Origin of the sequence: Paraburkholderia nemoris, assembly GCF_905221015.1 — a bacterium.
Taxonomy (GTDB): domain Bacteria; phylum Pseudomonadota; class Gammaproteobacteria; order Burkholderiales; family Burkholderiaceae; genus Paraburkholderia; species Paraburkholderia nemoris.
This window is the reverse complement of the sequence record NZ_CAJNBO010000026.1, coordinates 1-57,671: the sequence shown is the minus strand read 5'-3', so window position 1 is coordinate 57,671 and position 57,671 is coordinate 1. Positions and strand designations below refer to the sequence as shown.

Annotated in this window: 44 protein-coding genes; 17 read left to right on the top strand and 27 right to left on the bottom strand. The window is 61.5% G+C overall.

Annotated elements, in window-relative coordinates; translation table 11 throughout:
• Positions 1 to 189: 189 nt before the first annotated feature.
• Positions 190 to 774 (bottom strand): plasmid partitioning protein RepB C-terminal domain-containing protein, encoded by a 585-nt coding sequence (locus KHO33_RS31685; RefSeq protein WP_054039919.1) that lies wholly within the window; start codon positions 772 to 774, stop codon positions 190 to 192.
• 322 nt (positions 775 to 1,096) lie between these two features.
• Entirely contained in the window at positions 1,097 to 2,683 is a 1,587-nt protein-coding gene (locus KHO33_RS31680; RefSeq protein ID WP_267915459.1) for a recombinase family protein, read from the bottom strand.
• Between the two features lie 455 nt (positions 2,684 to 3,138).
• Here KHO33_RS31680 and KHO33_RS31675 point away from each other — a divergent pair, with 455 nt between their 5' ends.
• A complete protein-coding gene (locus tag KHO33_RS31675; RefSeq protein ID WP_200566673.1) occupies positions 3,139 to 3,492 on the top strand; it encodes a hypothetical protein in 354 nt (117 codons plus the stop codon).
• 199 nt (positions 3,493 to 3,691) lie between these two features.
• Here the strand turns inward: KHO33_RS31675 and KHO33_RS31670 are convergent, their stop codons facing one another.
• Entirely contained in the window at positions 3,692 to 4,741 is a 1,050-nt protein-coding gene (locus tag KHO33_RS31670) for a winged helix-turn-helix domain-containing protein (RefSeq protein ID WP_200566674.1), read from the bottom strand.
• Between the two features lie 991 nt (positions 4,742 to 5,732).
• Between KHO33_RS31670 and KHO33_RS31665 the strand changes: the two genes are divergently transcribed.
• Together KHO33_RS31665 and KHO33_RS31660 are read left to right on the top strand one after the other, a co-directional pair.
• Positions 5,733 to 6,014: a hypothetical protein gene (locus KHO33_RS31665; RefSeq protein WP_200566675.1), complete on the top strand. Its 282-nt coding sequence runs from the start codon at positions 5,733 to 5,735 to the stop codon at positions 6,012 to 6,014.
• On the top strand, positions 6,014 to 6,457 hold the full coding sequence (locus KHO33_RS31660; RefSeq protein ID WP_234480711.1) for a DUF2471 domain-containing protein: 444 nt from the start codon (positions 6,014 to 6,016) through the stop codon (positions 6,455 to 6,457). Before KHO33_RS31665 ends, KHO33_RS31660 begins: the two co-directional genes overlap by 1 nt.
• Positions 6,458 to 6,542: 85 nt before the next feature.
• Here the strand turns inward: KHO33_RS31660 and KHO33_RS31655 are convergent, their stop codons facing one another.
• From KHO33_RS31655 to KHO33_RS31625, 7 genes are all read right to left on the bottom strand, one after another.
• The gene (locus KHO33_RS31655) at positions 6,543 to 7,673 is read right to left on the bottom strand and encodes a porin (RefSeq protein WP_200566676.1); all 1,131 of its coding nucleotides are present in this window, start codon (positions 7,671 to 7,673) and stop codon (positions 6,543 to 6,545) included.
• Positions 7,674 to 8,013: 340 nt separating this feature from the next.
• A complete protein-coding gene (locus tag KHO33_RS31650) occupies positions 8,014 to 8,775 on the bottom strand; it encodes an IclR family transcriptional regulator (protein WP_054035462.1) in 762 nt (253 codons plus the stop codon).
• A 122-nt stretch (positions 8,776 to 8,897) separates the two neighbouring features.
• Positions 8,898 to 9,650: an amino acid ABC transporter ATP-binding protein gene (locus KHO33_RS31645; RefSeq protein WP_093636471.1), complete on the bottom strand. Its 753-nt coding sequence runs from the start codon at positions 9,648 to 9,650 to the stop codon at positions 8,898 to 8,900.
• A complete protein-coding gene (locus KHO33_RS31640; RefSeq protein WP_200566677.1) occupies positions 9,647 to 10,297 on the bottom strand; it encodes an amino acid ABC transporter permease in 651 nt (216 codons plus the stop codon). The genes KHO33_RS31645 and KHO33_RS31640 overlap by 4 nt, the downstream gene beginning before the upstream one ends.
• 21 nt (positions 10,298 to 10,318) lie before the next feature.
• Positions 10,319 to 11,035, bottom strand: coding sequence for an amino acid ABC transporter permease (locus KHO33_RS31635; RefSeq protein ID WP_200566678.1), 717 nt, complete (start codon positions 11,033 to 11,035; stop codon positions 10,319 to 10,321).
• A 40-nt stretch (positions 11,036 to 11,075) separates the two neighbouring features.
• On the bottom strand, positions 11,076 to 11,909 hold the full coding sequence (locus KHO33_RS31630; RefSeq protein ID WP_054035460.1) for an ABC transporter substrate-binding protein: 834 nt from the start codon (positions 11,907 to 11,909) through the stop codon (positions 11,076 to 11,078).
• A gap of 313 nt (positions 11,910 to 12,222) precedes the next feature.
• On the bottom strand, positions 12,223 to 13,128 hold the full coding sequence (locus tag KHO33_RS31625) for a LysR family transcriptional regulator (protein WP_154559499.1): 906 nt from the start codon (positions 13,126 to 13,128) through the stop codon (positions 12,223 to 12,225).
• 98 nt (positions 13,129 to 13,226) lie between these two features.
• Between KHO33_RS31625 and KHO33_RS31620 the strand changes: the two genes are divergently transcribed.
• From KHO33_RS31620 to KHO33_RS31610, 3 genes are all read left to right on the top strand, one after another.
• Entirely contained in the window at positions 13,227 to 16,814 is a 3,588-nt protein-coding gene (locus KHO33_RS31620; protein ID WP_200566679.1) for an indolepyruvate ferredoxin oxidoreductase family protein, read from the top strand.
• 287 nt (positions 16,815 to 17,101) lie between these two features.
• Complete coding sequence (locus KHO33_RS31615; protein WP_200566680.1) at positions 17,102 to 17,698, top strand: hypothetical protein; 597 nt, start codon at positions 17,102 to 17,104, stop codon at positions 17,696 to 17,698.
• Positions 17,699 to 17,778: 80 nt separating this feature from the next.
• Positions 17,779 to 18,783, top strand: coding sequence for a hypothetical protein (locus KHO33_RS31610; RefSeq protein ID WP_200566681.1), 1,005 nt, complete (start codon positions 17,779 to 17,781; stop codon positions 18,781 to 18,783).
• A 46-nt stretch (positions 18,784 to 18,829) separates the two neighbouring features.
• Here the strand turns inward: KHO33_RS31610 and KHO33_RS31605 are convergent, their stop codons facing one another.
• Positions 18,830 to 19,909, bottom strand: coding sequence for a glycosyltransferase (locus KHO33_RS31605; protein WP_200566705.1), 1,080 nt, complete (start codon positions 19,907 to 19,909; stop codon positions 18,830 to 18,832).
• Positions 19,909 to 21,162, bottom strand: coding sequence for an oligosaccharide flippase family protein (locus tag KHO33_RS31600; RefSeq protein ID WP_054035456.1), 1,254 nt, complete (start codon positions 21,160 to 21,162; stop codon positions 19,909 to 19,911). The genes KHO33_RS31605 and KHO33_RS31600 overlap by 1 nt, the downstream gene beginning before the upstream one ends.
• Before the next feature lie 358 nt (positions 21,163 to 21,520).
• On the opposite strand from KHO33_RS31600, the gene KHO33_RS31595 reads away from it, so the two are divergent.
• Positions 21,521 to 22,711: a glycosyltransferase gene (locus KHO33_RS31595; RefSeq protein ID WP_200566682.1), complete on the top strand. Its 1,191-nt coding sequence runs from the start codon at positions 21,521 to 21,523 to the stop codon at positions 22,709 to 22,711.
• A 101-nt stretch (positions 22,712 to 22,812) separates the two neighbouring features.
• Here KHO33_RS31595 and KHO33_RS31590 read toward each other — a convergent pair whose 3' ends face one another.
• Entirely contained in the window at positions 22,813 to 23,961 is a 1,149-nt protein-coding gene (locus tag KHO33_RS31590; protein ID WP_200566683.1) for an acyltransferase family protein, read from the bottom strand.
• Between the two features lie 282 nt (positions 23,962 to 24,243).
• Between KHO33_RS31590 and KHO33_RS31585 the strand changes: the two genes are divergently transcribed.
• Positions 24,244 to 25,737: an O-antigen ligase family protein gene (locus KHO33_RS31585; protein ID WP_200566684.1), complete on the top strand. Its 1,494-nt coding sequence runs from the start codon at positions 24,244 to 24,246 to the stop codon at positions 25,735 to 25,737.
• On the top strand, positions 25,734 to 26,954 hold the full coding sequence (locus KHO33_RS31580) for a glycosyltransferase (RefSeq protein WP_200566685.1): 1,221 nt from the start codon (positions 25,734 to 25,736) through the stop codon (positions 26,952 to 26,954). The genes KHO33_RS31585 and KHO33_RS31580 overlap by 4 nt, the downstream gene beginning before the upstream one ends.
• A 51-nt stretch (positions 26,955 to 27,005) precedes the next feature.
• Here the strand turns inward: KHO33_RS31580 and KHO33_RS31575 are convergent, their stop codons facing one another.
• Positions 27,006 to 28,748, bottom strand: a complete 1,743-nt coding sequence (locus KHO33_RS31575; protein WP_200566686.1) for an FAD-dependent oxidoreductase — start codon at positions 28,746 to 28,748, stop codon at positions 27,006 to 27,008.
• Positions 28,749 to 28,976: 228 nt separating this feature from the next.
• Positions 28,977 to 29,597: an LbetaH domain-containing protein gene (locus KHO33_RS31570; protein ID WP_054035454.1), complete on the bottom strand. Its 621-nt coding sequence runs from the start codon at positions 29,595 to 29,597 to the stop codon at positions 28,977 to 28,979.
• Between the two features lie 176 nt (positions 29,598 to 29,773).
• Between KHO33_RS31570 and KHO33_RS31565 the strand changes: the two genes are divergently transcribed.
• Positions 29,774 to 30,271 carry a hypothetical protein gene (locus tag KHO33_RS31565; protein ID WP_200566687.1) on the top strand — a complete coding sequence of 166 codons (498 nt, stop codon included), beginning with the start codon at positions 29,774 to 29,776 and terminating at the stop codon, positions 30,269 to 30,271.
• A 31-nt stretch (positions 30,272 to 30,302) separates the two neighbouring features.
• On the opposite strand, the gene KHO33_RS31560 is transcribed toward KHO33_RS31565, so the two are convergent.
• The 9 genes from KHO33_RS31560 to KHO33_RS31520 all read right to left on the bottom strand — a co-directional run bounded on the left by KHO33_RS31560 (position 30,303) and on the right by KHO33_RS31520 (position 42,757).
• The gene (locus KHO33_RS31560) at positions 30,303 to 31,637 is read right to left on the bottom strand and encodes a glycosyltransferase WbuB (RefSeq protein WP_200566688.1); all 1,335 of its coding nucleotides are present in this window, start codon (positions 31,635 to 31,637) and stop codon (positions 30,303 to 30,305) included.
• A gap of 55 nt (positions 31,638 to 31,692) precedes the next feature.
• Entirely contained in the window at positions 31,693 to 32,835 is a 1,143-nt protein-coding gene (locus KHO33_RS31555) for a glycosyltransferase family 4 protein (protein WP_200566689.1), read from the bottom strand.
• A gap of 113 nt (positions 32,836 to 32,948) precedes the next feature.
• Positions 32,949 to 33,908: a GDP-L-fucose synthase family protein gene (locus KHO33_RS31550; protein WP_200566690.1), complete on the bottom strand. Its 960-nt coding sequence runs from the start codon at positions 33,906 to 33,908 to the stop codon at positions 32,949 to 32,951.
• Between the two features lie 5 nt (positions 33,909 to 33,913).
• Complete coding sequence (gmd, locus tag KHO33_RS31545; RefSeq protein WP_054035451.1) at positions 33,914 to 35,032, bottom strand: GDP-mannose 4,6-dehydratase; 1,119 nt, start codon at positions 35,030 to 35,032, stop codon at positions 33,914 to 33,916.
• Between the two features lie 79 nt (positions 35,033 to 35,111).
• The gene (locus KHO33_RS31540; protein WP_200566691.1) at positions 35,112 to 37,346 is read right to left on the bottom strand and encodes a polysaccharide biosynthesis tyrosine autokinase; all 2,235 of its coding nucleotides are present in this window, start codon (positions 37,344 to 37,346) and stop codon (positions 35,112 to 35,114) included.
• Between the two features lie 49 nt (positions 37,347 to 37,395).
• Entirely contained in the window at positions 37,396 to 38,535 is a 1,140-nt protein-coding gene (locus KHO33_RS31535) for a polysaccharide biosynthesis/export family protein (protein ID WP_200566692.1), read from the bottom strand.
• Between the two features lie 73 nt (positions 38,536 to 38,608).
• Positions 38,609 to 39,994, bottom strand: a complete 1,386-nt coding sequence (locus KHO33_RS31530) for an undecaprenyl-phosphate glucose phosphotransferase (RefSeq protein ID WP_200566693.1) — start codon at positions 39,992 to 39,994, stop codon at positions 38,609 to 38,611.
• A gap of 57 nt (positions 39,995 to 40,051) precedes the next feature.
• Entirely contained in the window at positions 40,052 to 41,668 is a 1,617-nt protein-coding gene (locus tag KHO33_RS31525) for a sugar phosphate nucleotidyltransferase (protein ID WP_200566694.1), read from the bottom strand.
• Between the two features lie 102 nt (positions 41,669 to 41,770).
• The gene (locus KHO33_RS31520; protein ID WP_054035450.1) at positions 41,771 to 42,757 is read right to left on the bottom strand and encodes a helix-turn-helix domain-containing protein; all 987 of its coding nucleotides are present in this window, start codon (positions 42,755 to 42,757) and stop codon (positions 41,771 to 41,773) included.
• Positions 42,758 to 43,567: 810 nt separating this feature from the next.
• On the opposite strand from KHO33_RS31520, the gene KHO33_RS31515 reads away from it, so the two are divergent.
• The 4 genes from KHO33_RS31515 to KHO33_RS31500 all read left to right on the top strand — a co-directional run bounded on the left by KHO33_RS31515 (position 43,568) and on the right by KHO33_RS31500 (position 49,260).
• Positions 43,568 to 45,874, top strand: a complete 2,307-nt coding sequence (locus KHO33_RS31515) for a hypothetical protein (protein WP_200566695.1) — start codon at positions 43,568 to 43,570, stop codon at positions 45,872 to 45,874.
• Positions 45,875 to 46,053: 179 nt separating this feature from the next.
• A complete protein-coding gene (locus tag KHO33_RS31510) occupies positions 46,054 to 46,203 on the top strand; it encodes a hypothetical protein (RefSeq protein WP_172737661.1) in 150 nt (49 codons plus the stop codon).
• A 64-nt stretch (positions 46,204 to 46,267) separates the two neighbouring features.
• Positions 46,268 to 46,720 carry a GDP-mannose mannosyl hydrolase gene (locus KHO33_RS31505; protein ID WP_054035448.1) on the top strand — a complete coding sequence of 151 codons (453 nt, stop codon included), beginning with the start codon at positions 46,268 to 46,270 and terminating at the stop codon, positions 46,718 to 46,720.
• 158 nt (positions 46,721 to 46,878) lie between these two features.
• Positions 46,879 to 49,260, top strand: coding sequence for an RICIN domain-containing protein (locus tag KHO33_RS31500; RefSeq protein ID WP_200566696.1), 2,382 nt, complete (start codon positions 46,879 to 46,881; stop codon positions 49,258 to 49,260).
• A gap of 25 nt (positions 49,261 to 49,285) precedes the next feature.
• On the opposite strand, the gene KHO33_RS31495 is transcribed toward KHO33_RS31500, so the two are convergent.
• Positions 49,286 to 50,371 carry a glycosyltransferase family 4 protein gene (locus KHO33_RS31495; protein ID WP_054035447.1) on the bottom strand — a complete coding sequence of 362 codons (1,086 nt, stop codon included), beginning with the start codon at positions 50,369 to 50,371 and terminating at the stop codon, positions 49,286 to 49,288.
• On the opposite strand from KHO33_RS31495, the gene KHO33_RS31490 reads away from it, so the two are divergent.
• On the top strand, positions 50,348 to 50,662 hold the full coding sequence (locus KHO33_RS31490; protein WP_128576301.1) for a hypothetical protein: 315 nt from the start codon (positions 50,348 to 50,350) through the stop codon (positions 50,660 to 50,662). The two genes, KHO33_RS31495 and KHO33_RS31490, sit on opposite strands and share 24 nt — an antisense overlap.
• 559 nt (positions 50,663 to 51,221) lie before the next feature.
• Positions 51,222 to 53,168, top strand: coding sequence for a hypothetical protein (locus tag KHO33_RS31485; protein ID WP_200566697.1), 1,947 nt, complete (start codon positions 51,222 to 51,224; stop codon positions 53,166 to 53,168).
• A 114-nt stretch (positions 53,169 to 53,282) separates the two neighbouring features.
• On the opposite strand, the gene KHO33_RS31480 is transcribed toward KHO33_RS31485, so the two are convergent.
• Together KHO33_RS31480 and KHO33_RS31475 are read right to left on the bottom strand one after the other, a co-directional pair.
• On the bottom strand, positions 53,283 to 54,821 hold the full coding sequence (locus tag KHO33_RS31480) for an amino acid permease (RefSeq protein ID WP_054035445.1): 1,539 nt from the start codon (positions 54,819 to 54,821) through the stop codon (positions 53,283 to 53,285).
• A gap of 68 nt (positions 54,822 to 54,889) precedes the next feature.
• Complete coding sequence (locus KHO33_RS31475; protein ID WP_200566698.1) at positions 54,890 to 55,666, bottom strand: SDR family NAD(P)-dependent oxidoreductase; 777 nt, start codon at positions 55,664 to 55,666, stop codon at positions 54,890 to 54,892.
• Between the two features lie 268 nt (positions 55,667 to 55,934).
• Between KHO33_RS31475 and KHO33_RS31470 the strand changes: the two genes are divergently transcribed.
• Positions 55,935 to 56,918: a helix-turn-helix domain-containing protein gene (locus KHO33_RS31470; protein ID WP_200566699.1), complete on the top strand. Its 984-nt coding sequence runs from the start codon at positions 55,935 to 55,937 to the stop codon at positions 56,916 to 56,918.
• Positions 56,919 to 57,671 lie beyond the last annotated feature (753 nt).

The window sequence follows — 57,671 nt, the reverse complement described above, 5'->3', positions numbered from 1 at the left end:
CGACGGTCGCTTGATGGCCGACTGCGGTGGTTCGAAAATCTTCGCCCGATTAACTTGAGCTGTCCCTTTCAGCTGAAGTGGAAACGAACCGCCTTCAGATATGTGAAGCCCCCCACTTTGCAAGGACCTCTGTCGGGTAGTTCACACCGCAGCGAACAATTTGTCCAAAGCCTGGACGTCGAATTCCGTTCAGCGCCGCTTGCGATACGCTGCCTGAGTGGCTGGTGCATACGGCAACTTCATCCTCCGCTTCGGTGCGGTCGCCGTCTCCGAAGCTGATACAAGGCGACTAAGTGTCGCGGCGGCGCCGGGAGCGCATGACTGAAGCCACGCTGTGACGACGCCATCACGCATCCAGCCCCTGACGAAGCTCGCGCTCAAGGCGAGACAATAAAGGTCATCGTGATAGCCCGGCGTCATGGACCGCACCGTCTCCTGCATGCGCGTAAGACCCTTCTCCATCCCGCAAAGCAGCCTTGCGCGATGGCGGTCAGACTGCCGGCCACGCGGATCGTCGGCGCGCTGTGATGCAGGAGTGGCTGCGAGTAGCGCGCGTGCAAGATCGCCCGAACAGTTGTTCGCCCCAACCATCACCAACGCTGCGGCCAGTTGACGCACTGTGACCATGCGCCTTAGCGCAGCCACAGTGCGGTCCGGCAGTCGGTATCCAGCAAGCAGCGCGAGTGCCTCCGGACAGATGCCGGCCGGATCCGCCAGCCCTGCGGAGGTTTCCACGGCCCGGGCGACGAATCTGGCAGGACGGGCGGTGGTCATGAATTCCTTCCGTTCAGGCGATCTCGAAGCAGTCGTGGCATCGTAACGAACCCCTGACGTCTTAGCAGCGCCACAAACGCGGGATCAGACAATAGCTCCTGCAGTACGCTTTCCAGAACGGCCATTTCCGCCCGGACGGAGTCCATCCGTCTAAGAAGAGTCTGCTGTCGCGCGCGTTCGAGCATGAAGACCTTTCGCGCCCTGGCTTCGGGCGTTGATTTTCGGTTCGCAGGGCACCGGTCGTCGCGCAACGAGGCCGGACCCTCGTCGTCCGCCGGGACAGCCAGATTCTGACCGACTGGAATCGCGCGTGCCATGGCATCTACCTCGCGACCGAACTGGGGACCGCCGGCAGCACGTCGAGCGAAACAGTGTCCGCTAGCGCAAGCAGTGCTTTCAGATCGAGACGTCGGTACGGTTCAAAATGGGACTCGCCATGACGGAACACCACGGTGTATTCGCCTGCACGGAAACTGCCGCGCGGCAGGATATGGAAATCAAGCAGTTCTATGCCCGTGCGTTCGATACGACCATAAATCAGAAAGTCGATCGCGAAGCAGTCCGGCCAACGTGCGGTCCAGTACGGCAGACGCCCCTGGATCATCCACGGACGGCGCACGACGAGTTGAATCCGTAGCGCGCCATCTACACACAGCGTGGTGGTGTGCTTTTCATACCGGACGTCGTGTCCGAGTTCGCGCAGCATTGCAGTAATACTGTCCGCGACGTGTCGTTCCATACGGCGTTCGACACATCGGTTTTCGGAGCGCTCGGGATCGAGGTTCGGCGCATAGCCGATGGCTTTATACGCTTCGTTGAGACTGCCAAACTCGCGCGCCACCTGCTCCGCCGAGGGCGCGCTGCGGTAGTGTCTCAGTAACTTCTGATTGATTTTGCCCGTGCGGCTTATGACCTTGCGCATGCCATCAATGATTTCTTCGCGCGTCGGTCCGCGCCGGCTATGTGCGAGCCTTGCCTGAACCGCTACAAAGAGCCGCCTGTCAACCACAGCGGCGAACGCCCACGGTACCCTTATCCACTCGTCATAGGGGACCTGTCGCCAGGGACTAGCGAGTTTGGATGTCGTGCGACTGTACACGTTGGTACCGATGTATTTCTCATTGCGCAGGATCTGCATGACGTGCTGCCCCTGCCAGGGGCGCCCGCCCCCGTTGACGATCCCAAAGTCGTTCAGGCGTCGCGCTATGCCAGTCGCCGTGACCCGTTGCGTCGCATACCACTCGAACATCTTACGAACGATAGCCGCCTCGCCCGAGGTATCCGGAACAACGATGACACGGTCGGTCTGCACGTTCTTGTATTCGTGGCACCCAAGTGGTTGCCGGATCTCCCTGCGGGCGTTGACGAGCACGCGGCGCAGACCGTAACCCACAGGCCCCGCAGTGTGAAATCCGCGCTGAGCGTTCAGGCAGTGGCCCAGAAATATCTTGCGCGACATTTCCCGACTGAATTCACCGGCCATCGCCCGCTTCATCGCTTTCAACACCGACGAGAGTGGACTGCCGTCGTTCTCAAAGGGCTCAGCGACATAAATAATGTTCACGCCAGCGCGGCGGCATGTGTACTCGTAGAAGGCGCTCTCATCGACATCCTGGAAACGTCCCCAGCGGCTGACGTCGTACACCAGAACGCTGGAAAACCGGCGGGCGGGATTTTCCACATCGAGCAACAGCTGGATCAGCGCTGGCCGGTCACGCAATGTGAGACCGCTGATCCCCGCGTCTTCGTAGTCCCGCACGATCCGTATGTTGTGTGTAGCTGCATACCGGGCAATCGCCTCGCGCTGAAAGAGCGGAGAGTATTCCTGGTGATCGGTGGACATGCGAATGTACTGCGCGGCCCGTGGCGGCGCAGCTGGGTGAGTAGAAGGCTTCCGGGCGGGGGACATGGAGGCTCGACTGGCGGTAAGCTTCAGTGCTAGTGTTTTTCGCCACGAAGTCAAGATCGATAATGACGCCTGCCGCGAGAGGCGATCGACGTTATTGCCCTGCGCCCGCTCCAGTCCGGCATCGGAAACATTCGCGGCAACGCTATGCGTGGAATTACCTGGGGCCGGCAATTCGCAGGGCTACGAACGCTTAAAGCCCGGTCGCAGCTCCAATCCTGCACGGAGGTTTCATTGAACGAAGCCAAGGCAAACAAATGCACCGGGGTTCGCCTTCATGCGGCGACTGTTATCGAGGACGAGCGTCGACGTACGATCATCGTCTGTGCCAACATGCTGGACGTCGCCCAGACAAACGGCGCTTACGGGCGACTATGTGAGGTCCGTGCCCCTTCGCCAGGTCTTCACGCTGCAGCTAAAGCAGCACGACACAATGCTGGCAGGATGCGGAACAACTGATGATCGAATCTACCGGATTGGACGAAGAGGCACGCGCCGAACTGCTCTGTTATCTTGCAATGGCGCAGCTTGTGGCCAGGGCGCGCAGCGGTGATTGGCTACGCACAGATCACCTCGTCGAGTCGACCCGCATCTGGCTTGCCGGAAACGGCGCGACGGCCAACTGGTCAGAGCGGGTGCAACTTGGCACTCTCTCAGAAAAGATCGCGATCGACCTGACAGGTCTGCCGGGTTTCGGCGACACGGAATGCCTGGCAAGACTGTTCACCGATGGCTGGAGGCTGGACTATCGATCGCCTTTTGTGCGTGGAATCTACTCAGCTTGCGTGGCCGAGCTGAGCGGGGATATATGACCTCGCAGTCACACTGTCTTCGGCCATGTAGTTATCGATGTTGACGGGGTGTCGCGCTCGTCGAATGAGAATTGCGGACGTTGCATCGGGCCGAAATCGACTCACTACTGCTGCCCCTCGTAGATCGACGAGCCGGAGTTCCCGCTCAAGCAGACGGCTAGCACGATGGGCGATTGTGGTCAGTGTCCGGATGAATTGATCAGCTGCGGCGCCGTGTAAGCAGGTCCGCCACGCCGGCGCGGGCGGCAATCTCCCAGATATATCCGCGAGAATAATCGACGCCTACCCGCTGATGAAGCACGGTACGCAAACGTGCGTTGGTCCAGTAATCAGACTCTACGCCGTGCGCTCGAGGCGACTGTCTGAGCGTCGCAGCAACCCATGCCAGCGTTTCGTCATTCATCGCGGAAGGCTTCTTGTCCGTGCGCTGTTTCGGCGATCGCATCCGGTGATCCATTCCAAGCTTTTCGACGACGGTTCTTACGTGTCCAGCGGAGTGGTAAACGCCGAACTTTTCCTTGATCAGCTTCTGAACATCCCCGTTTCGCCAGAGTTCGGTTTCGTAGCCGTGAGCCATGGGGCTACCCTCCAATGTCACCCGTAACCACTCAAGAGCTTCGGGGCCAAGCGTAGCCTTGCGCCCGGATGACTTGAGCTGTTCAACGGCCTCAACGCCATCAGCGACTACCATTGATCTGTATTTTGTAACGGTGCGCACGCTGATGTTGAGTGCTTTCGAGACGTGCTCGACGCCGTCCCCGTCCAGCAACATTTTCGCGGCAATCTTTCGGCGGGCGGCATAGGCGTCGCTCTGCGATTTCTCAGCAGTAGCCGGTGACGCTTTTTCTGACGTTGAATAGGTGAGGCGGTATGCAAGGCCATAGCCCCGAACAAGGTAGCCAACGTGCGAAGCTGAAAACCGGATGCCGAAACGCCGAAAGATCAATTCGCGCAGTTGGCTTATCGTCCAGGTCGGTCCTGGATAGCCGTGAAGTTCAGGTGAGTGCTTGATCGCGCTAACGAGCCAGCTTTGCGAAGCATCATCCAGTCGGGAGGGACCACCGTGGATGCGAAGGCGAACAAGGGCGTCGGCTCCGCCCCGTTCAACCAGATCCTTGTACTTGCTCACGGTCGGAAGACTTAGTCGAGCCTTCCTGGACACTTCGCTAATACCGTCGCCGTTCAACAGAAGCTTGGCGGCAAGAGCCCTACGTTCTGCGAGAGGAATATCGTCTATCGGTTCACCCATCGTCCTGCGCGCAAATGAATTGGTTGTTGTGTCGTATTGTGGTCTCCGTATTTATACACGATCCAATACAAGTTTCGCGACGGGCGACTTGAAATCCCGACAGCCAGATATACAGTCGAAAGCATTATGAAATATTATGGAAAGCACGGCGTCGGGCCAACTGCGCCGCAAACTCACCTTATCGCTGGATTTTCTGAATGGCTGTTTGTGGAATGCTTTTCGGTCGTTCGACATCTTTAGGCGGGTGTCTGTTCGTGGCCGACTGCTGCCCCATGCTGCCGCCCTGCTCGCCCCGCTCTAGACGCTTGAAGTAAGTGCCAGCAAATCGGCGATATTCAACGTACTGCAGCCATGAAACCTCGCGTCGGCTAGAAGGTCGCAGATTAAACGCAACGTGATGCTGCGTTGATGATTCTAGGCGTGCGGATATCATGCTGGCTCCGGAACTTCGAGAACCAACCGCCCAATCGGGGGTTGGATGGGATCGCCGGCGGATCGTCAAGAAAGCTCAAAGTTAAATGAACCAAACTTCGGATAGTTCAAACTTAAGTGACCCGAGGGTTCAAAGTTACCTGAGCAGCAAGCTCGGGGAGCCTTATCGTAGCGGCATGCCCAGCTCAAAGTTAAATGAATCTCGACAGTCGCTTTGACAGTTGTCGATGTCGGGATCCGCTCAAGCCTGAACCTTGCACCGCAGCGATAGCCGGACAACCCGGAAGGATCACCTTTAAATACAGCAGGTTATCCGTGCACGTTCAGCACCATCAAGTTGCGCATTGCGCGCTCGCGGGCGGCCATTGCACGGCCAGGTACGCGGAAATATATGTGTAATCCCTGGACCAGGGAAATCCCTTGCTCCGCCGGAAATCGAAAATATTTCGCTTCCGCACGAACGCGTCTTTCCGCCAAACCCAACATCCTGCGAATTGACTTGCATCCAGATCAAATACTGTATAAATTCACAGTACTGTTTTTATATACAGGATCGGTCATGAACCAGCTCATCCGCATCTTGAACGACGGTGATCGCGAAACGCTTGCCTGGTTGCGCAAGCATGTCGGAGACGTGCGCGTGGCTGCCGCCGCGCGACACCTGGGAGGCAACGGCAAACCCTACCTGTCCGCGGTGTGCCGCTATCTCGGCGTACGTCCGCCAACGCCTCATCAACCTAACCGGCCTGTTGAAGACTGCACGGTCGGCGACAACTATCTTGCTCAGATCCGCCAATTGTTGGCACAGCGAAACCAGGCGTTGTTGAAGCATCAACCTTGATGCTGCAAGTTGCCGCGAGTCCTCAGGAAAACAACAGTATGAATAACGACTCTGCTCTTGATATGGATGTCCACGACATCAATCCTGTCGCCCTCGAACGCGCACTCCGCAGCGCGTCGCTCGACCTCCAGCAGATCATTGCCACGGTCGCAAGTCGTCACCTCGACAGTGGCCGTCGCCGTTACTCAAGCAGCGCACAATTGCCGACCTGGCGCACGCTGCTGACAATCGACGAACAGGTCTTTGAGAATCGGGGCTTCCTGGCGAGGCACAACGAGGCAGTACGCTCGACGTTTGTCCGGTTTGAAGACAGTCGTTTGTCCGGAATGGATCTCGACGAACCCGTCGACTGGCGGCGTGACGACGACAATCTGCCAGCCGTGTACCTGCTCGTGCGCGCACTGGTGCAGGCCGACGCGACCAATGCGGCCACTCAGGACTAATGCGCCGATTCAACTTTGTCGAGAGCTCTGTCGAGTAAACAAAAAAAGCCCGCATCACGCGGGCTTTCTTTAGTGCATCTATCGATTAGAACTTGTGGCGAATGCCAACAGTTACAGTAGCCTGCTTGTTGGAACCCGAGTCGCCGGTTGCCGAACCGATAACAGCAACAGCGGCCGTGCCCGACGAGTCTTGCGTTCCCGATGCGGTCGTGTAGCCAGCAAATGCGTAGACATCCGTACGCTTGCTAAGCGAGTAGTCCGCGGCAACAGCGAACTGGTTGTACTTTGCCGACGAATTGCCGCTCGACTTCATGTACACGTAGCCAATCTCGGTCTGCAGCGGCGCCGATACCTGCCACACTGCGTACACCGAACCCGTGTTGTACTTTTCCGTCTGCGTGAATGTCGAGCTGGCGTCTGCAGTGTATTCGGCATGGCTGAAGTAGCCGCCCAGGGTCACCGAGCCGAACACGTAGTTGCCGCCGATACGGGCATTGTTGATCGACGCCGCAGTGGAGTACGCCGCGTTGACCGATGTGTTGAACAGCGAATCCCACGTCGTCGTACCGCGGTTCGTGCCGTTGCCGTTGCTCAGGTGATAGTAACCTGCGGCCAGGTTGACCGGACCGTTGCTGTATGCGGCTGCGGCGGCGTAGCTCTGACCCGAGCCCGTTGCACCAGCCACCCCACCCAGCGAGTACATGGTTTCGAACTGGAAGCCGGACCAGGTCGGCGACGTGTACTTGAGCGAGTTATTGACCCGCGCGCTGTTGTCGGCGTTGTCGATGTCGCCCGGCGAGATGAATACGCCACCGAGGAAGCCATCGCCCTGCACCGGCTGAACCAGGTCAACCAGCGGATCGTATTGACGCCCGGCCGTGAGCGTACCCCACTTGTCACTGCTCAGACCAACGAACGCTTGACGACCGAACAGGCGGCTACCCTGGCCAAGCTTGCCGTTCGTCGAATTAAAACCGTTCTCCACCTGGAAGATTGTTTTCAGGCCACCACCGAGGTCTTCTGAGCCTTTCAGGCCCCAGCGGCTACCCGACTCGTTGCCCGACGACATGCTGATCGACTTGCTGCCGCCGTCGTTCGAAACGTAGGTCAGGCCGGTATCAATGATGCCGTACAGCGTGACGCTGTTTTGTGCGTGAGCTACGCCGGTTGCGCCAAGCATTGCCAGCGAAAGAGTTGCCAGTGTGGTCTTCTTCATCTGCGTCCTTAAGTTTGTGTTGATGAACCTGCGGAGCGCAGAATAACTGGCGGTAAAACGTGATTAAAAATAGTGTTGGGTAAACACGACCAAAAATTAGGAATGGGAACTTTCTGCATCTTTCCCTTTCCGCATTTTTCTCGCAGGCAAAAAAAAGCTATGCAACTTCGCATAGCTAAGGTCTGGACCTGCGTGGATTACAACAAAAGAAAAGTCATCCAGACGGCCGCAAATTTAATGTTCGAGTTCCAGGAAGTAAATAGCCGAAACGGGTAACTTCATTTCCAAAACTTCCCGCCCGTCCCTCGCCCCTTCCGACCGCGAGCAAACCACTCGGCATTTACAAGCGGGTATAAGGTTGCGACAACGCCTTCGCGGATCTGATGAGGTCTTCCAGCATCATCGCCCGCTTCTCCGGATCCGTATCGCGGCTTGTCATGAAGCAGAGCGCTGCAACAGGGAGACCGGTGCGATCGCGTATGGGCGCCGCCATGCAGAGTCGAAAAGTATGGGACAGCCCCTCGGTGCAACAGTAGCCCAGGTCAGCGGCACGTTGAACATCGCAAAGAAAGTCCTGAAATTCAACGCGTCGGCCGTTGTCGAGGATAAAGTCTTCGTCTGGGATCAAGCTGCGAATTTCCTCCGCCCGCATATGGGCGAGCAGCAGGCGGCCCGATGCGGTCCACGGAATCGGCACCTTCACGCCGATGTCGGAACTGATATTGAATGGTCGCGAGCTGTTCTCCGACAGAACCACGGTGTACTTGTTGCCTTCGAGCATGCACAACTGCGCGGTTTCGTCGTGCGTTCGGACGAGCGCGAGGATCGCCTGGTGGGCGCGACTGATCAGGTCGTTATGGACGGCATAGTCAGAGCCGTAGTAGTGCATCTCGCGGCCGAAAAACACGCTCCCGTCGACACTCGTCTCGAGCCATCCGGCTTCAGTCAGCATCGTGACTAATTCGTAGATACTCGAGCGCGGCGCGCCGGTCGCTTCGATCAATTCGCGCATCGTCATCGGCCGCCGCGCGATATGCAACTGCTTGAGAATGCCGATGACGCGGTCCACCCCCCTGGCCCTCGATGATTCCGATACAGACATTCCTTCAACTCCGTCGGCGATAGTGATCGCAGTTTATCTTTTGTGTGACGCGAGTTTAGCGCTTAAAGGGCGACGCCTTGCCATCAAGCGGCACAAAGACGCCTGACGCCCTTCACGGGTGCTCAATGGTCGAGCACACGATGCAGGAACTGTCGCGTACGTTCGTTCTGCGGGTTCACGAAAATCTGCTCCGGGGCGCCCTGTTCCGCGATGACACCTTTGTCCATGAACACAACGCGGTCGGCGGTCTTGCGCGCGAAGCCCATCTCGTGTGTGACAACGACCATCGTCATCCCGTCGCGCGCCAGTCCGCGCATGACCTCGGTCACTTCGCCGACGAGTTCCGGATCGAGAGCGGACGTGGCTTCGTCGAAGAACATGATGCCCGGCTCGACGGCCAACGCTCTGGCGATCGCGACACGCTGCTGTTGGCCACCGGAGAGCTGACTCGGGTAGTGCTCGGCTCGATCGGCAAGTCCCACGCGGTCGAGCGCATCCATGGCACGTTTGCGTGCGTCTGCGGCGCTCATCTTGCGTGCCTTGATCAGGGCAAGCGTCACATTACCCAGCGCACTCTTATGCGGAAACAGATTGAATTGCTGGAACACCATGCCGACATGCCCCCGGATTTCCTTCGCCCGGCGCGCATCGTGCAGCGGCACTTCGTTGACCCAGACTTCGCCCGCATCGGCCGTCTCCAGACCGCTCATGATGCGTAGCACCGTGCTCTTTCCGGAACCCGACGCCCCGATCAGCACGAGCACTTCGCCCGGCCGCACATCAAGGTTGATCTCCTTCAGGACCTGCGTAGCGCCGAACGACTTGCTGACGCCAGTGAGATTGATGATGGGCTTCGACGTAGTGACGCTGGTCATGACAGCAGGCTCCTTCTTCGGTCATGGTGCCGCACCCACTGCGACAGTGGAAAGCACACGATGAAATAAAGCACGGCAACGAGTCCATAGATTTCCACCGGTTTGCCCACCCGGTCGACGATAGCCTGACCACCATGCATCAACTCCGACATACCGATCATGCTGACGATCGACGTGTCCTTGATAAGCGACAAATACTGGCCGACGAGCGGCGGAATCACGATCTTTCCGGTCTGCGGCAAGATCACGGAAAAGAACGCCTGGATCCTGCCAAGCCCGAGGATTTGCGACACCTCCCACTGGCCTTTAGGTACTGCTTCAATGCCTGAGCGGAACACCTCGGAGATATAGGCGCCCTGATAGATGCTCAAGCCCACGACACCCGCTGCGAACACATCGATCGCGTAGCCGAAGTACGACACGCCGAAGTAAATGAACATCAGCGTGATCAGCACCGGCGTACCGCGAAACAGCTCGGTATAGAGCCTGGCGATGCGCGGTGTGCCCCATGGCCCGAATGAGCGCAATACCGCCGCTAGCAGTCCGATCAGCGTTCCACCAACAATCGACGCCGCGGACAGAAGCAGTGTTGCCAGCAGTCCTTGAAACAGGATCGCCAGGCTGGTCATTAACAATTCTTGCGACATGGCGGGTCTCCGGTTGAAGGTTCAGGTGCGATCGGCCTGTCGTGCGACAAGGAACCACCGGCGCGTGCGTTTCTTCATGACAAGCGGCGGATGAAAGACACGCACGCCGATCTGGCTCGCCACCCATGACAGCAGGTTGCTCAGGAACAGGTACGCAATCAGGGTGATCGAGAAAGTCTGGATATAGAGCAGCGTGCGTGCGTTGATCACCGTCGCCGTTCCGCTCAACTCGGGTAGCGCGATCGCCGAAAGAAGCGACGTGCCGAGCAGCAACTGAATCAGGTTGTTGACGATCGCCGGATAGACGGCGCGCGCCGCCTGCGGCAGAACCACCTCGACGAAAATCTGCGAACGTTCCAGACCGAGAATCGATGCCGCTTCAAGCTGACCGCGCGGCACCGACTGGATACCCGCACGAAACACTTCCGCCAGATATGCGCCGACATTCACCCCTAAGGCGATGACGCCCGCCGTATACGCATTGAGGGTGACGCCAAGCGATGGCAATCCGAAGAACACGATGAAGATCTGCAGCAGGACCGGCGTATTGCGGATCGCTTCGATATACACCCGCGCGATCGCCCGTAGCAGCCCGACGCGCGATGCGCTCGCGAGAGCGGTGAGCAGGCCGAGCAGCATCGCGAGGACGAAGGCCAGCAGCGTGATCTGGAGCGTCAGCCAGGATGCGCGAACGAAATCGCTCCAATAACCCGCAAGGGTCACCCATTCATAGCTCATGGTTCCTCCGTCGGTCGAGCAGTGCGGCGCTAGCGCGGTTTCAGTACTGCGGATTCAGCGGAAAGCGCGGCTCGGCGCCAAACCACTTCTTGTATAGCTGCGCGTTCTGCTTCGATGCGTTGATGTTGAACAGGAACAGGTTCAGGTAGTTGAGCCAGACCTGATCTCCGGACTTCACACCGAACGCGTTGTATTCGAGCGGAACCAGTGCTTCATTGGTGACAGTCAGCTCCGGATCGAGGGATGCCTGGTAAGCGAGAAAGTTGTTGTCCTCGATCATCGCGTCGGCCTGACCCTGCTTGACGGCGAGGATTGCAGCCTGCGAGCTGTCGAACTCCTGGATCTTGACCTGCATGTTCAGCGAGCGCACTTCGTCGCCATTCGTCGAGCCCTTGACGGTTGCAATCGTGCGGTTCGACATGTCATTGATGGATTTGATGCCGCTGCTCTTCTTGACCAGCAGCGCCTCACTCGCGACCACGTAGGGATTCGTGAATGCGATTTCCTTCGCTCGCTCGAGGTTGCGGGTGAAATTGCAGAACACCACGTCAACCTTGCTGGTTTGCAGATTCGGAATGCGGTTCGCGCTCGTCGTGTTCACGACTTCGAGCTTGACGCCCATCTGCTTCGCCAGTTCTTTCGCCAGATCGACGTCGTAACCATCGGGTTGGCCGTCCTTGTTGTAGAAGCCGAACGGCGCAAAGGTCAGGCAGTCGCCTACCCGCAGTGTGCCGCGTTGCAGTACCTGCTTCAGCGTCGAATCAACCGTGGCACCCTGTTCCGGCGGGGCGACTTTCGTGCAGCCGGCGAGCACCAACAGACCGGCTAAGGCGAACAAACAAGTGAACTTTGCGCTTTCCCTGACAAATTTCATTTTTCAGTCCCGATCTGTTGTGAGAAGTCCGTGCGTGGACGGAGGTGGCGATTAGCGAGCGCTTCGCGGCATGCACGCCAATGTTCGATCGTCCGATATATCGGACTCGTGTCCGACACAGCAGATGAAACGCAGTGTTTCACGGGAAAAAAATAGTTGCAATGGGGTTTGCCCGGCCACGACCGGGGTCCGGATCAGGAATGCAAAAGTGCTTATCTGGCCGTTTCCCACGCCGTCTTGCGGTTGCAAGCGTGTCTACGCGAGCGGCATCGGAAAAACTGAAGTGGTATGCAAAAAACGGATAAGCGCCGGCTTAGCTGCCGCACGCATGAATCAGGAACTGCTGGAACGCCAACGCCGGCGCATCGAGCGTTGCACCCTTGCGCCACAACATCCCCGCATCCATCTGGGGGATCGCATTGAGAATCGGCCGGGCATCGATCCGCTTGCCTTCCAGCGACCAGGGCCGAAACACCATGTCCGACAGAATCGTCACGCCGAAGCCATGCGCCACCAGTCCGCGCAACGCCTCCATTGAGCTCGTGCGAAATGCGATGTTCGGTTCGACGCCGTTTTCTTTCCAGTAACGCAGCGTCGCTCGTTCGCTTTCGTCGACGGTGATGAGGATGTACGGATACGCCGCAATGTCCGCGAGCGACGGCGAGTTCACCTGTGCCAGCGGATGCGTCGGCGCGGTCCACAACTGACGCCGCGAACGGATCAGCACGTGATGCTGAAACCGTTTGAGATGGTCCACATTCGATAGCAACGCCACACCCAGATCGATGTCGCCATCGAGTACGGCCTGTTCGATCTCAGGACGATCGGCGTCACGCAGATCCAGCTCGACGTGTGGGTAAGTCGCGCGAAACCGCCCCAACAGTTCCGGCAGGAAATAGCCGAGCAAGGTGTACGAGGCAGCAATACGCACCGTGCCCTTAAGGTCGTGCGAGCGAAACGGCGCCTTGTAGATCGCGTCGCGCACCGAATCGAGGATGTGCCGCGCGTGATTGAGAAAGTCCTGCCCATCCGGCGTCAGCGCAACACCCTGTGGAAGGCGTTCGAAAAGCCGGGTTCCCAGCGTCTCCTCCAGCGCAAGTACCGCATTGGTAATCGCGGATTGCGACACGTGTTCGGTCGCTGCCGCCATCGAAAACTGCCCGTTTTGCGCGGCCGCAACGAAGTAACGCATCTGCCGCAACGTGACGTCTTTTGACATGTGTTTTTCGCATAGCAGGGTTCGGTATTTGTGATTTTACGATGGGAATTCGGCTTCCTATACTCGCCAGGACAATAAAGCTTCCGGAGACGCCGCCCATGAACGCCCCCCTATCGCCCCCGCTGCACGACGCGCTTGCCACCGTTTCACTCGACGACAAATACGCGCTTGAGAAAGGCCGCGTCTACATGAGCGGCACCCAGGCGCTGGTCCGCTTGCCGATGCTGCAGAAAGAACGGGATCGCCGCGCGGGGCTGAACACGGCGGGTTACGTATCGGGCTATCGCGGCTCTCCGCTCGGCGCATTCGACCAGGCACTGTGGAAAGCGAAGAAGCATCTGAAGGAACACGACGTCGTATTCCAGCCAGGGGTTAACGAGGATCTCGCCGCCACCGCCGTGTGGGGCACGCAGCAACTCAACCTGTGGCCCGACGCGAAAGTCGATGGCGTATTCGGCATGTGGTACGGCAAGGGGCCGGGTGTCGATCGCACCGGCGACGTCTTCAAGCATGCCAACTCGGCAGGCACCGATCCGCATGGCGGCGTGCTGGTGCTGGCGGGCGACGATCACGCGGCGAAGTCGTCGACCGTTGCCCACCAGTCCGAACACATGTTCGTCGCGAGCGGCATTCCGGTGCTCTATCCGGCGAGCGTGCAGGAATATCTCGACTACGGCTTGCACGGCTGGGCCATGAGCCGCTATTCCGGTCTGTGGGTCGCAATGAAATGCGTGACGGATGTCGTCGAGGCCAGCGCGTCGATCGACATCGATCCGGACCGTTTGCAGATCGTGTTGCCGGATGACTTCGACATGCCCGAAGGCGGCTTGAACATCCGCTGGCCCGATCCGCCGCTCGCACAGGAAGCGCGTCTGCTCAACCACAAGTGGTATGCGGCGCTCGCCTATGTGCGCGCGAACAAACTGAACCGCGTGGTGATCGACAGCCCGACGCCGCGTCTGGGCATCATGACCGCGGGCAAAGCCTATCTCGACGTGCGTCAGGCGCTGGCGGACCTGTCGCTCGACGACGAAACCTGCGCACGGATCGGCATTCGCGTGCTCAAGGTCGGTTGCGTGTGGCCGCTCGATGCGCAGAACGCGCGCGATTTTGCTACGGGGCTCGACGAGATTCTGGTGGTCGAGGAGAAACGCCAGATCCTCGAATACGCGCTGAAGGAAGAGCTTTACAACTGGCGCGACGACGTGCGCCCGAAAGTATTCGGCAAGTTCGATCAACGCGATGACGCAGGCGGCGAGTGGTCGGTCCCGCGCGGTCAGGCGCTGTTGCCGATGCAATATGAACTGTCGCCGGCGCTGATCGCGAAGGCGATCGCGCGGCGTCTCGCGAAAGCCGATTTGCCGGCGGACGTACGCGCCCGGATCGAAGCCCGCATCGCGATCATCGAAGCAAAGGAACGCGACGCAGCCACGCCGCGCACCGTCACCGAACGGCAACCGTGGTTCTGCTCGGGGTGCCCGCACAATACGTCGACGCGCGTCCCCGAAGGCTCACGCGCGCTGGCCGGCATCGGCTGCCACTACATGACCATCTGGATGGACCGCAACACGGAAACCTTCAGCCAGATGGGCGGCGAAGGGGTGGCGTGGACCGGCCAGATGCACTTCACCAACGAACGTCACGTGTTCGCGAACCTGGGCGACGGTACTTACTTTCACTCGGGTTTGCTGGCGATCCGCGCCTCGATCGCGGCCGGTGCGAATATCACGTACAAGATTCTCTATAACGATGCGGTCGCGATGACCGGCGGCCAACCGATCGACGGCGTGCTGACGGTGCCGCAGATCGCGTTCCAGGTGACGACCGAAGGCGCGAAGCAGGTGCTCGTCGTCACAGACCAACCCGAAAAGTACGCTTCGGGCGTACGCCTGCCGGAAGGCGTGAAGGTGTATCACCGCGACGAGCTCGATCGTCTGCAACGCGAGTTGCGCGAGGTCGCGGGCACCACGATCCTGATCTACGACCAGACCTGTGCGACTGAAAAGCGTCGGCGCCGCAAGCGCGGCACCTATCCGGATCCGGCCAAGCGCGCGTTCATTAACGACGCCGTCTGCGAAGGCTGTGGCGACTGCTCGGTGAAATCGAACTGCCTGTCTGTCGAACCGCTGCAAACGCCGCAAGGCACCAAGCGCAAGATCAATCAGTCGTCCTGCAACAAAGACTTCTCGTGCGTGAACGGCTTTTGCCCGAGCTTCGTCACCGCTGAAGGCGCGCAGTTGAAGAAACCGGCGAAGGCGGCCAGTGGCTCCGCGCTTCCGGACTTCGCCGCGCTGCCGCGCCCGGAGATCGCAGGTCTTGCCAAACCCTATGGCGTGCTCGTCACGGGTGTCGGCGGTACCGGTGTCGTGACGATCGGCGGCCTGCTCGGCATGGCCGCGCATCTCGAGAACAAAGGCGTCAGCGTGCTCGACATGGCGGGCCTCGCGCAAAAGGGCGGCGCCGTACTGAGCCACGTGCAGATCGCAGCCACGCCGCACGAGTTGCACGCAACCCGTATCGCGACCGGCGAAGCGCGTCTGATTCTGGGCTGCGACGCGATCGTATCGGCGTCCGCCGAAGTCCTGGCACGCACGCAACGCGGTGTCACCAAGGCCGCGATCAACAGCGGCGCAACGCCGACCGCGCAATTCGTGCGCGATCCGCAGTGGGCCTTTCCCGGCGATCAGATCCAGGGCGACTTGCGCGACAGCATCGGCGAAGACTGCGACTTCATCGACGCCAATCGCCTCGCGCTCGCATTGCTTGGCGACACGCTGTACGCGAATCCGCTGCTGCTGGGTTTCGCATGGCAACGCGGCTGGCTGCCGGTCAGCTACGAAAGCCTCGACCGCGCCATCGAACTGAACGGCGTGGCGGTCGACAAGAATCGCCTCGCGTTCGAATGGGGCCGCTTTGTCGCGCAGCATGGCGAAGCAGCGGCCGATGCATTCGCGCCGCGCGCCAATCAGCAACAGGCAATCGTCGTGCAGATGCCGGAGTCGCTTGAACGGCTGATCGAGCGTAACGTCGAATTGCTGGGCCTCTATCAGAATGAGCAGTACGCCGCGCGCTATCGAGCGGTAATCGAACAGATGCGAGCCAAGGAAACCTCGCTCGCCGCGGGCTCGAAGCTACGCCTCACACCGGTGGTCGCGCGTAATCTGGCCAAGCTGATGACCTACAAGGACGAATACGAGGTTGCGCGTCTCTATGCCGACCCGGCGTACTTCGACAAACTGCGGGCACAGTTCGAAGGCGAACCTGGCCGCGACTACAAGCTCGGCTTTTACCTCGCACCGCCGCTGCTGGCGAAACGCGACGAACACGGTCACCTGAAAAAGCAACGCTTCGGGCAATGGACACTGCCGATGTTCCGCGTGCTCGCAAAGCTCAAGTTCCTGCGCGGCGGTGCGTTCGACGTGTTCGGCAAGACCGCCGAGCGGCGCGGTGAACGCGCCCTGATCGACCAGTACATCGCGTTGATCGACGAGTTCTGCCGCACGCTGGACAACAACCGTCTGGACGTCGCGATGCGGCTTGCCAATCTCCCCGACGAGATTCGTGGTTTCGGTCACGTCAAGGAGCGCAACGTCCTGGCCGCTGCGACGAAACGCGACACATGGCTGGCGGAATATCGCAACGCCGCTGACCAGTCGGACTTCCAACCGGTGAGAAAGGCAGTCTGACAATCTGGTCTTTCAGTCAGCGGGGCGGCACGCGGCGTCCAGGGAATTCCCCTGGCTTTTCGCCGCGTTTGCCGCCCTTTTACGTTGGAGTGTCTTGATTCGACTGCAGGATGGCGTTTTCGCGCGCTATACGGCGCCTTGCGCCGACTCTCCCCGGTGCTACCCTCAAGAAAGCAGCCTTCGCGGGCAGTGAGCCGCCGTTCAGCGGCAAAATCAGCAGCCACGAGAACATACCGCGAAGCGCGATTGCCGGCGAACGGCGAAACATCGCTGCGGGAGCGACTGCGATGAGAATCAGAACATATACGGCATTGACGCTATGGGTGTTTAGCAGTGCTGCTTTCGCATGGCAGCCGCTCATCTATCCCATCAGAAGTCAAAGCGCCTATCAGCGCAGCATCGACACCGCGATGTGCTACGCCGCCGCCAACAAGCAGACCAAGATCAACATCGCGCACCAATCGCAGCTTCCGCCGCGCAAACCTGCGGCAACCAAAACATCGTCGACGGGTGCGCCGTCGCGGCCGCCCTTGCCCCAGAGCAGTTTTTCAGCGACCCCGCCTGGCGCAAGCATGCCCGCAGCCGCAACCGCGCCTGCCGCAAGCGGGGCCGGCGTGAGCACGGCAACGACCGCTGCGGCGACCAAGACAGCAAGCTCGACCACGGCAACTGCAACGACCGCGACGACCGCGGCCGCCACGCCGGCATCGGCAACCAGCGCGGATAACGGCGCCTCGGAGACGGCAGCAGCCGGCGCGGCGCAGACGGCCGCGGCATCTGGCGTGAAGCTGCCGCCGCTGCCGGCGCCTGAACCGCCAATGACACAGTATTGGGCCGCGTATGGCGCGTGCATGCAAGCGCGGGGTTACGTCGTCGCACAGTAATCCCGATTGCAAGCCTCGCTGCCGTGCCTGGTTCTTTTTGATTGTGGCGCCGGCATTCGACGCCCCTTTGCGAAACGGCAATGCTTAGCGACGTTACTTCCGATCAGCATGATTACCCCCAATGCGAGCACTGCGGTGCGTCGCTAGCCGGTCGCTTTACGCCGTGCACCGAGTGCGGCGCGCGTCCGGTCGATTCGCTCGGCGTGCGCCGCACGCCGCCTCCCCCCTTGAAAATGCCGCTGGGCGACCCCCAGCCGATGCTGGCGACCCGGCTGATGACGCCGCGAATCTGGCGCCCGTCTTCGCGCGAGCTAACCGATCCGTATTCCGTCACCAGCGAGGCACCGGTCGCCGCCCCCGTCGTGCACAGACTGCGTCAGTCCGTCGTGCTCGGCGTCTCGATGCTGGTTGTGGCGTCCGCCGTGTACCTGGGCTTCATTCACACCAACGACTCGGACGACGGCACCCCTATCGCGGTGTCCGGCAAAGTGAAAACCCAGCACGTCAAACCACCGGTTGCCCTCGCTCAGCGATCCGCGCCGGTCTTCGTTGCTCAACGGCCTGTGAAACCCGCGCCGGTGCGATCGCTGGCTGTCGCGCCAACCGCTGTGCCGCCGCCGGCTCCGCGGCGCGTGATGACGGCATCGGCCGAGGCGAAGCACAACCCGGGCGGCCAGACCAACAACCCGCCCGTCAAACCTGGCGTGGATGCTTCAAAGCAGATCAGGTCCGCCCGCGCCAATCTGCAGCAGAACAATCTGTCGGCGACGAAAGCGCGCCTGGCGGCAGCCATGGCGGCCCAGCCGGACAACCCGGACGCACTGCGCATGCGCGAAACCGTAACCGCGCGTGAACAGCAGCGGGATGCGCTTTTGAGCGTGGCGCGAGGTTGCGGTTATGTCGCACGATGGGCGTGCGTCTGGCACAAGGCCGGCGATGCGCTGCAGGTCGATTCGAGCAGCAAGGAAGCCCAGCGCCTCTTGACCCTCGCGATGCGCGAGTCCGAACTGGCGAGCGCGTGGCCGTCGACGCCCGCGCCCGAGACGACATCCGACGACCGCAGCTCCGCCATCAGCCACCATTGAACGTCGGGGCCCCGGCGCAAGCCATAGGCAAAGTCCAGCCGAAGAACTAGCGGGCCGGCACGGCGAGACGACTACTGACCTGCTGCGCGATTGCCCGATAGCGGGCCGCCGTATCCCTGAGCGTCAGACCGGCAAGCGAGCGTTGCGCCCGCGCCTGCCCCAGCGCCGCGACCACGGCATCCGCATAGCACGGCACATCGTCCGTATCGACCAACTGCACACCGGGAAAGCCGTTTGCGAAGGCAAACGATGGAATCCTGCTCGCGACGATCGGAATACCGGAAGCCAACGCTTCAAGAAACGCCACGCTGTGCGCCTCGGAGCGCGAGGGCATGACAAACACGTTCGACTCCGACAGCACGCTCGCCACATCGGTACGCGGACCCGCCACCACGACACGGTGCGCGATCCCCAGCTCGTGCACGAGACCGATGACCGTGCGCTGATAATCCGGATCTTCGACCACGCCGTACAGCACGAGGCGCGCGTCCGCCACCTGCTCGAGCACCTGGCCGAAGGCACGCACGGTCAGAAGCTGATTCTTCACCGACGCATAGCGCCCGATCTGCACGACTTGCGGCGCCCGGCCGCTATGCGCGGCGCCGTCGGTGAACGCGAAGCGGCCGAGGTCGACCCCGTTGGGCACCACGGTCATCGCAGGATGCGGCCCGATTGCCTGCACGTAATCGGTCATGCCTTGCTGCGATACGCTGATCACGACCCGGGCGCGTCCGGACAGAATGTGCTCGACGCGCCGGAACAGCGGCCGCTCGAAATCGTTGGTCGCCGAATGCATCACATAGACGACCGGCACCCGCAGCGGCAACGCGCGCGCATAAAACGAAGGAATCGTGGCGTGCGCGAAAATCACGTCCGGTTGAAATCGCCGCACCGTGAAGAACAGATTCCACAGTTTGCCCGCGAGGCGCCTGCGCCGCGAAGGAAACCAGCACTGCACGCCGTGCCGCTGCAGTTCGTCCTGCAAGGGCAGGAATTCGGCGTGCACAGGCAACAGTGAGGCCACACACACGGCCATGCCTTCGGCGCTTTGATCGATAGCGAGATCCTTGGCGAGGACTTCGGCGCCCGACAAACGCGGCGCCAGAACCAGATGTAAGACGCGCATCATGAAGTCCTTGCAGTCAGCGTTCTGAACAGCATCCACGCCGCGGCGCAGCCAAGGCCAAGGGTCATGGACCAGGCAATACCCGTCACGCCCCACCAATGAACTGCCGCAGGCACGCTCGCCAGCAGCACGACAACCTGAATCAGCGACGCATGCACCGTCGCCTTCGCGTCACCCACCGCGCGCAGATAAGCGACCAGCACGGCAATCAACGCGCCGATCGCCATATTGATCACGAGAATTCTGAACAACGGCACCGCAGGCAACCAGGCCGCGCCGAGAATCAGCGAGAAGAGCGGCTCGGCAATCAGCCTCAGCACCGCGACGAACGCCGTCAACCCGATCGCGATCACGAGCAGATAAATCTTGATCAGCCGCGAGGCGGCCTGCGGACTCCGCCGATGACGCGCCGCGAAGGTGGGAAAGAGGTATTGCGACATCGCGATGGCAGCGTCGGCGAGCAGCATCTGCGCGAGCCGCGACGACATCTGATAGCCACCCAGTTGCGCCGGGCCGAGCAGTTTGCCGACCACGACCTTGTCGAACTGGTTGAGCAGCAGGTTGATCACGCTGCTCGCCCAGATCCAGCGGCTGAAGCCGACGTAGTGACCAATGCCCGACCACACGGCGCGCATCGGCGGGCGCGGTTTCATCGTCGCCCAGGTCAGGATGCTTTTCAGGCTCTCGCCGGCCACGAGGCCGAGCAGCACCGAGGCCGCACCGGCGCCGAAATACGCGAGCCCCAAGCCGACCGAACAATCGACAAAGGCCGCCCCGACCTCGACGCCGGCAATATGCTGGAAGCGCCGCTCGCGCTGCACGAGGTAGTAAGTGGGCGATGCAAGACCGCGTAACAGCGGCAGCAGCGCGGCAAGCTGAATCAGCACCAGTGAGCCGTTCAGATGAAACTGACTGCTCAGCAATGGTGCAAGCGCGACCAGCAGCAGTGAGATGAGCACGCCGCGCGCGGTCAACGTGGTCCACACCGCGCCGAGTTGTGAACGCGACGGTGGATGTTCGCCTTGAATGACCGCTTGCGCGAGACCCGTGTCCGACAACGCCTCGGCAATCGCCACCGCGAGCAAAGCCACGCTCACGCTACCGATCGCCGCCGGCCCGAGCATCCGGCCAATCGCAAGAAATTTGATTGCTACGAGTCCACGCACAGCGAACTGCTGCAATAGCACCCACGTCGCCGCGCTCGCGCCGAAGCTGGCCGCTATCGAGAGCGCCGGAAGCCTGATCGCCCGCAAGCTGTTTCTCCGTCGAATCGGAACGCCGTTGAGTCGGTCATCGGCAGCGATTCAATGCATCGCTGCGAAACGCCGCCGGCGCAAAATTGTTAGATTGCACCAGCAAGCTGGCGAGTTTTTTCATCGAATCCCATATACGACCTTACAGCGAGACAATCGGCAACAACCGCCATCAGCTAGGCCAGTTCAGCCGAAGCCATTGCGCGCTAGTACGTTTACCCACAGAACGGGTCAAATAGACGGATTCACTGACGCCGCCGATGCTAACGTTGTTCAGCTAGCGCCTCAGATAGCCGGCGCGAGGGTGCTTTTCCACAATGCATTCGACCACTGAAGACCACTGAAGACCACTGAATCAATGGAACAAGACTACGTCCTGATTGTGGAGCCCAACCTCACCGGCCACCGGTGGCGCTATGTCGAATGGACCATGCAGGCCTGCACGGAGGCCGGCTATCCCTGCATTCTCGCGACCGAATCCGCCAACGAAGACCATCGGCTCGCCAGACAGATCGTCGCCGCGAACCGCGCGGATCTGCAGATCGCCTTCGTCGATCCCGAGGAGCGGCCGCGCGGACTGTTGCCCCAGCCGAACCAGTATTCGCGCTTTCATCGCTATTTCAAGCGCGTGCACCGCATTGTCAGCCATGCGCAGCCGATCAGGCTGGTGGTTGTGCCGTACGTGGATTACTTCTTCTATGCGTTGCCGTTTCTCGGTTCGCCTTTTCGCAAGACACCGTGGATCGGCATCACGATGCGCTCGACCTTCCATCATCACAAGGTCGGCATCAAGTCGCCCGATCGGCCGATTGTGAATGCCGTCAAAGCGCTGCTTTTCAAGCGTGCCGTCCGCTCCGTCGGGCTGCGCACATTGCTGACGATCGACCCGACTCTGCCGGAATGGGCCGCGCACAATACGTCTAAAAGCAGCGCCGCGGTCGCCTATGTCGCGGACCCGTTTCCGGACGAGCGTGCGGAAAATCCTGTGCTGGCCCGCGAGCGGCTCGGGCTGGATCCCACGCAGCGTTATCTGCTGGTGTACGGCTCGATCACCGAACGCAAGGGCATCTACGAACTGGTCCACGCGTTGACGCGTCTGGAGCACGCACCCACGCTGATCGTTGCCGGTGAGCAGGATACCGGCACGCGCCATTTCATGCGCAATCATGTGCGCAGCCTCACGCCCGCGCCGCTGGTGCTCGACTCCTTCATTGCGAACGACGTCGAGCGCGATCTGTTCTCCGCCTGCGACGCAGTCTGGCTAGGCTACAAGGGACACTACGGCATGAGCGGCGTGCTCGTGCAGGCGTACCGCTTCGGCAAGCCGGTGATTGCAACGGAAGATGGACTGATCGGCTGGTTCAGCCGGCGCTGCGAACTGGGGCCGATTCTGAAGGACCTGAGCTCCGCCTCGATCGGCAAGGCGATCACCGAGACCATGACCTCGTGGCCGCATGAGCCCGAGGCCGTTCCGGCGGCACGCGAAGACCTGCTGTCACGCCATACGCTCGGGCAATTCAAGCAGACCTTGCTGCAGCAGATGGCCTGATCCGGCATCACGCCTGCTTCGACACACCCTCCCTCACTTCCGCAGAAACTCGGAGCGCCTGGCGCGATGCCAGGTCGCCCACGGTTGAACTTGAAACGTCCTCAGGACAACTGGCCGCCGGCAACCGGCACTTCTTCGCGCACCGAGCTGTTGCGCTTTGCCGGGAACAGCGCGTTGCGCATCAGCAGGAATGGATACTCGATCGCGCGTGTGGTCACGTAGCCGATCGCAATCGCAAAAGCGAACTGCGCGGTAAGCGCCACGATCCAGATGACGCTCGGCGCAAGCCCAATGGCGGTCATTTTGCGAATCAGCATGTCGCCCGGGGCGAGCGCAAGCGAGTGCCACAGGTAAATGCCGTACGAATAGAGGCCGATCCAGGCAATTCCGCGATACACCCACGACGTCTTGAACGACCCCGAATACTCCAGCACGAACACGATCAGCGCGGCAAAACCGAGCGCCTGAATCGTGTAACCAATGCTTTCGTCGAGCGCGATGTGTTTCGTCGCAAGAGCAAGCCACGCACACAGCACCACGATGCTGGCGATCAGCAGCCATTTGCGCTTCGCGATCTGATGATAGACGCCCGGTTTCATCCAGTAGATCGCCGACAGAATCACGCCGACCAGCAAACTGTCGATGCGATATTGCGTGTACGCGAATGCCCCTTCCAGGTTGCCGCTCGCCACCGCGAAGCAGCGCGCGGTGAACACCACCGCGCAGATTCCGGTGAGCACGCCGACAATCGTCCATGCACTGAGGCGCCAGCGCGCGAACAGCAACAGCAGCGCCGGCAGGACCAGATAAAAGTGTTCTTCGACCGCGAGGCTCCAGGTCTGGGTAATCGAGGTGCCCAGATAGTTCTGCAGGTGGGTCAGGTTCTGGATCAGAAAGGTATTCCACGGATGGCGCCCGGCCAGCACGTGAAACGCGATCAACACGTAATACGCGGGCCAGATACGGAAAATCCGCCGGACGATAAAGCGCTTGGCGTCGACGTTACCTGTTTCGGCGTACTGTCGAAGCAACAGGCCGCCAACCAGAAAACCGCTCAGCGTAAAGAACAGATTGACGCCTTCCCGCCCGAAATTCTTCAGGGGGTACTCGATGATTTCAATCAGGAAGTTGCCGGTCTGAACGGCATGAAAGTGAAACCCCATCACCATGATAATGGCGATGCCCCGCACGAAATCCAGCTCGATGGCCCGCCCGGCTGTTACGGATTTCGCCCCGCCGAATAATTTCATGTTGTTCTCCCCTGTCACCATTCCTGGGCGCGTGTCCCTTTTTGCATCTTCGGTGGCGGCACGCGTGCGCGCGCGCCAACATCAAGGCATTGGCCGACAACATCAGCAAGTGTGCGCGCGTCTTGCAGGGAGCGCCCTTGCCACGGTCGCCAGAACCCAGGCAAACAGCGACGAAACTGGCCAGGCGGAGCGGCCACGTGGGGATATTCCCGCACAATGACCCGATGCGAGACCGTCCGCTTTAGACCGACGGCGGATCGACAGCACGGGGAGGAATCAGCAATGCGCCATCAGTATGCGACGCTCTGGATATGGTTATTTCTGTTACCGCTTGCGCTGGACTATAAAGCGCCCGACGCCAACGTAGGCCACTTCGTCCAGTTCATATTCGTCGTTCCCGTGATCGCCGCGGGGCTCGCTCTCGCCCTGATCGCGCCACGTTTTCACAACAGCTCGCGGCTGCGCTCGGTGGTCACCTTCAGCGTGTTGCTCTGTGTGCTCGGCAGCATCGTCGCCCAGTTTGTTCAGGACAACGACACCGGCAACTATCTGCGCGTTCTCCTGCCGTTCCTGCTGTTTTTGCTGGGCTACGTGGTGGCCTGCCATCCGTGGAGCGAATACAGAATCTCGCAGTTCGAGAAAGCCCTGTTCGTTGCCAACGTGATCTGCCTCCTGTTTACTTTCGTCTATGGTTTAGCCACGAGTGGCGACCTTGAGGACGCGCGCTTTCGTATCATCTCCGTGACGTTGCTGGGGCTGCAAGCCGTGCTGCTGCACGAATTCGTCGTTGCCAGACGCTTTTCGTTTTTCACCGTCGCGGTGTTCGCACTCAGCGTGATCATCGAGTTGCTGAGCGTGACGCGCAGTCTGCTGGTTGGCACGATCCTGCTGTTCCTGATCGCGATGGCGCTGAGCGCACCATCGATCCAGCTTATCTGGCGGACGGCCGCCCGCGGCGTGATGACCGGCGCGGTGCTGGCCGGCGTAGTCGGCATCGTGGCGGTGAGTTTCCCGACCGTCACCGAACACTGGACGCAGCGCATTTTCGCGTCCGAGGAAACCGTCACCGGCAAGGATCCAACCACGATCACCCGTCTCGCCGAGATGCGCGATCAGTACGACCAGGTGACATCGTCGCCGGAAACGCTGCTATTCGGCGAAGGCTACGGGCACTACTACCGCTATTCCCCCGTCTACCTGCCGGACCTTGCCGGCCAGATCAGCGAGAAAGATTTTTACGCGATCAACGAATGGCCGGCGGGTCACAATTTCTGGGTCTATCAATTCTTCGCGGGCGGACTGCTGTTCGGCATCGCCATGCCTTTGGCGACCCTGGCCGCGCTGGTAATCTGCTTTTTCTCGTACCGCTACTGGCGCGTGGTGGTTCCCGACGCGCCCATGCTTCCGGTGCTAGGCCGCGCCATCATGTTGTTCGCCGCGTTGCCGGCTACTTCGATCGGCGGCAATCCGCTCGGACCGCGTTTCTCCGGGCTGATATTCGGCATCGCCCTCGGCCTGATGATCGCCACGCACTCGCGCTTGCAGCGCGCACTGCCGGCGCGGGTGAAACGCGCGCCTACACCGCCGCATTTGCACCCCGCCGCCATGCCTGAATTGCCGGGCAGAATCCAGCCCGGCATGGGTCGCGCGGATCTCGCGACGACCCTCGGCATGTCGCACGCGGCAAGCACCGCGCCCGGCTCCAGCCAGTTCGGCGCCCTCGTGTCGCACACCACGTCAGCGCAAAACGCCGATCGACGGAATATCGTCCGATGAAAATTCTCCATTTGCTTGCAAGCGTCGACCCCCGCGCGGGTGGCCCGGTTGAAGGCGTTCGCCGCAGCGGCGCGGCGATGCAGGACGCCGGGCACGAGATCGAAGTGGCCACCTGCGATGCGCCCGGCGACACCTATCTCGCGTCCTTTCCGTTTCCGGTCCACGCGTTTGGCCCCGTCAACAGCCGCTACAGCTATAGCGCGCAACTCGCACCGTGGATCGCGGCCAACGCGAAGCGTTTCGATGCGGTCATCGTGCACGGCCTGTGGCAGTACCACGGCTTCGCGGCATGGAAAGCGCTGCGTCAAAGCGACGTGCCCTATTATGTGTACGTGCACGGCATGCTCGACCCCTGGTTCAAACAGGCTTACCCGCTCAAGCATCTGAAGAAGTGGCTGTACTGGCCGTGGGCCGAATACCGGGTACTGCGCGATGCCCGCGCCGTCATCTTTACGACGGAAGAAGAGCGTGTGCGCGCCCGTCAATCGTTCTGGCTGTACCGCGCGCAGGAGCGGATCGTGCCGTACGGCACGACCGTGCCGCCGCTCGACGCAGCGTCTCTGCGCGAAGCGTTCCTGCAAGCCGTGCCCGGCTTGCGCGGCAAACGCATCGTGTTGTTTCTCGGCCGCGTGCACGCAAAGAAGGGCTGCGATCTGCTGATCGACGCGTTCGCGCGTGTCGCCGGCCGCGACCCGTCCCTGCATCTCATGATCGCCGGTCCCGACGAGACCGGCTGGGTGGCCAGCTTGCGCGCCCAGGCTCAGGCGGCCGGCATCGCGCACCGCCTCAGCCTGCCGGGCATGCTGCAGGGCGATCTCAAGTGGGGCGCGTTCCATGCAAGCGACGTATTCGTTCTGCCCTCGCATCAGGAGAACTTCGGCGTAGCGGTTGCCGAGGCGCTCGGCTGCGGACTGCCGGCGCTGATCTCCGACAAGGTCAACGTGTGGCGCGAGATCGAAGCTGACGGTGCGGGGATGGTGGCCGCCGACACGGTAGACGGTACGGAAAAGAATCTCGTGCGCTGGCTCGAACTCGACGACACCGCACGCGCCGCCATGCGCGCTCAGGCAACTCGCACGTTCGAAGCACGTTTCCGGGTCGAGACCATGGTCAGCGCGTTGACCGCGCTGCTGGAAACGAAAGGCAGCAACATCGGTGAAGCGCGCGAAAACACGCTCAGCACGCTGCGCGAAGCCACGACTCAACCAAGCCAGTGACGCCGGGATAAGGGCGCGCGCCGCGAGGCGCGCGCCGTCACCGGCTGCTCTTCACTGCTCCTTCATCAACGGCGTCAAGGTCGAAGCTGCGATCGGCAGCGTTTCGACCTGAGGCTGCTGCGTCTGAATCGACATCAGGGAACTGTTGGCGGCATCACCCCGCGTATTGCCGACGATATCCGGGACATCGAGTTGCCGCACCAGATGACCCGCGAGGCGTAGCGCAAGCGCGGCGATCGTGATGGTCGGAAAGTTGGCGCCGACGGTCGGAAACACCGAGCTGCCCGCCACATAAAAATTACTCATCCCGTGCACTTTGCAATCGCGATCGACCACGCCTTCACGTGGCGAATCGTGCATGCGCGTAGTGCCCATGTGATGCCACGTGCCCTCCAGCTTTGCCGGCCAGCGGCGGCCTTCGAGCGGCGCATCGAGTTCGACATCAGCAATACCCGCCATCTGCAATTCCTGCGCGAGCAACGCAAACGTTTTGTCGAAGGTCCGTTGCACCTGTTCGCCCAGACGCCACTCCACCTTCACGCGCGGCATGCCGAGGCGGTCGCGTTTATCGGGCGACAACGTGACCCGGCTATCAGGATCAGGCACCGCTTCAACAATCGCCTGCAAGGTCACGTCGGTAATCAGCGCCGGCCACTGCAGAAGCCGCGTCAATCCGTAGCCCACGGTATGCAGCGGATGCGCGATCATCGTCGCGACATCGGTTTTCAGGCTGCGGCCCGGCTGGTCCTTCTGCAACAGCGCTTCCTTGCAGTGGATCAGCGCCTCGGACCCGGCCGTTCCTTCACCGTACCAGCGCGAATAGAGCCACACGCGCGAATTCAGCAGCTTCTCGCGTTCCATCAACTCCTGCTTCGGCGCGAACTGTGAGGAGATCTTCGTGCCGTGCGCGGACACCGCGGCGTTCTGATAGTGATACTTGATGTCATACAGCTTGTTGCGCGCGTTGCCCGGACGAAAACGCACCTTGCCGGACATCATCCGCGGATGGTCCATGAAATAGCGGCCCACGAGATCGTTGGCATTGCCGAGGCCCGCCGCCTGCACGTTGTTCGAAGCGAGTAGAAGCCGCGCATTCTCGATGCCGCCCGTGGCGAGCACGAAAATCCTCGCGGTCACCGTCATCTTGCGTCCACTGATGGTCGCCACCTGAAGCCGCGAAACGGACGTTCCGTCAGCGTCGGCATCGATATTCCGCACATTCGCATGCAGAAACACGCGCACCCGCGCCGAACGCGAGAGCTCGTCACGATAGGTCTTGCCGAAACGCACAGGAGGGCTGAATTGCGCGACGGTATCGCGCATATCGCCGGTCGCAAGCGGTATGCGGCGCACGTCATGGCGTCCGATCTCGCGCTCCCAGTAGGCAGGGTCGAAATTCTGCGGGCCGAGTTTCAGCAGTTCATGCGTACGCGCGTAATACGGCGCCAGTTCGTCGAGACCGAACGGCCAGCCGCTGTGCGGGATCCAGTCGCGCTTGTCGAAGTCCCACGGATCGAGCGGGCGGCACCAGCCGCCCCAGCAGTTGCTGCTGCCGCCGAAGTAGCGGCTGCGCGAGCCGTCCGCGAACGAATAGGGAAGCCCGGCGTTTTCGCCGCGACAGAGGTCGCGCGTTTCGTCATCAGGCCCGAAGCCCCCGCTTTCGAGCATGCAGGTGTCGACCCCGGCCCTCGACATCTCCAACGCAAGCGTAATGCCGGCCACACCTCCGCCGATGATGCAGACCGTCGTTTCAATGACCGTGTTTTGTTCAACAGTGCGAGTATCGATGAACATCCCTACTCCCATCTTCTTCATGCATTTCTGAGTGCGTCAAACCGGCTACTCATCCAACCGGGGCTGGCAAGCAAACCACGCACACGTCGTTGCCGAACGCATCACCGGCATCGCCGCAGGTGTCGATCAAAAGCATCGATCGACAATCCGATTGCGGCCGCCGACATTCCGGCTTGTCAACGACCTGGCCTCCTCAGCGTATAAACGCTTCGGTTCTCTTTCTGTGCTTCAGGTCACGGAATCGAAACGGTTCCTGATAAAACGACATGGATTGCCGCCATACACGCCCTCTGGTTCGAGCGAACGATGCACGACGGACAAGGGCGTCACCACGGCCGACCGGCCGATCGTCACACCCATCTGCACAACGCATTTCGACGTGATCCAGACACCGTCCTCGATGACGATCGGCGCGACGCGCAGATCCATCGTGGTGCTCATATCGTGAGAGCCGGCACTGAGGAACGTCCCCTGGGAAATGCAGACATTCGAGCCGATACGGATCAGCGCCTGGTTGTAGATCCAGACGTCGACGCCGAACCAGCAGTTATTCCCCACCTCCAGGTTCCACGGCGACTTCACGCGCAATGGATGCACGAAGCGGCAGCCGGTGCCGATCTTCGCGCCGAACAGGCGTAACAGCGCCACGCGCACCGACGAGAGCGGCAGCAGCTTGTTGTTGATGACGCAGGCTTCCACGACAAACCAGATGAGTTCGATCAGGGCGCCGCGCTTCGCGCGATAGTTTCCCTTGCCGGCCAGACTGAGATCGATGACGCGACCATCCTCGCGAACGCCTTCGACTTCCGGCATACGCCCGATCTGCGGATCGTCGGCAGCGTTACCCATCAGATTTCTCCAGACCACGAACGGGAATCCACATACCCCTGCGTCACGCTTACATTATGTTTCGACTCCTTACTGAATCCGGCTTCATGGCCGTGCGAGCAAGCGTTTTGGCGGCTGCACGCGTACTGCTTGGCGCACGATAGCTCTATTGCGACCGCATCTTCCTGGGGCATCCGATGACCATTCCGTTCCGGCACATAGCACCCTCGCTGCTTCTCGCCATCGCGACCTATGCCGTACCGGCGCTCGCGCAGAACGCAGCGGCGCCCGCGCCCGCTGCGCCGGCCCTTGCCGCCACCGCTGCGACCAGCTACGGCACCCCCGCCCCGGCAGCGCGCGCCAAGCCGGGGGTGGCGAATCGCAACAGTGAAACGCAGTTGCTCGGCGTCCCACGCGACTACGGCTCGCCAGACGCGCAGCAAGGCAACACCGCCGACGCCCAGCAGGCGGCCCTGCTCGACGAACAACGCATGACGGTGCTGGGTGGAGCGCAGCCTGCCGTGCGCAAACAGCCCAACAAGGCGCAGGCCGCCGGCAACGGCAAGGCGCGCGTAGCCGGCCAGCAGGGCGGTCCGAATGCAGCCAACCGCCTGATGCCCGATGGCGCAGCGAAAACCACTTACGCCGATCCGTTCGATGCGGGCAAGCACGCCGTCTACAAATCCCCGTGGTGATATCGCATTCATGAGATGGCCGCGTGCCGGATCAATCCGGCGCGGCTTCCTCCGTTGTAGCCGGCTTGCGCCGCCGGGCCGCGGCGCCTGAAGGCCGCGGGCCACCGAAATACGGCGTCTCCACGTTCGGATGCTTGTCACGTGTGCCATGAACCAGCGCCGCGAGCCGAGCTTCGAAGGTGCCGATCGTCGACTCCGGCGATAGCGCGCGCTCCGCATAATTGCGTGCCGCCTTGCCGAGCGCCGCACGGCGTTCGGGATCGCTTGCCAGCACCGTGATTGCTGCCACCAAAGCCTTGACGTTATCCGGCGGCACGACCACGCCGCGCGGCGACACCGCGTCGTAGAGACCGGTGCCGCGCCGCGCCATGGCCACCACCGCGCGCCCGCTTGCGAACATGCCGGTGAGCTTCGACGGCATCACCAGATCCGCGGCATCGCCCCGTTGCGGCAGTACATGAATGTCGGCGAGATTGAGCAGCTCGTTCAGACGCTCCAGGGGTTGCAGGGGAATGAACACGCAGTTCGTCAATCCCGCGCAGCGCTCGAGCAAACTCTCTTTCGCCGCGCCGCTGCCGCAGAAGACGAAGGTGAGGTCGGTACGTGCGGCGAGCGAGGCCGCCGCATCGGCGAGTGTTTCGATACCCTGTTTCGCGCCCATGTTCCCCGAGTACAGCACGACCTTCTGGCCCGCCGGAATACCCAGCAGGCGCCGGTAGTCGCTCGCTTGCGTCAGCGGAAAGATGGTCGACCCATCGACCCAATTGGGCAGGCACACAACCCGCGAAGGCTTGACGCCCTTGACCACCGCGCGCGCACCCATCTGCGGCGTAATCGACGACACGGTATCGAAGCGGCGCAGCAACGTGCTTTCGATCCAGCGTGCCACGCGTGCCGCGCGCGAGCTTTTCAGAAGACCCAGATCGAAAGCCGCATCGACCTCGAAGTCCTGAATATGCAGCCATGCACTCGCGCCCGCGAGACGCGCGAACGCCAGTGCGGCGGGCGCGCACATCAGGGTCGGCGCGATCAGCATCGCGGCATCGGGGCGCCAGAGCATCTGCCGGGCGAGCAGCGGCAACGAACTCACCGCGAAACTCGCCAGATGCAGCATCCGCTTCAGGCCGCTCGGACGCGCCGGCACCCACAGCGGCGCGCGCCAGATCGTCACGCCGTCGCGCGTCTCGCGCTGATACCGCCATGACACATAGTCCACCGCCACGCGCCACTCGGGGTAATAAGGCGGCGCGCACACCACGCGAACCTCGTGGCCGCGTCTGGCCAGAAGCACAGCCATCTCTGCGGTGTACTTGCCGACCCCCGTCAGTTCAGGCGCGTAATTGATGCCGTAGATCAGAATCTTCATTGGGACTGCCAGGACGGGTTAGAGCTTCGCATGGGCGGCGGGGCCGTGAGGCGCCTCAGTCGCTCAGCATCAGCGCGCAGCCACGCGCGATATTGGCGGCAGCAGAAGGCGGATCGAAACGGCGAATCACATCCATGCAGCGGCGCGCCGTGCCGCCGGCGTCGGCGAATGCCTCCATCGCCTTGAGCATCGTGCGCTGCAGTCCGGCGACATCGCCCGCCGTGAATGCATAGCCGCTCACGCCATCGATCACCAGTTCCGGCACACAACCGCAACTCTCGCTGACCACCGCGGGGCAGCCATGCGCGAGCGCCTCGTTGACGACGAGCCCCCACGGCTCGCTATAGCTCGGCAGCACCATGCAGGTCGCGCCGTAGTATTCGCGGGTGAGCGGTTCGTCCTGCAAACTGCCGGCGAAAGTGACCGCGTCGCCCAGTTCGAGATCAGCCGCCTTCGCGTGCAGCGCGTCCGCCATCGGCCCGGTGCCGACAATGCGCAACTTAGCTGCCGGAATGCGGCGCCGCAAGCCGGCGAACGCCTCGATCAGCGTGCCGATGCCCTTCTCTTCCGAGAGCCGGCCGACGTACAGAAACACCGGCGGATTGCCGACGCGCGCCGCGACCCGCTCGACCAGCGCGCGCTCCGGCGAAAACGATCCGGGCATTGCCGCGGCCTGGCACGGTACGAAAATCTTGTCGCGTTTCGCACCGAGTGACTCGAGATACTCGCGGCTGCGTTCGCCGAAACCGAAATAGCCATCGCAGAGCGAAAAGAACACACGCTTCGGAATCGACGTCAGCAGTTTTTTGGGCCGGTCGCGCGCGGTCGAATCGCAGAACACCGCGCGCCGCTTGCCGGTCAGGATGCAGGCCGCCAGCATCGCCCAGTATTCCGGACGGTGGTAGCCCGGCAGGACGATCAGATCCGATTTGGTCCGCAACACTTCCCAGGTGAGCCGCGCGATCATCTTCATCGTCGGCACATCTTCGTAGCAACCGTCGAACAGCTTCTGCATCGGATAGCGATGGTACGAATAGTCGACGTCCGAAAAACCAACGCGGTCGTGCTCCGTATCCGCAATCTGCACCATCGAATAGCGAATCGCGCCGGATGCCGAGATGTTATGCAAGGCGGAGAACACGACACCCTTGTGACGCGACCATACGACGTTGTGGAAGATCGTGACTGACGCAGTCATTTTTATGCCACTCCTCGAAAATCGTCCCTGTGTGCGTTGCACGCTCTTCGTGCGAAACGCTCCACGCGCTCTCTCATTGCCGGAATCGCGCCCAGCAGCCCTTCAGTGCACGCCTAAACGTGCATGACGGCGGCGGCGGTCGAGCCGGCGTGCAATTCAACGAATTCCCGATACGTGGACGTGATGCCCTCTTCGAGGCCAATGGTCGCGTGCCAACCCATCTGCGCGAGCCGCGAGACGTCCAGCAGCTTGCGCGGCGTGCCGTCGGGTTTGGACGCGTCGAACACGAGCTCACCCTCGAAGCCGGTCACCTTGCAGATGCATTCGGCCAGTTCGCGAATCGACAGGTCTTCACCCACGCCGACATTGAACAGGCCTTCTGTCACGTTGTGCTCGAGCACGAAGAGCGTGGCCGCGGCGAGATCGTCGACATGCAGAAACTCGCGGCGCGGTGTGCCCGAACCCCACACCGTCAAGGTCGCGGAGCCGTCCACCTTCGCTTCGTGCGCCTTCCTCAGTAGCGCCGGCAAAACATGGCTGCTGTTCAGGTCGTAGTTGTCGTTGGGGCCGTACAGATTGGTCGGCATCAACGAGACGTACTGTGTGTTGTATTCGCGGTTGTACGCCTCGCACAGCTTGAGGCCGGCGATCTTCGCGATCGCGTAGGCGTCGTTGGTCGGCTCGAGCGGCGAGGTCAACAGATACTCCTCGCGGATCGGCTGCGGACATTGCTTCGGATAGATGCACGACGAACCGAAGAACACCAGCCTCTCCACCTGGGCGCGAAACGCGGCGTGAATCACGTTGGTTTCGATCACCAGGTTTTCATAGATGAACTCGCCCGGCTGCGACGCATTGGCGAGAATGCCGCCCACGCGCGCGGCCGCGAGCAACACCACGTCGATCTTTTCCCGCTCGAAAAAGCCGTTCACGGCAGCCTGATCCTTGAGATCGAGCTCCGCCCTCGAACGTGTGACGACGTTGTGATACCCCTCGGCATTAAGCCGCCGGACCAGCGCGGAGCCGACCATGCCACGGTGGCCCGCCACGAAGATGCGTGCTTGTTTGTTCATCGCCGTTACTCGTGATGTTCCAGTGCCGTGAATCCGGCCAGCGTGACAAGCGCGTCACGTCTCGCAATCTGATAGTCCGCCCGCACCATTTCCTTGACGAGCGCGCTGAACGGTGTGGTCGGCTTCCAGCCGAGCTGCGCATGGGCTTTCGACGGATCGCCCAGCAGCGTCTCGACTTCGGCGGGCCGGAAGTAGCGCGGATCGACACGCACGATCACATCGCCGGGCGACATCTTGATTTCGCGCCCTTCCACCTTTTCGACAATGCCGACTTCATCCACGCCAGTGCCTTCGAAACGCACCGTGACGCCCAATTCAGCGGCGGCGTGCTGAACGAACTCACGCACGCTGTACTGCACGCCGGTGGCGATGACGTAGTCCTCCGGCCGTTCCTGTTGCAGCATGCGCCATTGCATCTCGACGTAGTCGCGCGCATGGCCCCAGTCGCGCAACGCCGACAGATTGCCGAGATACAGGGTCTTCTGCATGCCCACTGCGATGCGCGCCACGGCGCGCGTGATCTTGCGCGTCACGAAGGTCTCGCCACGCACCGGCGATTCGTGATTGAACAGAATCCCGTTGCAGGCATAGAGCCCGTACGCCTCGCGGTAATTGACCGTGGTCCAGTACGCAAACAGCTTGGCGACCGCATACGGGCTGCGCGGATAGAACGGCGTGGTCTCGGACTGCGGCACCTGTTGCACGAGGCCGTACAGCTCCGAGGTCGAGGCCTGATAGAAACGCGTCTTGTGCTGAAGCCCCAGAATGCGGATCGCTTCCAGAATCCGCAACGCGCCGAGGCCATCCGCGTTAGCGGTGTATTCCGGTTCCTCGAACGAAACCGCCACGTGGCTCTGCGCCGCGAGGTTGTAGATCTCATCGGGCTCGACACGCTGAATCACGCGCAGAATGCTGGTCGAGTCGGTCAGGTCGGCGTGATGCAGGAAGAGTCGCTGGTCCGGGTCGTGCGGGTCGCGATAGAGATGATCGATCCGGTCCGTATTGAACAGCGATGACCTGCGTTTGATGCCGTGTACGTCGTAATCCTTGGCGAGCAGCAGCTCGGCGAGATACGACCCGTCCTGTCCAGTAATGCCGGTGATCAGCGCGACCTTGCGTTTCATGAACCCCTCCCCTCGTTGAACTTTGCGATGCAATGCAACATCGCGATCGAATGGCCGGCCCCGTCATGGGGCCGCCACCTCAACCCGCGATGCTGTCGTATCCGTAATAACCGCCTTGATAGCCGGAACCGAGGAATGCCCCTTCCTGAGGCACATCGGTCAACAGCACGCCCTTGAGCGATACGCCGCCGTTGAGCAGCCGCTTGGCCGTCTCGGCAATCTCGTTCAGCGGATGGCGGCCATGGCGCACCACCAGCAGCGTCGTGCCGGCGTACTTGCCGATCACCGTCGAGTCGGTCACGGCAAGCACCGGCGGTGTGTCGACGATCACGATGTCGTAGTGCGACTTCAACTCGTCGAGCATCGTCTGGAAACGCTTGCTCATCAGCAATTCAGACGGATGCGAGGGCAGCGTGCCCTTGGCGAGCACGTCGAGTCCGGGCAGCACGTCGCGCTGGACCATCGACGCGAGATCGCCACCGCTCAGCACGTCCGAGAGCCCCGGCTGATGCGCGATGCCGAAATGCGAATGGACGTCGCCGCGCCGCATATCGCCGTCGATAATCAGCACCCGCTTGTTCGCCGACGCCACCAGCGCCGCCAGATTCACCGACAGGAACGACTTGCCGGTGTCGGGCCGCGAACCGGTGATCATCACGACGTTGTTCTCGGCGTGATCGAGCGACAACTGCAACGAGGTCCGCAGATTGCGCACGCCTTCCACGGCGATGTCTTCCGGCGCCTGCTGTGCGAGCACATGCAGCCCGCGACGGCGCAGCATGACGTTTTCCTGCAAACGCAGTTGCGTCTGGCTGCGCGGCACGATCGCGAACACCGGCACGCCGAGCACCGCTTCGAGCTCGTCCGGACGTTCCACGCCGCCGTACATCGCGCGCTTGAAGAAGGTCAGCATGATGCCGATCAGCAAGCCGCCGCCGAGCGAGATCAGGATCGCCAGCACGCGCTTCGGGCGCACCGGCTCGTCAGGCGTTTCGGCGAAGTCCACCACCCGCACGTTGCCCACCTGGCCGGCTTTCGCCACCCGGAGTTGCTGCGCGCTATTCAACAGATTGGTATAGAGCTCCGTATCGACGTGCACGTCGCGCAGCAGGCGCAAGGCGGTCTGCTCGGTGTCCGGCATCACGGCCACGCTGCGGTTCATGGTGGCCGCCGCGCCCTGCAACGCCGCGATCTGTGCATCGAGCGCGGCTACTGCCGGGTGATTCGCCGTGAAGCGCTGCGACATCTCCGCGCGTTGCTGCTGCAGATCGAGCAGCTTCGTCTTGTTGTCGACGACCTGTTGAAGCAACAGGCGGCTTTCTTCACCCAGATCGACCGTGCCGTGCGCGTTACGGAATTTGTTGTAGCGTTGCTCCGCGTCATCGAGTTCCTTGCGCAAGCCGGGCAGTTGCTGGTCGAGGAAGGCCAGCATGTGCTCCGCTTCGGTCGAACGGCTTTCCACATCCTGACGCACGAATTCGCGCGCCATGCTGTTGACGATCGCCGCGGTCAGCGCGGGGTCGCCGCCTTCGAGGCTGGTGCGGATCACGCCGGACTGCAGCGTGGTTTCGGCCACCACAAGCGCCTTTTGCAAGCGGTCCACGGTGCCCAGCGTCGAGGCGCGCTGCAGTTCGAAACGCGCGCCAGGCTCGCCGACCAGCTTGTCGACATGCAACGCGATCGGGCCGTCGGCGGTATCGGTTTCCACGGTCTCGCCAACGTGACCGGAGAGAATCGCGATACCGTTCTTGTCGCGCAGCACATACGAACCCGCATCGCCCGCAATCAGCGTGAAGGTCGTGTCGTAAAAGTCCTTCGACGTATCGAAACGCGACACGGCGATGCTCTCGTTACCCCACGCGAAGCCCGACAGGTTGATGAAAGAAGGCAACTTGAAGCCCCACTGCCCGTTCACCAAACCCGCGATCATCCCGCCGATGAACGGCATATAACGCGGTGAAGCCGAGATGTCGAGGTGCAGGTTCTTCACCGTTTCCTCGGTGACGAGACGCGACTTCAGCAACTCGATCTCCGCCGCCGTCGAGGGCTTGGTGTCGAACATGCCGGTGAGCGGCGGCAAGGAATCCTTGCCGTTCGCGTTGGCATTGGCCGTCTTGTCCTCGACGTGGAACAACACATCCGCGCGATAGGTCGGCGGCGCAAGGAACGCATACGCGCACCCCAGCGCGAGTGCGATCAGCGTCACCGTCACGATCGTGCGCCAACCTCTCACGATCGTGCGCAGATAGTCCGACAGGTGCAACTCGTCCGGTCCGGACACGTCCGTATAGCGGTTTTCGAAGTTAATTGCCATTTTGTTCACCCAACAAAGCCCGGCGGTTCATGGTCACGTTGCACGCTTGTTATTTCGCAAGAACGGCACCCGTCACAGCAGCATTGATCGCCGGCAGCAGCAGGTTCAGCACACGGTTGAAGCGAACCAGGCCGCCTTGACCGACATACACGACGTCCTTTGGCTGAAGCTCGAACTGATTGGCGAGGATCATGGACACCGGCGAGGTCGCATCGAGGTGATAGACCTGCGGTGATTCGCTGGTCGAATTGCGGATCACGAACAACTGCCTCGCCGCCGCCGTGTTCGAGTCGAAGCTGCCGCTATCGGAAATGGCCTGCGAAAGCGTCAGCGAGCCGTTACGCATCGGCAGGATGGTCGCCGGCTTGTTGACCTCGCCCATCACATACACGCCACTGTCTTCCCGCGAAGCCACCCGCACGATGTCGCCGGCCTGGAGGTAAATGTCCGACGGATTGCGGCCGCGCTTGATCAGGTCGTCCACGTTGAGCGGATACGTCACGCCGTTGCGGATCAGCTCAACGCGGCTGCGATCCGCATTCGGGCTGAAGCCGCCGCCCTGGTTGATCACGCTCGTCAACGACAGCGGAATGTCGGTGACCGACTGCGCGCCAGGAGTGCGTACTTCACCGTCGACATAAACCTGCGCGTTCCGGAACGAGGCCACCCGCACCGTCACCTCAGGCTTCTGATACACGTTGCTCAGACGCTTGTGCAATTCCCTCTGGATCGTCCCGACGTCTTTGCCGGCCACGTGCACCGTGCCTGCATACGGAAACTGCACGTCGCCGTTTTCGTCGATCAGAAAGCCGGGCGCGGCATCCGACGTCTTCGCGTTCTGCGCGGGCTGGCCCAGCGCGGCGGCGAGTTCCGGGTGATCCCACACGACGATCTGCAGCACGTCGCCCGGGCCGACCTTGTAAGCTGTCGGTTTGCCGAACAGCGCGGTCGTCTCCGGCGGCAGCGTCGCGGCTGTATGCGTCGCGTTCATCTTGCGCAGCAGCGCGAGGTTGATGTCGGTAATCGGAATCTGCTGTTGCTGCGACGCTTCCGTGCTGTAGTCCCCACCCGTGTCCTGAACCGCGGCTGGGGTAATCATCTGTTGACCCGGTACGATTCCGCATCCGGAAAGCACTGTTGCAACTGTGAAAATCACGAGACTTCCCGTGCGTATACCAAGCGAGCTCATGGTGTTTCCTCCTTGCGCCAGGGACAGTCCTCGGGGGAGGTAGCGCCCAGCGTGCTTGTTAACTACTTAGAACTTAGTAAGCGTTTCGATGCGCCAGTCCGGCCACGATCGTCGCGCCGATAATCCGCATATCGAGTGCGAACGACCAATGCCCCAGGTAGTACAGGTCATGTTCGACGCGACGCTCCATCTTCTCGATGCGGTCGGTTTCGCCACGAAAGCCGTTGATCTGCGCCCAGCCTGTAATGCCCGGCTTGATCCGATAGCGATTGATGTAGCCGGCGACCACTTTCTGATAGAGGTCGTCGTGCTCGAGTGCATGGGGACGCGGTCCGACGACCGACATATCGCCACGCAACACGTTGAAGAATTGCGGCAGTTCGTCGAGGCTCGTGCGGCGTAGAAATGCGCCGACGCGCGTGACGCGCGGATCATCGCGCGTCGCCTGTTTGAGCGTGCCCTTCGGCTCGTGATGCAGTCGCATCGAGCGGAATTTGTAGATCGTGAAGACGCGGCCGTCCGCGCCTTTACGCTTCTGCTTGAAGAAAACCGGGCCGCGCGACGAGAGCTTCACTGCGATCGCAATGGCGAGCAGGATTGGCATGAGGCCGATCAATGCCGTCGCGGCGAACAGGCGGTCGAAGATTTCCTTTTTCAGCATCGAGTTGGCCGACAGCGGCGAGGCGACCAGGTTGATCGCCGGCATGCCGAGCAGATCGATCACGCCGCTGCCATCGAACAATGCAATGCTGCGCACGTCGGGCATGAAGCGGATATTCACCAGATCGTCGCGGAACTCGTTGATCAGTTTGCAGATCAGCGGCTCTTCGGTGAGCGACAACATGAGCCAAAGTTCGTGCACATCGTTGGTGCGAATGTAATCGGCAAGCGCGTCGACCGTCTCGCAGACAGGTACCCGCGTGCTGGTCACAGCAGACACGTCAGGGCGCGTGTTGTAGACGGCCGTCGCGCGAAAGCCTGTGCCGGGCGCCGAATCAATCCTGCGGATGATCGCGTCACACTGCGAGCCGCTACCGACGATCGCAACCTGATGCAGATTCAGACCGGCACTGCGCGCACGCGCCAGCACCGCATGCATGATTAGCCGGTCAGCGATCAGCAGGCCGCCCGTCACCGCGGTCCAGTACGAGAACCACAGCCGCGAGACGAAGTCGATGCGGTGCAGCGAATACATCAGCACCAGCGCACTGACCTGCACCATCAACCACGCGAGCGACACCTGCCCGGCCAGCGAGAGCTTGGAGCGGCCGCGCCATGATTCATACACGCCGAACGCTGGAAAGATGGCCAGCGCAAAAGCGGCGGAAAACATCACGAGCGCCCAATAGAACCCCGATTGAGCGAGGTAATCAAAGCGGATCTGCGACGCCACCGCCGCCCCCACCAGTACCAACGCGACATCGAAAACTCGCGCGAGCAAATCCTGAAACTTGCGCATTTTGCTTACCTCTTTCTTGCCGTTCGTTCTTTTCCGCACATGATTCCGGGTGCGCTGCTAGGAGCAGCGGCCGTAGTTGTCGTTGAACCTCACAATGTCGTCTTCACCGAGATAGGTGCCTGACTGGATTTCAATGATTTCGAGCGGTACCTTCCCCGGGTTTTCGAGCCGGTGACGTGTGCCGAGCGGAATGTAGGTCGATTCGTTTTCGCTCAGCAGAAACTGCTCTTCGCCGCGCGTGACGAGCGCCGTGCCGCGCACGACGACCCAGTGCTCGGCACGGTGGTGATGCAGTTGCAGCGAAAGCTTTGCGCCCGGCGTGACGACGATGCGCTTCACCTGGAAGCGTTCGCCGTGGTCGATGGAATCGTAGAAACCCCAGGGGCGCCGCACCTTGCGATGCGCATCGGCCTCGGGGGCGTGTTGCGCCTTGATGCGCGACACCAGGCCCTTGACGTCCTGCACATGCGAGCGGTCGACCACCAGCACGGCGTCGGCCGTTTCGACAACCACCACATTGGTCGTGCCCACACAGGCGACGAGCCGGCCTTCGGAATGCGCATAGCTCGACACCGCGCCTTCAAACGTCACGCGGCCGCGCCCGGCGTTGCCGTTGGCGTCCTTATCCATCGCAGCCCAGACGGCGTCCCAGGAACCGAGGTCCGACCAGCCCGCATCGAGCCGCACGACGACGCCGGACGGATTCGCGCCGGAGTCTTGCGGCTTGGTGGCGTGGGTCGTGGCCGTTTCGTCCGTGGCGCTCGCGTCGCTTGCGTCACTCGCGTCGTTCACATCGCTCACATCGCTCACATCAGCGAGACGCTCCATCACGGCATAGTCGATCGAGTCAGCGGGCGAACTCAGGAAAGCGTCCACCAGCGGACGGAAATACGCGCCTTCGCTGCGGCCGTTCGCGAATGCGCGTTCGCAGGCTGCGTGCATCTCAGGCTGCAGGCGTTTCAGCGTATCGAGCCACACCCGCGCCCGCACGACGAAGATGCCGGCGTTCCACCAATACGTGCCCGCAGCGACGTACTGCGCGGCAATTTCCTCGGCGGGCTTCTCGACGAAGCCGTCGATCGCGTGGCCGCCGTCGGGCAATTCCGCGCCGATGCGGATATAGCCGAAGCCCGTATCGGGGCGCGTGGGCGGCACGCCCAGCGTGGCGATCGAGCCCCGTTCCGCGTATCTGGCGGCACGTTCCAGCGCGCCTTGCAACGCCGGCACATCCGCGATCGAATGGTCGGCCGGCATCACGATGAGAATTGCGTCGTCGCCGGCCGCACAAGCGAGCGACGCCGCGAGCGTCAACGCCGGCGCCGTATCGCGCCGCGCAGGCTCGACGATCAGACGGGCATTCACGCCGTTTTCCAGAAGCTGCTCGGAGATCACGAACCGGTGTTCTTCGCCGCACACGATGATCGGCGACACGTCCACGTTCCAGCCGGCGGGAAAGCCATCCATACGCCGCGCGGTCGCCTGCAGCAGCGAGTCGGAACCGACCACGTCGATCAGTTGCTTCGGATAGTTTTCGCGCGATACCGGCCACAGCCGCGTGCCCGAGCCCCCGGCAAGAATGACCGGGACGATGCGCGCGCAATGCACGCCGGCAGTCCCGGCACTGGCGCCGTCCGGGCTCGCCGACGCAGCGCTCACAACTCCCTTAGTCAACATATTCGGAATCCTTATAATTTTTTGAGATCAAGGAAATACTTACCGAAGCACGGTATGAGACGACTACGTGTTGGGCGCGCTCAGCGCGGTTCGAGGCGCGCGCTATCCGCCGACCATGCGGCGGCTTTGAATCCGGAACTCAGTGGGGGAAATCCTCATCCGCTTACGGAAGACCTTCGCGAGGCGGTCACCGTTACCCATGCCGGTACGCCGGGCAATCTTGTCCACCGGCAACTCCGACTCGGTCAGCAGGCTGCAGGTCACCGCAAGGCGCTCATGCAACAGGAAACTCGAGGGCGTGATGCCCATTTCCATCTTGAAGCGGCGCAGGAAGTTGCGCTCGCTCATCGCGGCGAACTGAGCCGCATCGGCAATCGAAATCGATTGCTGGCAATTCTCTTGCAGCCAGCGGGCCGCCGCGCGCACTTTGTCGCCGGGGCTCAAACCGCCGTCTTCACCGAGCAGCGGAGCGAGGTTCGAGCACGAATCGGCAAGCAGACGCTCGGCCACCGTGCGCGCGGTCGCGCCGCCGAGATCGCGCTTGATCATGGCGAGCGCGCTTCTCATCGATTCAAGCCGGTCACCTGCATCGCCGTTCTGTTCGGTCTGGCGCGACGACATCGACTGCGGCTGGTGAAATTCGCCGCTTTCCTTGAGGTCCGGCACATACGCTGCCTCGAGCAGCGCGCGCCCTTCCGCGATCGGCCGGATCATGCCGGTGTTGCGGCGCACGCGCCGTAACCAGGCGATCAACCGTTCGTCGCCGGCTGCGGCGAATGCGCCTTTGCCGCCGGCTACATACAACGCGTCGAAGCCGCCGTAATGCCGCGCATCGAGCCCGTCGGTCCAGACCCGCAGTGCCGATGACGAGGTCACCATGCCACCGTCGGCCGACAGGAAGGAAACGTCATACAACCAGCCACCGGATCCGGACGATGCCAGTTCGTTAGCAGCCTGAAACACTTCGGCAACCACGCCCGCGCCCTGCAGCGAGCAGTCGTTGAACATCAGGATTGCGATGCGACGCATACCTTTGTTCGGTGCGTGCACCCAACGCAACATGGCAGACTCGAGACTCGCGCAGGTCATAGTCATCCTCTCAACAGAAAACGGATCTACTTTTCAACCTTGAACGCCCACACAGTGGAATGCTCTGTGCAGTGCATCATAGCCATCAGCAATCAAGCATTTAGCCGCCATGACCGAAAGTGCAGACATGTTGGCGTTTCGATCTGGTGGCCGGCCAGTGATATTCGGAACAATTGCTCTGCTACTATTTTTCAACGAATTAAATGCCGATTCTGCATATGAATGAATTTACGTCCTGCGAATCTTAATTCCAGATTAATGTGATTTTTTGTGCGTTGGCGCACATACAATCGCGACTCGAAATGCTTGAGTTGCAATCTGTTCTGCCCGGCATTCTGCAGATTTGAAGTGACTTCTTTCCATCACATCGCCAGAATGAGAACAACCCCGTTGCTTGCACCAGTCATTGTTCTTACCGGATGCCCGAGGGGCTTTCTTCTGACGATATATTTGGTCGGCAGGGACATATAAAGCAAGCATCCAATATAAGCACTTTTCGAGAGACAAAATTATTTAATTCGTTGTTATAGGATCCGGCGAATATAAACGTGACGATTAATGTTTCAAACGTGAAACACGGCAATAACACAGCTTTAGCCCGCCCGGCAATAGACGGGCCAATGGCGAATGCTGTCGGATGAGAGCCGGTACGTTTCCGCCATCGAATTGCGGAAATGGCCTATGCGGTTTCCGCAACAGATTGCGACTCGAGGTAGCCTGAGGCGGGTCTGGCCTGGTCAACTAGCAATCCGCTGACGCCTTATCGCTGAAACGGGCCGGAATCTATACGTCGAACGACGCGGGGAACACATGTCTGATGTATGCGAATATCGCGCGCTGCAACCACGCTTCGGCGCCTGTGCCGCCCACGCCTTAGTGCTGCGCGTTGCCGCCTCGGCGGCGGTATTTGTCCTGCTGGCCATCGTGGCCTCCTCGTGTAGTGCGGCAGCGGCTTCAGCCGGTCCTGACAGCGCAAGCAATGCCGATCTGACGGTCGATGGCAGAAAGTGGACAGCATGCGCGGCGGAATATGGAACCTGCCGGTTCAGCGGTACGCGCGACGTGCTGTACGGCACCGTCGAGCAACATGTCATCAAGACGTTCACGACCAGCGCCGATTGCAATAACGGTGTGTTCGGCGATCCGGCTCCCGGTGTGGAGAAGCGCTGCGCAGTTGCCGTCACTGCGGCTGATTCCAACACGGCGGCCAAGGCCGAGGCCGCTGCCTCGGCGAAAAAAGACACAGCGCCTGCCGCCGCGCAGGAATCCGCAGCCACGGTGCCCACTTCATTGAAGGCGCCGCCCGGCCAGGGTCTGCGCTGCGCCGCGCCGACCTCACAGGTGCGCGCGGCCGCAAACGGCGATCTGCTGGAAGCGGACACGCCGAGCGACGGCACGCGCCTCTTCGCAGCAGACAAAGCTTTCGCGCTCGTCTTCACGACACGACCTGCGCAGAACGACACGCTGAACTGGCAGATCCGCGACAGCTGGAATGCCGTGCGCGCCAGCGGCCGCTTCCCCGTTGCGGCGGGCGCCACACTGTCGACGCTCAGTTGCGCCTCGACCATTGCCGGTTACTTCGCCGTCTCCGCTTCGCTGGAACGCGCACACGGCCAGCTCGAATCGCGCGGCACACGTCCTGAGGGCATCGCCACCTTCGGCGTTCTGCCCGACACCTCCGCTGCGTTGCCGGCCGTTAGCTTTCCGTATGAAGATCTGCACCGATTCGGCGGACAGGGCACTGCCTACCTTGCGCCCGGGCAGCATTGCTGCGACGGCGACGGCTATCGCCCGGCCTATACCGCACTCGGCCTTTCGTGGGCGAACGACAATCGCAACTGGTATATGGAAGAGCCGAAAAACGCAGGTACGTTCGATCCTGCAAGCAAGCAGTTGCTGCCCTACTTCCGGCGCGGCGACATCATGCGTCTGATCCAGCTCGACGGTATTCCTCAGTGGGCAAGTCCGACCGGTAAAGAGACGCACAGCTATGCGCCGACCTCGCTCACGCAAATGAAGGACTACATGGCCAAAGTCGGCGCCGAGTCCAACCGCACGCGGATGACCTACTTCCCCAAACAGCGCGACAACTACTATCAGGTGACGTGGGAACCCGACGCCGATGGCGGGCTGCCGTGGCGCGATACTGATGCGAATTTCGTCGCGATGTATAAGGCGGTTTGGGAGGGCATTCATCAGACGGACCCGCACGCTGTAGTAATGGGCCTGACGTATGCCTCGGTGCAGGTCAATGTCGAGAAGATGCGCCGTCTCGGTCCGCTCGGGATCGGCCGCTATATGGACGGTATGACTATTCACGGCTACTACGATATCGGCACGACACCATCACACCCGCCGGAGCGCGTCGCCGACTCAGGCAATCAGGGCACCGTGCCGGGCGCGCTGCCCGCCGCGGTGCGCGCGCTGCGTCACGAGTTGCGTCTATACCTGAAACCCGGCGCGCCGCTGTTCGTCACCGAAACCGGCATCAGCTACGACATCGGTGCGGCGTACGGCAAGAACTATCCGGGCGCGAACGTACTGTATGCGCAAGCCGCGGTCGTGGCGCGCACGCATCTCATCCTACTCGGCGAAGGCGCGGACATGACCTACGTGTTCTATCTCGCGGACATGCCGGACGCGGCGCCCGGCTATGGGGTCTTCTTCGAACTCGATCATCCGACTGGCGCCTACGGCGCCGCTCGCATCAGCCCTAAACCTGCCGCGCTCGCGGTGGCCGCGATGACGCGAATCATCGACGGAACGGATACGCTCGGGCCCCTCAAGGCTTTGCCAAAAGGCGTCTACGCCTACGCTTTCCGCCGCCTCGGCGGCGGAAAAATCGTGACGGCGCTGTGGACGCATGACAACGACGCGTGGAATGCCAAAACCGGCTTCAGCGCGAACCAGAGCGCGGATTATCGTCTGCGTGTCGACGCGCCCGGCACGTCGGGAGACGTGACCGTGTTCGACATGATGGGCAACCCATCGAGCCTGCCGTATCGCGACGGTGTCGCGAGCCTCAAGTTGTCGCCAACGCCTATCTATGTGGTGTCCGCCAACGCCGGCGTGTTCAAGGACGCGGTCACGACTCCGGAGGGTTACGTGCCTCGCTAGATATACCGCGCAGGTGCGGAGTGCGCATAGCGGCCGCCGTGCCTCCCGTCGATAGGCACCGCTTGCTGTCGAGACGCGGCGATACTTCGGCGTGATGTGACAGGGCAAGTCGTTTCTTACACCCGTAAAATCCAGATGAAGACTGCCTCGCATGCATATCAACGCGCTGGAGCCGGGAGATGAACGGCCTCGCATGGACGATGCTGGTGCTGGCCGGGATGGTAGGAGCGTTTCTCTTCGCCACGGTGGGCGCGATTCTGATCGCACTACTGCTGGCGAATGTCTCAAACCGTCTCACCCGGGATGATGAACACCATGGCGACTATTAGCGCCTCCGGCATCGCCTCACGATCACCACGCGCTCAACGCGACGCGCGCCCTGCAGGAGATGGAATGCTGACTGAGATCGATTTCCTGGACGTGGTGCGTCTGACGCCGCTGGTCGCGATCGATCTGATCGTCAGCGACGCTGAGGGCCGCGTGTTGATCGGCCACCGGCGCAATCGCCCTGCCCGCGGCACATGGTTCGTGCCCGGCGGGCGAATTCTCAAAGACGAAACACTCGACGCAGCGTTCACGCGCATTGCCGACGCCGAATTGGGCATCGGCAGGCTGAGGCGCTCGACCGCGCGCTTCGAAGGCGTTTTCGAACATCATTACAAAGACAATTTCGCCGCCGAGCCTGATGTGTCGACGCACTACATCGTGCTCGCCTATGGCCTGCAGTTCACCAGCACCATCTCGGTCGGCCGGCTCGACCAGCACAGCGACTATCTCTGGTTAGCGCCTTCCGAGCTGCTCGCGCGCGCCGATGTCCACGAGAACACCAAGGCTTATTTCCGCTAGCGGCGGCGCCAGGGCTACCGCTAACAGCACCGCCATCCGCATGACCGATTGCCGGCACCGGCACCGGCACGCGGAGTGTTGCCTACTGTGAGTTCGCCAACGTGGCGGCTCACGCCGGTACAGTATGATCGAGCTCACCGTCAGGGCTCGAATCAAACATGCGATCATCGGCAGCCAGGCTCGTTCGCGATTCATCGATTGCTCTTCTAGCGCTACTTTTTTTCACCCTCCTTCCCGGCGCGGCGCGCGCGGCGGATTGTGGCGCCGGCACGCTGGTCACGGTCGTCGCCCACCTCGACGACGATCTGCTCTTTGTGGACCCCGCCATCAGCGAACGGCTCGACGCCGGCTGGTGCATCACCACAGTGCATCTGATCGGCGGCGCCAACGGTGCGGATTTCGCTTACGTGCAGACTCGCGAGCGGGCTTCGCGGCTCGCGTATGCACGCATGGCGGGGGTGCCTGACGCATGGATCGAAACGAATATTCCGATCGCCGGCAAGCTCGTGCATCAGATGGTGCTCAAGGCCAAACCGCAAGTCCGTCTGTTCGAATTCCGCCTGCCCGGCGGCGCCGTGCGCGGCGGCCGCGAACCGCTCGGCCTGCTGTGGGAACAGCACGCCACGCTTTCCACCTATCCGATGAACGCCGACGGGTCCGTGCGTGTGCAATACGATCGGGCCTCGCTGTCGGCCACACTGAAAGTGATCCTTGCCGGGGCGTCGCAGATTTACACGCTCAATCCGGACACCGTACCGTTTCTCGAGCACCCCGATCACATCTACGCCGCGCGCATCACGCGCCACGTCGCCCAGACGTTGAACAAAAGCGTGCCGATCGAATACCACATCACCTATCCGACCGGCGACTGGCCCGGCAATGTGCCGGCGGCCGAAGTTCAGCGCAAGCGCGACATCGTCGCCAGCTATTTTTCTGTCGACGGCAGCGAGTTTTCGCACGTATTCGGCGAGTTTCAGTGGGACGGTAATTGGGTCGCGCGCCGTTATGCCTTTGCCGATCGCAGCGATCACCGCATCGCGGATTTCCAGCCGCATCCCATTCAGCTGTTCAATGCGGCGGCAACTCGCTGCCTGACCTCCGCAGGCAGCGGCCAGGCGCCGACACTCGCCGCGTGCACGGGCTCACCCGCACAACAATGGCGCTGGGATCCTGTGACTGTCTATCCCGGCAATGCGCGCAATGCCGCGCTCGTCAGCGTCGCGACTTCGCAATGCATCGCCGAGCGCGACGGCTATCTGATCTCCGAGACCTGCGATCAATGGGACATGGCGCAGCGCTGGACGCCGTGGGACTTCGGCCTCGTCTACACGCCGCTGCGGCACTGTCTTGGCGAAAACGACGGCAAACTCACCATGCGTGGCTGCACCCTGCTCACCACACGCTACCGGTGGGCGACTCAGCAACGCACCCAGGCGACCGATTTGCGGCTCGCAACCGCAATGGTCGGCGACATCGGCGGCACGGGCGAGCAAGCCGCGGTCTATGTGCAACGACAACACGACGGACCCGGCTTCAATGTGTACGCGGCGTCGCTCGTGAAAGTGTCGCCTCCCGCGCTCTGGTACACCGGCACCGTCCCTTTCGATCCCCGCGCCACGGCGCCCAGTTGCTCGGATGACACGCTGTGCTTCGATAGCGCACGCTTCCTGCTCGGCGATTTCGATGGCGACGGCAAGGCCGACCTGATGGTGATCACCGCGCGCCAGGGTGGCACCGCGTTCTGGTTGCTCCGCAGTACCGGCGAGCGCTTCGAGGCCCCACGTCTCTGGCTTCAGACCAGCCGTGAGTTCAGGCCTGCATTGACGCAGCAATACGTGGCGGCGGATTTCGGTGGAACAGGACGCGCCGGCGTGCTGATCGCACAGAAACGCGCCGATAGCGGGCTCGACCTCTGGATGGCGTCTTCCACAAGCTTAGCGGGCTCAGCGCCGACGCTCATGGCACAAGCAAAAACCCTCCGGCAAAACGCCAATCTTCTGCCAGTTCAAACCGCAGGATCACGCGCGTCGCTGGTCGCGGTGGAAGGTGCGGACGGCCGGCTTGCGTTCACGCCAATCGCCAACGAAGGCACGCGCATGACCATCGGCGAACGCAAACTATTGCCGGCGAGTTTCCTGCCCGACTTCGTCAAAGTGACGGTCGGGGCCGTGCACGGCAAAGCGGGCAATACGCTGATTCTCTTGACACCACATCTCGATGGAACGAACGAGGACGCGGTGATCGACATTGCCACGCTCGACACAGCGGATGCGAACGGCGTGCCGGTCCAGGCGGCGACCTTGCGCAGCATGTCGTGGTCGGATGTCTTTCCGGCTTTCGTGCGTGACAAGCGTAATGCGGCGCTCGTGCTCTATCGAAGAACCGACGCGACGCTCGGCGATTTCTATTTCACCGGCGGCGCACCGGCGCTGACGCGCTATCCGGTAGGCGATGGTTTCGCCTTAGGCGCAGCCCAGGAGCTCGGCGAACTTCCCGGACTGTTCTCGGAGACGGTGCGAATCGACCGGTTGGCGCAGTAGCGCGAGCCGGTCGACCCGCCGCGGGTTAGGTCGAAACGCGCAGCGGCTGAACGAACTGCCGCGCGATCGTCATGTAGCGATCTGCGGTGTCGTGCAACGTGTATCCCGCCAGTTGCCGGTTCGCTCGCGGCATGTCGAGCGCCTTGAGCAGGGCGCGGCCATAGGCCTCCGGGTCGGCCGTGTCGACGAGATTGACACCGGCAAATCCACTGGCAAAACCGAACGACGGAATCCGGCTCGCCACGACAGGAATACCCGAGGCGAGCGCCTCCAGAAAGCCGATGCTCTGCGCTTCGAAACGCGAAGGCATGGCAAAGACACGCGAAGAGCGAAGAATCGCGGCGACATCCAGGCGCGGCCCGCATACGGTCACGCGGCTTTCGAGGCCAAGCTGATGAACCAGCGACACCACCGCCTCGTAATAGGGGACCTCCTCTATGACTCCGCACAGCAGCAGGCGCGCGTCAGGCTCGCTCTGCACGACACGCTCGAACGCGCGGATCGTGTCCAACTGGCTCTTCCCTTCTATATAGCGGCCTAGCTGAACAATCTGCTTCGCGGGCACAGCGACATCGGGTACGGATGGGTTGTTGTCTTCGGCGAACAGCGAGGCGTCCACGCCATTCGGAATCACGACCATCGCCGGATGCTTGCCGATTTCTCGCAGGTAGTCGTCGATATTTTGCTGCGACACGCCGATGATCGCTCTCGCGCGCCGTGACAGCAGGCGCTCGGCCTGCTTGAGCGCGCCGTTCTCGAAGTCGTTGACGCCGGAGTGCATCACCCAGGCGATCGGCGTATGCACGGGCAGAAGACGCACATAGAGTGCCGCGAGCGTGGCATGCGCCACGATGAAGTCGGGACGGAACTGGCGCACCACGCGATACAGGTGCAGCAATTTGCCCACCCTGCCGTGACGGCTGCTCGGGAACAGGCACGTGACACCTGCGGCTTCCAGCTCTGCACGGATGCCGACGAAATCGTCCTGCTGGGGAAGCAGTGACGTGATACAGACTTCATGGCCGCCGCGCTGATGCTGAATCGCGAGACCCTTTACGAGTACTTCTGCCCCGGAAAGTCGCGGTGCATGAACCAACTGAAGAATTCTCACGATTTATCTCTCTGGATAACCGCCTTTTTTGCGCAGCGGATGGACAAGCCGACCTGCAAGTACCGGCCCCAAAAAACCGTCGGCATCCATCATCGTTTTATCTGGCGCGCCCCTTTCGCGGGACGCGGCCTCGTCTCCGTAAAACAGCGACAGTTCCGCCGCGAAGTCACTGTCGCGAGGAAACGTTACACCGAAGGCCCAGCACTTTTCCGCCATCTGCAAGGCTCCATCGGCTATGCAATGAGCGCTATCGCCCATTTCTCAGCGGTTTACCCCGATTCGTATACTTAGGCATCCGTTGCAAATCTTTTCGACCCCACTTCTCTTTGGCGGATAAACACTAATCTCTTCATACGTATTTTTGATGCGATCAATGCAATTAGTACTGCGTCTTTGTTCATACGTAACGACTCGTTACTTCTTTTAAACATACTAATGCGTATTGTTGCAGTCGATTCTTCCCATCAGAGCCTTTCTTGCTTACAGGACAGTAAAAAGTTCATCGAATGGCGCGATGAACTCAAGCACTTCGATGTGGATTGCGCTGTTCCTCAAGACGTTCGTTGTATTCGTCACACCTTCCCCGGTCGTCCGATTCCGCCAAATCCACCATGACGAGTGGCATGGATTCGTACGATAAGAATTTCTCTTTAGAGAAATGCGTTCGGGGCCGACAACCCGGGAAGGCATCACACCTTCGCGCGACCGAATGGTTGCGCATCCAGGACGGCCAGTTTCGATGCCTCGGTCATCGGCTGGCTTGCAATTGAACCCCGATGTTCGCTCTGCCTCCCTACGCGCTTTGCGCGAAGAGGCAAGCGAATATTCTGAAAACGCATTGGTTAGATTGATGAAATCGCAACTACTCCTACTCTCGACACTTTCTCTCGCGCTAGCGGGCTGCGGTGGTGGCGGCGGCGGTAACGGCGCCAGCAACAACGCAACAACCCAGCTCAACGGCAGCTCCGGCTCGTCCAACTCGACTGCGGCGGGCAACAGCAGCACCGGCGGCACCGCCACGGTGAACGGCGCGGGCACCACCATCGCGACGCTGAGCTGTGCATCGCCGGCCGTCTCGGCGGGCTCCGGCAGCGCCACCATTTCCGCCGACACGCCAAGCGCTGACGGCACACGCATCTTCGCTTCCGGCACCGCCTTCCAGCTCGCCTTCAGCACCAACGTGCCGAACGCCGACACGCTGAACTGGGCCGTCACGGACACCATCGGACGCGTAGCGGCGAGCGGCAGCACCGCCGTCCCGAGCGGTTCGAAGACCATCACGCTCAACTGCACCTCGACGCTCGCCGGCTATTTCGCCGCGACGGGCACGCTCGCGCAGAACGGCGGCCAACTGCCACAGGCCGGCACGCGTCCGGTCGGCATTGCGACCTTCGGTGTGCTGCCGAACCTGTCTCAGGTCGTGCCTGCGGTCACCTACGCGCATCAGGACCAGCACCGCTTCGGCATGCAGGGCGCGAACGACAACGGCCCTCTGCTGGCCGACCTCGGCATCTCGTCGACGATCGACGACCGCCAGCTCTCGACGATGGAGCCGAACGGCGCGAACACCTTCAACCCTTCCGCGAACAATCTCGATCCGTTCTACAAGAGCGGCAACGTGATGCGCCTGATCCGTCTCGACGGCATCCCCGCCTGGGCGAGCAGCACCGGCGCGTTCCAGGACGACACGAGCGTGCCGACCAGCCTTTCGTATTACCAGAACTACATGAGCCGCGTCGGCACGGAGTCGAGCGCGATTCGCGCGGCGTACTTCCCGACCCAGTCGGCGAACTACTATCAGGTGACGTGGGAGCCCAACGAGTTCTGGACCGACACCGACGCCAATTTCGTCGCGCTGTATCAGTCCGTCTATCAAGGCATCCATTCGACCGATTCGAGCGCGGTGGTGATGGGCCCGGCCGACGCGTTCCCGAGCCTGACCACGACGCGTCTGAAGCGCCTCGCGCCGCTCGGCTTCGGCCAATACATCGACGCGGTGGCAACGCACGGCTACTACGACGCGGGCACCTCGCCGTCGCATCCGCCGGAGCGCTACGACAGCGACCCGTCGACGGCCTCAGGTTCGCTGCGCGGCCAGATGCGTGCTCTGCGCGCTGAAATGGCCACCGACTACCGCACGGGCATGAAACTGTTCTCGACGGAAGCCGGCATCAGCTACGACCTCGGCAGCTCGTACGGTCCGAACTATCCGAGCGCGAACGTGCTGTACGCGCAAGCGGCGGTCGCGGCGCGTATGCACATCATCACGCTCGGTGAAGGCGCGGATCAGACCTACGTGTTCTACGGTGCGGACTATCCGGGCGAAGTCGGCTACGGCACGTTCTTCGATTTGAGCGACGCGCAAGGCGCGTTCGGCGCGACGAACATCAGTCCGAAGCCGGTCGCGATGGCGATCAGCGCGATGACGCATACGCTCGACGGCACGCACACGCTCGGAGCGGTGAACGGTACGCCGACCGGTGTTTATGCGTATGCGTTCCAGCAGGTGGGGAATGGTGCGGTGATCACCGCCTTGTGGGCGCACAACAATAGCGTGTGGGATGCGAGCGTTGGGTTCAGCTCGAGCTATAGCGTGCCGTATAGCCTCACGGTGGATGCGCCGGGCACGAGCGGCACGGTGAAGGTGGTCGACATGATGGGCAATGCGTCGAGCGCGAACTACAGCAACGGTACGCTGACGCTCAACCTGACCGAATCGCCGGTGTATGTGGTGTCGAACAACGCGTCGGTTGCCAAGTCGAACTCGACGGTGCCGGTGGGATACGTCGGTATCTAATTAGCAACCGCCTCATCATGCGGTAGACGTAAAAACGTCAGCCGGCTTCAGGGCCGGCTGACGTTATTTTTTTCAGACATGAGTAGCGGCGCCTGGCCGCGCATTCGCAGAGCGTCAGCTTTCCCCCAGTCGCCCCTCGAGCCCGCTCAACTCCTGCTCCCGTTCCTTCGACACCTTGCCGATCGGCGGCCCCGCAAAGCTCTTGCGCACACCCGCGCCGTACCAGATCGCCAGCAGGATCGCGAGCAAACCAACAATCACGTACACCACTTTCTGGTTAGGCGGCTGCATGCCGACGTAGGCGAGCACGAGCGCGCCGAACACCGCCGCCACGGCGAACGGCTTCGACAGCATGCCCAACTGGAACGGCCCTTTTTCCTTCCACGTGCGCCCCTCAGCGAAAATGCCGGCTGCAATCGGCATCGCGTAGGAGATGAACAGGAACACCGCGCTCCCCGCGCTCAGCACCGTGAACGCGTCGCCATACAACGTCACCACAATCGCCAGCACCGCCGAGGTCCAGATTGCAGCACCCGGCGTGCGGTGTGCCGCATTCACCTTGCGCAGCCACTTCGAGCCAGGCAAGCCGCCGTCGCGGGCAAACGCGAACATCATGCGCGAGGTCGACGTAACGGCTGCGAGACCGCATACGTAGTTGATGAAGAACATCAGCAATTCGATCAGGATGCGCAGCGGTCCCGGAATCGGCGCAAGAATCGCTTCGAAGAACCCGGTGCCCTGCTTCACCCCCGCAGTGATATCCGGCATCACCAGCACGAACGCGCACACCATCACATAGCCGAAGGTCGTCGACCAGAACACGGAGCCGACGATACCGCGCGGCACATTGCGCGCCGCCTGATGCGTCTCCTCCGAGGTATGCGCAGAAGCATCGAAGCCCGTGATCGTATAAGCGGTCAGCAGCAAACCGGACAGAAACGCCATGGCAATGGTTTGCTTGGGCCATGCGCCGCCATCGATACCCGTGAAGTTGGTGAACGTGTAGAGCCGCGACAGATCGATCTTGACCGGCGAATACACCAGCAGGGACACCACCAGCATGACCGTCACCACGAAGATCAGATAACCCGACAGGTCCGTGATCTTGCTGGTGATACGAATGCCGCGATGATTCAAGAATGCTTGCGAGGCGGTGATCACCGTCAGAAAGAGCGTCTGCTGCCACCAGCCGAGCGAATCGGGACTCACACCGAACATTGGCGCGATCAGCGTGCGAAAGAACGGATCATAGGTACCGTAGTTGATCGCGGCGACCACGAACACGAGACCGAGCAGATTCAGCCACGCGGTGAGCCAGCCCCACATTTTGCCGCCGAGAATCGAACTCCAGTGATAAAGGCCGCCAGCCGTCGGATACGACGACGCGATCTGCGCCATCGCTGCCGCCACGACCAACGCGAACAGCGAGCCGAGCGGCCAGCCGAGTCCGATCGACGCCCCGCCCGCCGCCGACAAGCCCATCTGGAACGACGTGATGCCGCCCGACAGAATGCAGATCAGCGAGAACGACACCGCGAAGTTCGAGAACGCCCCCATGCGTCGGGACAGTTCCTGCGCGTAGCCCATCTTGTGCAACAGCTTGACGTCGTTGTCGGCGGACTCCGCCGACGGCACGGCCGTGTTGATGTCCATGACGCGATCCTTTGAACAGGGTTATGACGAAGCGGCAAACTGGCGTGACCGCGCGACGAAGGACCGGCTCACGCAGCCGTAAAGCAGTTGTCGACGTACAGGTGTGCGCCGTTGACGAAACTGGCGTCGTCGCTGGCGAGAAAGAGCGCCGCGCGTGCGACTTCTTCCGGCGCGCACAGACGGCCCTGCTGCACCGATAGCGCCGCTTCGCTCGCATCGAAGCCATACTTCGCGAGCGCGCTGATTTCGCGGCGCCCATGCGGGGTATCGATGAAACCGGGGCATACGGCGTTGCAGCGAATGCCACGGTCGCGATACTCGACGGCGATCGACCGCGCGAACATGGCGCATGCGCCTTTGGTCGTGCAGTACAGCACTTCGAGCGGCGTGGCCGCGACCGACGAAATCGACGCGGTGCACACGATCGAACCGCCGCCTGCCGCGAGCATTTGCGGCAGCACCGCGCGGGTCATCATGAACATGCTTTTGACGTTGACGTTCATGAGCCAGTCGTAGTCTTCGTCGGTGGTATCGACGAACGGCTTCACGACGATGCTGCCGGCGTGGTTGAACAGCACGTCGATGCGCCCGAAGCGCGCCATGATGTTCGCCACGGCGGCGTCCACGGCTGCGCGCTTCGATACATCGGCGGCGAACAGTTCGGCTGTGCCGCCCGCCGCGCGAATTCGCGTCACGACCTCCTCGCCCGCATCGGTATTGATATCGACCACGGCAACTTGCGCGCCTTCTTGCGCGAATAGCAGCGACGCCGCGCCGCCCGCGCCGGTCGCGCCGCCTGACACGATTGCGATCTTGCCTTCCAGCCTGCCTGCCGCTCTGCTCATGCGTGACTCCCGTTCCAGTGTCCAGTGCGTTGTGTTGCATTGCGTCGTGCACAAAGTAGGGGCGGCAAAAAGCGGCGACTATCCAAAATTGGCAAAAAGTAAAAATCCCGTAAAAATCTGCCTTACTGACAAATGCATTACATGCGGTGATTCGAGCGCACCCGGATGAGCGCAGACGGCCTGAACCCCGGGTGCGGCACGGACTTTTTTTCGCATACACTGGTCGGCACGAGGCTTTCGGGGAGCGCCAACAGAATCGGGAGAAGCTATGCAGCCGGCCAATCAGACAAGCAGCGCCGTCGAGATTCGCTATTGCCGGAACATCGACGAGCAGGCGATGTTGCTCGACGCGTGGAACCAGAGCTATTGCCAGATTTCGCGTGGCCCCTTTGACGGCTCGGTGAGTTCGTTCGCCGCGGGCGGCGCGCGGGTGTTGGTGGAACGCCTGAACCGCACGGTCTATCAACGCGGCCAGGTGGCGCGGTCCAGGCTCGCCGTGGGCATTCCATTTCAACTCGAAGGGCATGCGCTGCTGTGCGGGCAGACGAGCCATCGCGACGGCCTGCATGTGTTTTCCGGCGATGGCGGGTTTGAGTTTTTGTCGCCCGACACGCATCTGGTGGTGAATCTGGAGATCGAACCTGACGCGATTGGCGATCATTTGCTGCGCTCGCAGCTCGATGAGATTGCGCCGTTGCTGGGCGCGAGGCCTGGTGTGTTGAATGTCGATCCTGCGAGGTTGCAGGGATTTCGCGAGGTGCTGAAGCCATTGCTTGACGCCGTGAGTGCGACGCCGACTCTGCTCGATGATGGCGGCGTGGCGGCGTCGTTCGAGAAGTCGGTGATATTTGGTCTTGCCGAGGCATTGCAGGGAATGCGGGATGCGGATCCACACGGGAATGTCGAAGCGCGTACCGCGCGGAACTGGCAGCTTGTGCGCAGCGTTCGTGAGCTGGTGGAAGAGTCGCCGGATTGCCCGTTGTCTGTCGCCGAGCTATGTGCGCGGTTTCGCGCGAGTCGGCGCACTTTGCAGTATGCGTTTGAGGATACAGTTGGAGTGAATCCTTCAGCGTATATACGAGCGGTTCGGCTTGATCATGTGCGGCGGGAACTGAGAGCCGCTGGGTCTGTTACTGAAGTCGCTACGCGGTGGGGGTTTTGGCATTTTGGGAATTTCTCCAATGAGTATCGGGGGCAGTTTGGGGAGTTGCCGTCGGAGACGTGGCGGCGCAGTAGGGCGCGCGCCGGTTGAAGGGTGGTTTGTTGCCTGCGGCGCTTTTTGGCAGAGTTCCTGGGGCTTTGGCCTTTCCTTGTTCTGGCTTTCGTGCCTTTCCTTGATTTGTTAGTGGTCTATTAGCGTTGCCCCTGTGCGGGGCGGCACTTACTTCTCTTTGCCGCCGCAAAGAGAAGTAAGCAAGAGAAAGCGGCTAGAAGCCCCTGCTAAGTGGGCACCGTGGTCTGCTGCGGGTAGTGGTGCATCTGGAATCTGGGTTCGTGCCCGTGCATAAGCTTGTGACAAGGGCGTCATACTTCCGGCGGCGCTCCGCGCGCCGAAGAGCAGTTCTTAAAACCATCCGCTACGTTTTAGCCCACACGTACCCACACGTTTGGACTCTCGCGTTTTGCTCAACGCCGTGACTTGTCATTGCGTGGCCGCTGCGAGTGTGAGTGTGACTGTTCGACATTTCTTTTGGAGTGGGTTTCGCTCATAAGTGAGGCGGCGCATCGCCGAGGCGAAGCCAACGGCCCCCACAAACCTCAACCGAAGCCCGTGGTTTCCCCTGCAGACCCGTCCGCGACGCACGTAGTGCGGAGTGGGAGCTGATGAGTCCTTTGTCACTAACGTGGAACGCGGGAGGACACGGATTCCAGTCGCACCACTACCCGCAGCAGAGAACCTGTCCGCATTTTTGTGTGCGAGGCGGTTGGCGGAGTTACCCGCGTGCGTTGGTAAAACGCTCTCCAAACAGAATAGCGAACTGGTTCATGGCGGAGGACCAGTCGA

Coding starts and splice junctions, on each gene's coding strand:
- KHO33_RS31685 (WP_054039919.1), bottom strand. CDS start 774: ATGACCACCGCCCGTCCTGCCAGATTCGTCGCCCGGGCCGTGGAAACC.
- KHO33_RS31680 (WP_267915459.1), bottom strand. CDS start 2,683: ATGTCCCCCGCCCGGAAGCCTTCTACTCACCCAGCTGCGCCGCCACGG.
- KHO33_RS31675 (WP_200566673.1), top strand. CDS start 3,139: ATGATCGAATCTACCGGATTGGACGAAGAGGCACGCGCCGAACTGCTC.
- KHO33_RS31670 (WP_200566674.1), bottom strand. CDS start 4,741: ATGGGTGAACCGATAGACGATATTCCTCTCGCAGAACGTAGGGCTCTT.
- KHO33_RS31665 (WP_200566675.1), top strand. CDS start 5,733: ATGAACCAGCTCATCCGCATCTTGAACGACGGTGATCGCGAAACGCTT.
- KHO33_RS31660 (WP_234480711.1), top strand. CDS start 6,014: ATGCTGCAAGTTGCCGCGAGTCCTCAGGAAAACAACAGTATGAATAAC.
- KHO33_RS31655 (WP_200566676.1), bottom strand. CDS start 7,673: ATGAAGAAGACCACACTGGCAACTCTTTCGCTGGCAATGCTTGGCGCA.
- KHO33_RS31650 (WP_054035462.1), bottom strand. CDS start 8,775: ATGTCTGTATCGGAATCATCGAGGGCCAGGGGGGTGGACCGCGTCATC.
- KHO33_RS31645 (WP_093636471.1), bottom strand. CDS start 9,650: ATGACCAGCGTCACTACGTCGAAGCCCATCATCAATCTCACTGGCGTC.
- KHO33_RS31640 (WP_200566677.1), bottom strand. CDS start 10,297: ATGTCGCAAGAATTGTTAATGACCAGCCTGGCGATCCTGTTTCAAGGA.
- KHO33_RS31635 (WP_200566678.1), bottom strand. CDS start 11,035: ATGAGCTATGAATGGGTGACCCTTGCGGGTTATTGGAGCGATTTCGTT.
- KHO33_RS31630 (WP_054035460.1), bottom strand. CDS start 11,909: ATGAAATTTGTCAGGGAAAGCGCAAAGTTCACTTGTTTGTTCGCCTTA.
- KHO33_RS31625 (WP_154559499.1), bottom strand. CDS start 13,128: ATGTCAAAAGACGTCACGTTGCGGCAGATGCGTTACTTCGTTGCGGCC.
- KHO33_RS31620 (WP_200566679.1), top strand. CDS start 13,227: ATGAACGCCCCCCTATCGCCCCCGCTGCACGACGCGCTTGCCACCGTT.
- KHO33_RS31615 (WP_200566680.1), top strand. CDS start 17,102: ATGAGAATCAGAACATATACGGCATTGACGCTATGGGTGTTTAGCAGT.
- KHO33_RS31610 (WP_200566681.1), top strand. CDS start 17,779: ATGCTTAGCGACGTTACTTCCGATCAGCATGATTACCCCCAATGCGAG.
- KHO33_RS31605 (WP_200566705.1), bottom strand. CDS start 19,909: ATGCGCGTCTTACATCTGGTTCTGGCGCCGCGTTTGTCGGGCGCCGAA.
- KHO33_RS31595 (WP_200566682.1), top strand. CDS start 21,521: ATGGAACAAGACTACGTCCTGATTGTGGAGCCCAACCTCACCGGCCAC.
- KHO33_RS31590 (WP_200566683.1), bottom strand. CDS start 23,961: ATGAAATTATTCGGCGGGGCGAAATCCGTAACAGCCGGGCGGGCCATC.
- KHO33_RS31585 (WP_200566684.1), top strand. CDS start 24,244: ATGCGCCATCAGTATGCGACGCTCTGGATATGGTTATTTCTGTTACCG.
- KHO33_RS31580 (WP_200566685.1), top strand. CDS start 25,734: ATGAAAATTCTCCATTTGCTTGCAAGCGTCGACCCCCGCGCGGGTGGC.
- KHO33_RS31575 (WP_200566686.1), bottom strand. CDS start 28,748: ATGTTCATCGATACTCGCACTGTTGAACAAAACACGGTCATTGAAACG.
- KHO33_RS31570 (WP_054035454.1), bottom strand. CDS start 29,597: ATGGGTAACGCTGCCGACGATCCGCAGATCGGGCGTATGCCGGAAGTC.
- KHO33_RS31565 (WP_200566687.1), top strand. CDS start 29,774: ATGACCATTCCGTTCCGGCACATAGCACCCTCGCTGCTTCTCGCCATC.
- KHO33_RS31560 (WP_200566688.1), bottom strand. CDS start 31,637: ATGAAGATTCTGATCTACGGCATCAATTACGCGCCTGAACTGACGGGG.
- KHO33_RS31555 (WP_200566689.1), bottom strand. CDS start 32,835: ATGACTGCGTCAGTCACGATCTTCCACAACGTCGTATGGTCGCGTCAC.
- KHO33_RS31550 (WP_200566690.1), bottom strand. CDS start 33,908: ATGAACAAACAAGCACGCATCTTCGTGGCGGGCCACCGTGGCATGGTC.
- gmd (WP_054035451.1), bottom strand. CDS start 35,032: ATGAAACGCAAGGTCGCGCTGATCACCGGCATTACTGGACAGGACGGG.
- KHO33_RS31540 (WP_200566691.1), bottom strand. CDS start 37,346: ATGGCAATTAACTTCGAAAACCGCTATACGGACGTGTCCGGACCGGAC.
- KHO33_RS31535 (WP_200566692.1), bottom strand. CDS start 38,535: ATGAGCTCGCTTGGTATACGCACGGGAAGTCTCGTGATTTTCACAGTT.
- KHO33_RS31530 (WP_200566693.1), bottom strand. CDS start 39,994: ATGCGCAAGTTTCAGGATTTGCTCGCGCGAGTTTTCGATGTCGCGTTG.
- KHO33_RS31525 (WP_200566694.1), bottom strand. CDS start 41,668: ATGTTGACTAAGGGAGTTGTGAGCGCTGCGTCGGCGAGCCCGGACGGC.
- KHO33_RS31520 (WP_054035450.1), bottom strand. CDS start 42,757: ATGACCTGCGCGAGTCTCGAGTCTGCCATGTTGCGTTGGGTGCACGCA.
- KHO33_RS31515 (WP_200566695.1), top strand. CDS start 43,568: ATGTCTGATGTATGCGAATATCGCGCGCTGCAACCACGCTTCGGCGCC.
- KHO33_RS31510 (WP_172737661.1), top strand. CDS start 46,054: ATGAACGGCCTCGCATGGACGATGCTGGTGCTGGCCGGGATGGTAGGA.
- KHO33_RS31505 (WP_054035448.1), top strand. CDS start 46,268: ATGCTGACTGAGATCGATTTCCTGGACGTGGTGCGTCTGACGCCGCTG.
- KHO33_RS31500 (WP_200566696.1), top strand. CDS start 46,879: ATGCGATCATCGGCAGCCAGGCTCGTTCGCGATTCATCGATTGCTCTT.
- KHO33_RS31490 (WP_128576301.1), top strand. CDS start 50,348: ATGAACCAACTGAAGAATTCTCACGATTTATCTCTCTGGATAACCGCC.
- KHO33_RS31485 (WP_200566697.1), top strand. CDS start 51,222: ATGAAATCGCAACTACTCCTACTCTCGACACTTTCTCTCGCGCTAGCG.
- KHO33_RS31480 (WP_054035445.1), bottom strand. CDS start 54,821: ATGGACATCAACACGGCCGTGCCGTCGGCGGAGTCCGCCGACAACGAC.
- KHO33_RS31475 (WP_200566698.1), bottom strand. CDS start 55,666: ATGAGCAGAGCGGCAGGCAGGCTGGAAGGCAAGATCGCAATCGTGTCA.
- KHO33_RS31470 (WP_200566699.1), top strand. CDS start 55,935: ATGCAGCCGGCCAATCAGACAAGCAGCGCCGTCGAGATTCGCTATTGC.